We start from the raw sequence: 56,320 nt of genomic DNA on the forward strand, positions 1-56,320 counted from the left end.
CGAAGCGCGCCAGCGGCCACGCCGCCAGCAGGCACCCGGCCAGCACCAGCAACTGCCAGAAAAAGCCGGGACCGCCCGCATCGCGGATCAGGTCGTCGAGCATCTTGCCGAACATCGAATGCGAGGCTTTCAGGTCCTTCAGGCCACCGAGGTCGGACAGGGTTTCACCGTTCATGGTGCAGATTCAGGGTGGGCCGCCCGCGCGGGGCGGGCGGCGCGGCTGCGAACCGCGATCAGCTGGTGCGCTCCAGCACGGCGGCAAAGAAGCCATCGGTCTGGTGCAGGTGCGGGTAGAGGGCGAACATGCCGTTGTCCGGCAGTCCCGGCACTTCGATCTTCTGGTCGGCCAGCACTTCGGCGGCCGGCACCAGGCGGAAGTTGGGATGCGCGGCGAGGAAATCTCGCACGATCTGCTCGTTCTCGGCCTCCAGCACGCTGCAGGTCGCGTAGACCACTCGGCCGCCGCCCTTCACCAGACGCGCCGCGGAGTCCAGGATCGCGCTCTGCTTGGCGGTCAGTTCCAGTACCGACTCCGGCGATTGCCGCCACTTCAGGTCGGGATTGCGGCGCAGCGTGCCCAGGCCGCTGCACGGCGCATCCACCAGCACGCGGTCGGCCTTGCCGGCCAGGCGCTTGATCTTGGCGTCGCGCTCGGAGTCGATCAGCACCGGATGGACATTCGACAGGCCGCTGCGCGCCAGCCGCGGCTTCAGGTTGGCCAGGCGCTTTTCCGATACGTCGAAGGCGTAGAGCCGGCCGGTCGAGCGCATCGCCGCGCCCAGCGCCAGGGTCTTGCCGCCCGCGCCGGCGCAGAAGTCGACCACCATCTCGCCGCGCCGCGGCGCCACCAGGCTGCACAGCAGCTGGCTGCCTTCGTCCTGCACCTCGACCAGGCCGTTGACGAAGATCGGCAGCTGGTTCAGGGCCGGCTTGCCGGTCATGCGGATGCCAGCCGGCGCCATCGGCGTGGGCTCGGCGCCAAGGCCCGCGGCCTGCAGCTCGGCCAGCGCCGCCTCGCGGCTGGTCTTGCCCAGGTTGACGCGCAGGTCCAGCGGCGCCGGGCGCAGCCAGGCGTCGCCGAGCGCCGCCGCAAAAGCCTCGCCATGCTGGCGCACCAGTTCGTCGTAGAGCCACTCGGGCAGGTTGGCGCGCACGCGCGGCGCCAGGCTGGAGCGCTCGATGGTGGTCAGGCGGTCCAGCCACGCGGCTTCATCGGGATACAGGAACGGCGACAGCGCGTCGCGGCCCAGCGTCGCCGCCAGCCCCAGCAGCGCCAGGCGACGCGAGGCCGCGCCGGTGCCGCTCTCGGCAAACTGGGCAAACTCGACGCGCCGGCGCAGCACCGCATAGATCGCTTCGGCAATGATGCCGCGCTCGCGGTGGCCGAGCTTGGCATTTTCGCGGAAGTAGTAGCTGACCACCGCATCGGCGGGACGCGCGAACAGCATGACCTTGCCCAGCAGGCGATCGATATGCTGGATGTGGGTGGCATGCAGCCCGCCATGCACGCGCGCAGGCGCGCCATTGGCACCGGTGGCATTGGGCGACTTGCGGATCGGGCTGCTCTTGCCCTTGCCGCGCGAGGGGGCGCGGCCCTCGCCGCGCGGGGAACGGTTTCCTGCCTGGGTACGGCTCATGCCTGGACTCCTGCCGCCGGGGTCGCGGCGGAGATGGCCATCAGCAATTGCGGTTCGGCCGGGTTGATAACGTTGACCACGCCGTTGTGCAGCTGCAGCCGGTCCTCGACGAACCACTGCACGGCGCGGGGATAGATCCTGTGCTCGCAGGCGAGCAGGCGCTTGGCCAGGGTCGCGGGCGTGTCCGCCGGCAGCACGTCGAGCGCGGCCTGGATCACGATCGGGCCATGGTCCAGCTCCGGGGTCACGAAATGCACGGTGGCGCCATGCAGCTTGACGCCTGCATCCAGCGCCTGCTGGTGGGTGTTCAGGCCCGGGAAGCACGGCAGCAGCGACGGATGGATATTCAGCAGCCGGCCCGCGTAGCGGTCGACGAAAGCGGGCGTGAGTATGCGCATGAAACCCGCCAGCACCACCAGGTCGGGGGCATGGGCGTCGATGGCCTCGGCCAGCGCCGCGTCGAAGGCGGCGCGGTCAGGGTACTGGCGATGGTCGACCACGCCGGTTTCAATGCCTTGCTGGCGCGCAAACTCCAAACCCGCGGCGTCCGGCCGGTTCGACAGCACCGCCGCCACGCGGGCGGGCCAGCCGCCGTCCGCGCAGGCACGGACGATGGCTTCCATATTGGAGCCCCGCCCGGAAATCAAGATGACAATTTTTTTCATCGCGCAATTCTACCAAGGCGAGGCGCTAAACTCCGGTAAAGCCAAACCAGTACGTGCTTAATTCACGAGATCCGGACAGGTGACCCATCGGTGGCCTGTGGTAGCGACGCCCCATAACCCGATTGATGGATTGTGACGCTTCGCCCCCTCTGATAGAGTGGGTCCTACGTCCACGCGCCATTCCTGTGCAAGACACAGGTTCTCCGGAGAGGTGACAACAAGGACGAAACGGGTTATTTGAACGGGAATTCGCATGTCGAACGCTGCACCGACGTTGTTGGTGGTCGATGATCATCCTATGGCCTTGTCAGGGACCACCGCCTTCCTGGCCGAAGTCATGCCGGATGTGGCAGTGCATGCCGCCGGCAGCGCCCGCGAGGCCCTGGCCAGCCTGCAGCAGGGCTTGCGCCCCGATATCGTGCTGCTCGATATCTGGCTGAACGACGGTACCGGCTTCGATGCCATGCAGACCTTCAAGACCGTCATCCCGGGCGCGCGCTTTATCTTCATGTCGGCCGAGGCCACGCCTGAAATCGTCGGCCGCGCCCGCGCGCTGTCGGCATGCGGCTTCGTCGGCAAGCACCTGGATGCCAACGCCTTCACCGCCGCGGTGCGCAAGGTCCTGGCCGGCGACACCGCTTTCCCCACCGACGAAGCCCTCAACGGCCGCGCGCAATCGTTCGGCCCGGCCCACGGCATTCCGGTCACGCCCGCCGAACTGGGCCTGACGCCGCGCCAGGGCTCGGTGCTGGCACTGGTGCTGGAAGGCCTGCCCAACAAGGTGATCGCGCGGCGGCTCGGTCTGACCGAGAACACCGTCAAGGAACACGTATCGGCCATCCTGCAGCGCCTGGGCGTGCGCACCCGCATGCAGGTGATGTCGCGCATGGAACGGTTCCGGCTGCGCCAGTAAGGCCTGCCATCTACCTCACCGCCCTCGATGTCCGGGGCGCGCGCCGCTTGCCCTAGGCTGGCCGCAGCCAGCGCCGCAACAGCATCCGCAGCGAGGCCGGGTCCACCGGCTTGGGCAGCACGAAATATCCCGCCTCTTCCGCCGCCGCCAGTGCGGCCGACTTCAGGTCACCGGTCAGCAGTGCGCTGCGCGCCTGCGGCTGCGTGTTCTGCCAGCGCTCGAGCAGGTCCAGGCCGTTCTCGCTGCCGGGCAGGCGCAGGTCACAGAAAATGATGTCGGGGCGCAGGCCCTGCGCGAACAGCTTGTCGGCCTCGGCGCCGTGCGCGGCGCAGGCCACGCGGATGCCCCAGGCCTCCATCAGCGCGATCCAGGCCTTGCGGATCTGGCTGTCGTCGTCGACCACCAGCACCGTGCCCTGCAGGCGATCGGGCTTGGCCTCCTCGGCCTGCGCCATGGCGCGCATCTCGCGCACGCTGGCCACGGTCTCGGCCGGCACCGGCGCCAGCGCGAACCAGAACACCGAGCCCTTGCCCGGCACCGAGCGCACGCCATAGGTGCCGCGCATCAGCCGCACGCATTCCTTGAAGATCGCCAGCCCCAGGCCCAGGCCCTGCGACGGGTCGCGCTGCGGGTTGTGGACCTGGTAGTAGGGCGAGAAGATGTCCGGCAGATGCTCGGGCGTGACCCCGGCGCCGGTGTCCCACACCTCCAGCCGCACGTTCTTGCGGCGCTGGCGCGCGGTCACCAGCACGCCGCCGCGCTGGGTATAGCGCAGCGCGTTCTGCACCAGGTTGAACAAGGCCCGGCGCAGCAGCACCGGCTCAGCCATGGCGTACAGTTCGTCCGGCACGCGCGGGGTCAGGGTCAGCCCGCTTTCGCGCGCGTCGGCGGCAAACTGGCTCATCACGTCGCGGATCAGCGCGCCCAGCTCGCACGGCTCCAGCGTCGGCAGGACCTTGCGCCCTTCCAGCTTGGACAGGTCCAGCAGCGAGCGGAACAACAGGTCGATGGTCTGGGTGCCCGCCGCCACCTGCTCCACCAGCGGATGCAGCGCGCTCGACTGGTTGCGCGCGCGCAGCGCCTCGACCAGCATCACCAGCGCATGCACCGGCTGGCGCAGGTCATGGCTGGCCGCGGCGAGGAAGCGCGACTTTTCCTCGCTGGCATGCAGCGCGCGCTCCTTCTCGTCCTGGAACTGCTTGGCCAGGCGCCGGCTGTCGCCCTCCAGCTGGATCGCCCGCACCAGCGTCACCTGCAGGTTGAAGGCGTGGCGCGACAGCATCAGCGCGTAGATCACCAGCAGGCCCTGCACATAGACGCCGTGGCCGGGGAAGGCGAATTCCGCCATCAGCAGGTTCGGTACCAGGATCGGCACGCCGGCGTAGACCAGGTTCGACGGCACCGGCGCCTGCGATACCGCGCCGCCGGCAAGCACGCCGAGGGTCAGCAGGTACAGCACGCTGGAGAACACCGGCGAAGCTGTATACAGATGCAGCAGCGCCGAACTGCCCCAGGTCATGCCGGTCAGGAAGGCGACCGCGCGCATATTGTTCCACCACTTGTGCGTGTGCGCGGAACGGCTCATCAGGGCGTGGTCGCGCTGGTAGCCTACGTAGAACCACAGACCGCCGGTCGTGAGCAGCAGCATCACCGCGCACCAGCCCAGCAGCACGGCGGCGCCGACGTCGTTCCAGAAGCTGATGGCGGTCAGCGCGGGCAGCAGCACCGAGGCGACGATGGCGGTCGGCGCATTCTTGTGCACGATCGCCATCAGCTTGGCGCGCGTCTCGACATCGAGCTGGGTGCTCGGCTGAGGCAGGCCCCTGGGCAGGAGCCGGGAAAAGAACCGATAGGTCAGCGCTTTCAACTGGAAACCAGGAATGGGCGAAGGTCGGGCATGCCGCGCTGGGGTGCCCGCAGCGATGCGTAGTGAGCCGAAGTGGCGCCTATCATGCCGCCTTTTGCGGCATCGCGCCATGGCGGGAGGGCCGGTTGCGGCACAAAAGCTGCAGCGCGGGGGGCGGCCGGAGGCGGCGGCAGCGGCAAGCCGACCCATTCGCCTTATAATGCTCGCTTTACCCGAATCGTTTCCCGCCGTCCCCGTGAAAGTCTTCCGCGGCCTGCCTAACGCCGAGAGCCGGGCGCCCTGCGCGCTCACCATCGGCAATTTCGACGGTGTGCATCGCGGCCACCAGTCGCTGCTCGCGCGCGCGCGCGCGGCGGCGGATGCGCGCGGCCTGCCGCTGTGCGTGATGACCTTCGAGCCGCATCCGCGCGAGTTCTTCACGCCGGACAAGGCCCCCACCCGCATCGCGCTGCTGCGCGACAAGCTGGAAAGCCTGCGCCGCAACGGGGTGGACCGCGTGGTGGTGGAACACTTCAACGCCCACTTCGCCGGCCAGTCGCCGCAGGAATTCGTCGAGAACGTGCTCTGGCATGGCCTGCATACCCGCTGGCTGCTGGTCGGCGACGATTTCCGCTTCGGCGCGAAACGCGCCGGCGACTTTGCCTACCTGCAGGAGGCCGGGCGCCGCTTCGGCTTCGATGTCGAGCAGATGGGCTCGGTGTCCGAGGGCGGCATCCGCATCTCCAGCTCGGCGGTGCGCCAGGCGCTGGCCGATGGCGACCTGGAGCACGCGCGGCGCCTGCTCGGCCACGGCTACGCCATCAGCGGCCACGTGATCCACGGCCGCAAGCTGGGCCGCGACCTGGGCTTCCCGACGCTGAACCTGCGCATCTCGCACAAGCGGCCCGCGGTCAGCGGCATCTTCGTGGTACAGGTGCACGGCATCGCCGATCATCCGCTGCCCGGCGTGGCCAGCATCGGCGTGCGCCCCACCATCGAGGACGCCGGACGGGTGCTGCTGGAAGTCCACCTGTTCGATTTCAATGAAAGCCTGTACGGCAAGCTGGTGCGGGTCGAATTCATGAAGAAGCTGCGCGACGAGGCGCGCTTCGACTCCCTGGACGAACTGACCGCCGCGATCGCCAAGGACAGCGCCGATGCGCGCGCCTTCTTCGGCCTGACGGCGCCAGGCGCCGCGGCGGCGGCTGCGGTGGCGACGGACGGCAGCGGTGGCCGCGATTTCGCCACCTCGGCCACCGACCGAATTAGGTAGCGGCCGGGGCCCCGCATCCCGCTGCGCGGGCCCGGTTCGCACGCCGCCTGCCCCAGCCTTCACGCGCGCCCGCCGGCCCAGCGCCGGCCGCGCGCCAACCGAATTGCCCTGAGAATCGAAATGTCTGACGACAAACGCGCCAAGCCCGAGAAGAACAAGTATCCCGTCAACCTGCTCGACACGCCCTTCCCGATGCGTGGCGACCTGCCCAAGCGCGAGCCGCAGTGGGTCAAGCAGTGGCAGGAGAAGCAGATCTACAAGAAGATCCGCGCGGCGCGCAAGGGCGCGAAGAAGTTCGTGCTGCATGACGGCCCGCCGTATGCCAACGGCGATATCCACATCGGCCACGCCGTCAACAAGGTGCTCAAGGACATGATCATCAAGGCGCGCGGCCTGAGCGGGCTCGACGCCGTCTACGTGCCGGGCTGGGACTGCCATGGCATGCCGATCGAGATCCAGATCGAGAAGAAGTTCGGCAAGGGCCTGCCGGTGCAGGAAGTCCAGGCCAAGGCGCGCGCGTATGCCACCGAGCAGATCAAGCGCCAGATGGTGGACTTCGAGCGCCTGGGCGTGCTGGGCGACTGGGACCACCCCTACCTGACCATGAACTACAGCAACGAGGCCGACGAACTGCGCGCGCTCGGCAAGATCATGGAAAAGGGCTACGTGTTCCGCGGCCTGAAGCCGGTGAACTGGTGCTTCGACTGCGGCTCGGCGCTGGCCGAGGCGGAAGTCGAGTACAAGGACAAGGTCGACCTGTCGATCGACGTCGGCTTCCCGTTCGCCGAGACCGACAAGCTGGCGCACGCCTTCAAGGTGCCGTTCGAGCAGATTAGCGCGAAGCCGGGCTGGATCGTGATCTGGACCACCACGCCGTGGACCATCCCGAGCAACCAGGCGCTGAACGTCCACCCCGAGGTGGAATACGCGCTGGTCGACACGCCGCGCGGCTACCTGATCCTGGCCACCGAGCGCGTCGAGGAGCAGCTGAAGGTCTACGCCCTGGAAGGCAAGGTCGTCGCCACTGCCACCGGTGCCGCGCTGTCGGAAGTCCGGTTCCACCACCCGCTGGCCAAGATGGACGCGGGCTATGACCGCCTGTCGCCGGTCTACCTGGGCGACTACGTCACTACCGACACCGGTTCGGGCATCGTGCACTCGGCGCCGGCCTATGGCGTGGAAGACTTCCAGTCGTGCAAGGCGCACGGCATGCCCGACAGCGACATCATCAGCCCGGTGATGGGCAACGGCGTCTATGCCGGCACGCTGCCGCTGTTCGGCGGGCTGTCGATCTGGGATGCCAACCCCAAGATCGTCGACGCGCTGCAGGAATCGGGCAACCTGTTCAATTCGCACAAGTACACCCACAGCTACATGCACTGCTGGCGTCACAAGACGCCGATCATCTACCGCGCCACCTCGCAGTGGTTCGCGGGCATGGACGTGGATCCGGCCGAGGAGAACGGCAAGCCCGTGCCGACATTGCGCGAGACCGCGCTGGCCGGTATCGAGGCGACCGAGTTCTATCCGTCGTGGGGCAAGCAGCGGCTGCACAACATGATCGCCCACCGGCCGGACTGGACCCTGTCGCGCCAGCGCCAGTGGGGCGTGCCGATGGCGTTCTTCGTGCACAAGGAAACCGGCGCGCTGCATCCGCGCACGCCCGAACTGCTGGAAGAGATCGCCAGGCGTGTCGAGCAGCACGGCATCGAGGCCTGGCAGACGCTGGACCCGGCCGAACTGCTGGGCGACGAAGCCAGCCAGTACGAGAAAAACCGCGACACGCTCGATGTGTGGTTCGACTCCGGCACCACGCACTGGACCGTGATCCGCGGCTCGCACCGCGACGACCTGTACGACCCGGGCGCCGACGAGGCCGAGGGCCGCCTGGCCGACCTGTATCTGGAAGGCTCGGACCAGCACCGCGGCTGGTTCCATTCGTCGCTGCTGACTGCCTCGATGCTGTATGGCAAGCCGCCCTACAAGGCGCTGCTGACGCACGGCTTCACCGTCGACGGCGAGGGCCGCAAGATGTCGAAGTCGGTCGGCAACACCGTGTCGCCGCAGGACATCGCGAACAAGATGGGCGCCGAGATCATCCGCCTGTGGGTGGCCTCGACCGATTACTCCGGCGAGCTGTCGATCTCGGACGAGATCCTCAAGCGCGTGGTGGAAGGCTATCGCCGCATCCGCAATACGCTGCGCTTCCTGCTGTCCAACCTGTCCGACTACGACCACGGCAAGCACGCGCTGCCGGCGGCCGAGTGGCTGGAGATCGACCGCTACGCCGTGGCGCTGACCGCGCAGCTGCAGAAGGAAGTGCTGTCGCACTACGAGGCCTACGAATTCCACCCGGTGGTGGCCAAGCTGCAGACCTTCTGCTCCGAGGACCTGGGCGGCTTCTACCTCGACGTGCTGAAGGACCGCCTGTACACCACCGCGCCGGATTCGAAGGCCCGCCGCGCCGCGCAGAACGCGCTGTATCACATCACCCAGGCGATGCTGCACTGGATGGCGCCGTTCCTGTCCTTCACCGCCGAGGAAGCGTGGCAGGTGTTTGCCCATGGCACCGCACACACCGACACCATCTTCACCAGCACCTATTACGCCGTTCCGGAAGTCGACGACGCCGACGACCTGCTGCAGAAATGGCATACGCTGCGCGAGGTGCGCGCCGAGGTCACGCGTCAGCTGGAAGCGGTGCGCGTGGAAGGCGAGATCGGTTCGTCGCTGCAGGCCGAGCTGACCATCCAGGCCGGCGGTCCGGTGCTGGCGGCGCTGCAAAGCCTGGGTGACGACCTGCGCTTCGTGCTGCTGACCTCGTCGGCCAAGGCCGCGCCAGCGCCCGAGGCCGGCGACCTGCTGGTGACGGTGACCCCGTCGGCGCATGCCAAGTGCGAGCGCTGCTGGCACTACCGCGCCGACGTCGGCCACAACCCCGACCACCCCACCCTCTGCGGCCGCTGCGACAGCAACCTGTTCGGCGCCGGCGAACACAGGAGCCATGCCTGATGGCATCGACCACGTCCCGTTCGGCGCGCCCGGCGCGCCGCAATAAGGCCACCGGCAGCACCACCCCGCTGCTGTGGATGGCCTTTGCGCTGCTGGTGGTGCTGCTCGACCAGTTCTTCAAGATCGTGATCGTGCGCAGCTTCAGCTACGGCGAGTCGCGCCCGGTGACCGGCTTCTTCAACCTGGTATTGGTCTACAACAAGGGCGCGGCATTCAGCTTCCTGGCTGACGCCGGCGGCTGGCAACGCTGGTTCTTCACCGGCCTGGGCGTGGTGGTCGGGGCGTTCATCGTGTGGCTGCTGTATCGCCATACCGGGCAGCGGCTGTTCTGCTTTGCGGTATCGCTGATCCTCGGAGGCGCGGTCGGCAACGTGATCGACCGCGTGGTCTACGGGCACGTGGTCGACTTCCTGGATTTCTACGTGGGCCGGTATCACTGGCCGGCTTTCAATGTCGCGGACTGCGCGATCACGGTCGGCGCGGTGCTGCTGATCGTGGATGAGTTGCGACGGGTACGGCGGCACTGAGCCTAGCGATTACGCCAAGCAAGCCGATGGTGTTCCCCTCTCCCGCCGGGCGGGAGAGGGGCGCCCCCCAGCCGGCTTCCCCGGTATCATTTCCCTTTCTCCCCAGCCAGGTTCCCCACCATGGATTTGCGCGGCAAGCACATCGTTCTCGGCCTGACCGGCGGCATCGCCTGCTACAAGTCGGCCGAGCTGGTCCGGCTGCTGACCAAGGCCGGCGCCACCGTGCAGGTAGCCATGACCGAGGCGGCGACGCATTTCATCACGCCGGTGACGATGCAGGCGTTGTCCGGGCGCCCGGTCTTCCTGTCGCAATGGGATGCGCGCGTCGACAACAACATGGCGCATATCGACCTCTCGCGCGAGGCCGACGCCATTATCATCGCGCCCGCCTCGACCGACTTCATGGCGCGGCTGGCCAATGGCCTGTGCGATGACCTGCTGAGCACGCTGTGCATCGCGCGCGACTGTCCGCTGCTGGTGGCTCCGGCGATGAACCGCCAGATGTGGGCTGCCCCCGCCACGCAGCGCAACGCCGCCCAGCTGCGCGCCGACGGCGTGGTGATCCTGGGCCCGGGCAGCGGCGACCAGGCTTGCGGCGAAGTCGGCGACGGCCGCATGCTGGAACCGGAAGAGCTGCTCGACGAGATCATCGCCTTCTTCCAGCCCAAGCCGCTGCAAGGCAAGCGCATGCTGATCACCGCCGGGCCGACCTTCGAGGCGATCGACCCGGTGCGCGGCATCACCAACCTGTCTTCCGGCAAGATGGGTTTCTCGATCGCGCGCGCGGCGCGCGAGGCCGGCGCCGAAGTGCTGCTGGTGGCCGGTCCGACCGCCCTGTCCACCCCGCGCGGCGTGATGCGCACCGACGTGCGCAGCGCGCAGCAGATGCATGACGCGGTGATGGCCCACTTGCCCGGCGTCGATGTCTTTGTCGCCGTCGCCGCGGTAGCGGACTGGCGCCCGGCCGAGGTCGCGCAGCAGAAGCTGAAGAAGGCCAACGATACCGATACGCCGACGCTGCAGTTCGTGCAGAACCCCGACATCCTGGCCGCGGTCGCGGCCCGCGCCGACGCGCCCTACTGTGTCGGCTTTGCCGCCGAAAGCGAAAACCTGGAGCAGTACGGCGAGCAGAAGCGCCAGCGCAAGGGCGTGCCGCTGCTGGTGGGCAATATCGGCCACCACACTTTCGGCCTGGACGACAACGAGATCGTGCTGTTCGACGCCGCCGGCATGACGCGGCTGCCGCGCGCGGACAAACTGTCGCTGGCCCGGCAGCTGGTCGCGGCGATCGGCCAGCGCCTGCCCGGTCGCGCGCGGCCCTGACTTTGCAACGCATTCCTGAGATTGCTTATGACCCAGCCTGTGAACCCGACCGTCGAAATCAAGGTGCTCGATGCGCGCCTGAACGAATGGGGCCTGCCCGCCTACCAGAGCGAGATGGCCGCCGCCATCGACCTGCATGCCTGCGTCGACGCCCCCGTCGCGATCGCGCCGGGAACACCGGCGCAACTGGTGCCGGCCGGCATCGCCGTGCACATGGGCAACCCTTACATGGCCGCGACCATCGTGCCGCGCTCAGGCCTGGGCCACAAGAAGGGGCTGGTGCTGGGCAATTCGATCGGCGTGATCGATGCCGACTACCAGGGCCAGATCATGGTCAGCGTGTGGAACCGCAACGCGCCGGGCACCGAGCCGATCGTGATCCAGCCGGGCGAGCGCATTGCGCAGATGATGTTCGTGCCGGTGCTGCGTCCGGTGTTCTCGACGGTGGCAGAGTTCAGCCAGGACAGCGAACGCGGTGCGGGCGGCTTCGGCTCGACCGGCGTGCACCATGCCAAGGCCAGCGCCTGACCGTCTGCCTGCCTCGGCATGAAGCACTGGCGCCCCGCGGGGCGCCAGTTTGCATTTCAGCCCTGCTGCTCGAACAGCAAGGCCACGCCGCTGGCGGCATGCGCGGGCACCAGCGTCTCGCGGGGGCCCAGGTCGTACGTCGGCACACCGTGCTCGCGCCAGCCGGCGCGTGCCGCCGCCAGGTCGTCGCTGCGCAGCCGGATCGCCGCATAGCCCGGACCTTCGCGCCGGATATGCGCGGTGCCGGTCGCCGACGCCAGCGCTTGCGGGGTGCTGAGCACCAGCGTGGCATCGTCGACCGCCAGGCTGCTGACATGTTCGCTGAGCTGCGTCAGTTCGCCGCCGGTCAGTTCCGCATAGGCGCGCGCGGCGGCGTCGACCAGGGACGGCGCCACTACCAGGAACATCATCGCAATGCTGTGCGCGCCATTGGCATGGCGCATCCATTCGGGCCGCCACAGCAGTTCCGGGGTGCGATGTTCGCAGACGAAGTAGCGCGCGCCCGGGGCGTCGTCGAGCGCGGTCACGCGAAACGTGGCGGGATGCTCGCTGCCATCGTCCAGCCGCACCGGACGCGAAAATTCGATCGGGTCCGAGGTATGCCAGCCGGATGCGCGCAGGCGCGCCGCGGTGGCAAAGGCATCGGCGCTCTTGCACGACATCGCCGCACAGCCGCCGCCGCGCTGCTGGGCATCCCAGTAATACTGCCGGCTGGGGCTGGGCGCGATCACGTGCAGCAGCTCGAGGTAGTCCCGCTGCAGCATGACGCAGTGGTTCTGCGAGCCCAGCGTGTGGTAGCCACGCGGCGTCAGCGTGAAGCCGAGCCGCTGCCAGGCCTGCGCCCCGGCATCGAGGTCGGGGCACACCACCACGGCGTGGTCGAACATTTCTGCTTGCGTTGCCATCGGCATCCCCCCGGTACCATGGCGCGCGGCGGCGCCGGACTGGCTCATTCGAACTGGATATTGGCCTTGCGTGCCACCGCCTGCCATTTGTCGTGCTCGCGGCGCACCAGCTGGCCCAGCTCGGCCGGGCTGCCGCCGACGATTTCAAAGCCTTGCGCGCCGAGCGCATCGACCACGCGCGGCTGGCGCAGCGACTCGGCCAGCGCGCCATGGATACGCGTCACCGTCGCCGCCGGCAGCTCGGCCGGACCGAACACGCCGATCCACGAATACGCCTCGAAGCCCTTGATGCCCTGCTCGGCGACCGTGGGCACCTGTGGCAACTGGCGCAGCCGGCTGGTGCCGGTCACGCCCAGCACCTTGATCGTGCGCGCGGCCACGTGCGCCTGCACCGCGGCGTAGCTGCTGAAGAAGATGTCGACCTCATTGGAAAGCACCGCCTGCACCGCCGGGCCGCCGCCCTTGTAGGGCACGTGCAGCATATGCACGCCGGCCTCGGTCGCCAGCGCCTCGGCCGCGAGCTGATTCAGGCTGCCGATGCCCGACGACGCGTAGCGCACGCCGTCATGCCTGGCCCTGGCCAGCGCCACCAGTTCGCGCACGTTCGACGCCGGCAGCGCCGGGTTGGCGGCGATTACCAGCGGAAAGCGCACCAGCTGCGAGATCGGCGAGAAATCGCGGAAGGTGTCGTAGGGCAGCTGCTTGTAGGCAAACGGGTTGATGGCATGCGTGTCGAACGCCATCAGCAGCGTATTGCCGTCGGGACGGGCGCGCGCCACGGTGCTCGACGCGATCAGCCCGCCTGCGCCCGGCTTGTTGTCCACCACCACGGTCTGCCCCAGCGCGGCCTTCAACCCGGGCTGCAGCTGGCGGGCGACGATGTCGACGCTGCCGCCCGGCGGGAACGGCAGCACCAGTGCGATCGGACGGGGGCTGGGGGCGCCATCGGCGGCGCTTGCGACCGTGGCATGAAGCATCGGGCCCGGCAAGGCAGCCAGCGGCAGGATCTTGAGCAGCAGACGGCGGCGCCGCGTGCGTTCGGCAGAGGACATCGGGGCGTTCGGTTTCGCGGCGCTGGAGGCGTGGGGCGGCAGGGGAAAAAGAAACGGGGCGGCCAGTCTGGCCGCCCCGCCATTTTGCCCGATGATCGACCCCGTTGCTGGCAACGCGGCCGAATATCGCTCAGGCTTCTGCGCGCTGTTCCTCGGGCGCCTCGGGCGGTTCGGGCTCGATCTCGGAGAAATCGAGCTTGATCTGGTCCTGCTCGTCCAGATCCACGACCACCTTGCCGCCGGAGACCAGGCGGCCGAACAGCAGTTCGTCGGCCAGCGCCTTGCGGATCATGTCCTGGATCAGGCGCTGCATCGGGCGCGCCCCCATCAGCGGGTCGAAGCCCTTGTGCGCCAGGAACTTGCGCAGCTTCTCGCTGAAGCTGGCTTCCACCTTCTTCTCGTGCAGCTGCTCTTCCAGCTGCATCAGGAACTTGTCGACCACCCGGAGGATGATTTCCTCATCGAGCGAGCGGAAGCTGATGGTGGCATCCAGCCGGTTGCGGAACTCCGGCGTGAACATGCGCTTGATGTCAGCCATCTCGTCGCCCTGCTCGCGCGAGCTGGTGAACCCGATGGTGGCGCGGTTCATGGTCTCCGCTCCCGCATTGGTGGTCATGATGATGATCACGTTGCGGAAGTCGGCGCGCCGGCCGTTGTTATCGGTCAGCGAACCATGGTCCATCACCTGCAGCAGGATATTGAAGATATCCGGATGCGCCTTCTCGATTTCGTCCAGCAGCAGCACGCAATGCGGCTTCTTGGTGACGGCCTCGGTCAGCAGCCCGCCCTGGTCAAAGCCGACGTATCCCGGCGGCGCGCCGATCAGGCGGCTCACCGCATGGCGTTCCATGTATTCCGACATGTCGAAGCGCAGCAGCTCGATGCCCATGATGAAGGCCAGCTGCTTGGCGACCTCGGTCTTGCCTACCCCGGTGGGGCCCGAGAACAGGAACGAGCCGATCGGCTTGTCGGTCTTGCCCAGGCCCGCGCGCGACATCTTGATCGCCGAGGCCAGCGCCTCGATCGCCGGATCCTGGCCGAACACCACCGACTTCAGGTCGCGCTCCAGCGTCTGCAGCTTGCTGCGATCGTCCTGGTTCACGCTCTGCGGCGGGATGCGCGCGATACGCGAGACGATGTCCTCGATCTCGCCCTTGCCGATGGTCTTCTTCTGCTTGGACTTCGGCAGGATGCGCTGCGCCGCGCCCGCTTCGTCGATCACGTCGATGGCCTTGTCCGGCAGGTGGCGGTCGGTGATGAAGCGGGCCGACAGCTCGGCCGCGGCGGTCAGCGCCGACGACGCGTATTTGACCCCGTGGTGCTCCTCGAAGCGCGACTTCAGCCCGCGCAGGATCTGCACGGTCTGGTCCACCGACGGCTCGACCACGTCGATCTTCTGGAAGCGCCGCGACAGCGCCGCGTCCTTCTCGAAGATGCCGCGGTATTCGGTGAAGGTGGTCGCGCCGATGCACTTGAGCTGGCCCGACGACAGCGCCGGCTTGAGCAGGTTGCTGGCGTCCAGCGTCCCGCCCGAGGCCGCGCCCGCACCGATCAGCGTGTGGATCTCGTCGATGAACAGGATCGCGTTGGGATTGTCCTTGAGCGACTTGAGCACGCCCTTCAGGCGCTGCTCGAAATCGCCCCGGTACTTGGTGCCGGCCAGCAGCGCGCCCATGTCGAGCGAGTAGACGGTGGCCTTTTCCAGGATGTCCGGCACCTCGTTCTTGGTGATGCGCCACGCCAGGCCTTCCGCGATCGCGGTCTTGCCGACGCCGGCCTCGCCCACCAGCAGCGGGTTGTTCTTGCGCCGGCGGCACAGCACCTGCACCACGCGCTCGACCTCGCTTTCGCGGCCGATCAGCGGATCGATCTTGCCGGCCTTGGCCAGCGCGTTCAGGTTCTGGGTGTATTGCTCGAGCGGGCTTTCCTTGCCGTCGCCGCCCTCGCCCTCGCCGGCCGCATCGCCGTGCTTGGCCGGCTCGGACTGGTCCTTGCGGATGCCGTGGCTGATGAAATTGACCACGTCCAGGCGCGTCACGCCCTGCTGCTGCAGGTAATAGACCGCATGCGAATCCTTCTCGCCGAAAATCGCGACCAGCACGTTCGCGCCGGTGACTTCCTTCTTGCCGTTGGAAGTCGACTGGACGTGCATGATGGCACGCTGGATCACGCGCTGGAAACCCAGCGTGGGCTGGGTATCGACCTCGTCGGTACCCGGCACCACCGGGGTATTGTCCGCGATGAAGTTCTTAAGGCTGGTGCGCAGGTCCTCGATATTGGCCGCGCAGGCGCGCAAGACTTCAGCTGCCGTGGGATTGTCGAGCAATGCCAGCAGCAGGTGCTCCACGGTAATGAACTCGTGGCGTGCCTGCCTGGCTTCGACAAAAGCCATATGCAGGCTCACTTCCAATTCTTGCGCAATCATGCTTCCTCCATCACGCACTGCAGGGGGTGCCCCGCCTGCCGCGCGTGCGTTGACACCAGCTCGACCTTAGTCGCCGCGATATCCCTGGTGTAGATACCACAGACGCCCTTTCCTTCCCGGTGCACGGTCAGCATGATCTGCGTCGCCGTTTCCCGGTCCCTGCTGAAATACTGCTGCAGGATCATCACGACAAACTCCATCGGAGTGTAGTCGTCGTTCAGCAGCACCACCTTGAACATGGCAGGCGGTTTCAGCGCCTGCTCTTTGCGCTCCAGGATGGTGCCCGCTTCGCGTTGTGGGACATTCGCAAGCCGTGTAGCCATGGCTTTATTCTAACCCTTACTCGCAACTCTGCAATTTGGGGAAAAGGCGGTGGATTCAAGAGTCCGGCCACCGGTTTTCCGAGGTCAATGGGAGCGGATGGTTCCGCGGAAGGCCTTGCAAGGCACGTCGCCGCGCCGGCCGAAAATCCGGGCGGCGGCCGCCGATTCATGGCAACGGTAACACCGGACGCCGTCCGGTTCCTGCCACACCCTGCTGGCAGTGGGGAATCCGCCAGCTTGACAGTCTCCGGCTTTGCCAGAAAAATCGGCCGCGCACCCACCGAAGGCCAGCGAGCCAAAGCAACAGCCAAGGCGGGTGATCCGTGAGCAGGGAGGCCCACGGCCCGCGGCGGCGAGTCAGCAATCAGACTGGCCGCCTCGCGATAGCACTCGCCGCGCGTCATCGCCGGCCGCACCTCAGCACGCGGCCAGCCATGGCGCCGCAGTCCGTGCCGTCTGGCTGGCAAGCTTCCCCGCTTGAAAATCTGCTATTTCGTTGGGGGAGTATATGGCAAGCGGTATCGTCAAATGGTTCAATGACGCCAAGGGATTCGGGTTCATCAAGCCGGACGAGGGCGAAGAAGAACTGTTTGCGCACTTTTCGGCTATCCAGATGGCGGGCTTCAAGACGCTGAAGGAAGGCCAGCGCGTCTCGTTCGAGGTGGTCCAGGGCCCTAAGGGCAAGCAGGCCACCAATATCCAGGACGCCAGCTAAGGCGCGCCGCGACCGCATCCCCGGCCGCAGAGCCACCGGAGCGGTCAACCAGGGTGTAGGGGGATTCCCCCGGGACGGGACCGATGCCAGCGCCCCGCCGGCCGCCAGGGGCGGCACGGCGGGCACCGGCTCGCATCAGCGGCACGCACACCCCATCGAAAGCCCGGCCTGGCGCCGGGCTTTCTGGTTTCCGGGCCGGCCTTCCGGCGATCCTTGCGCCCCCGCTCTCGCCGGTTCAGGCCCAGCCGTCGATGTTCAGGCCGCTGGCCTGTTCGGCCTCTTCCCTGGTGACCTTGCGCACAGTCTGGCCGAAGGTCCAGACATGGCCCTCCGCATCGCGTGCGGTGTAGGTGCGATCGCCATAGAACTCGTCCTGCGGCTCGCGCAGGATCAGGGCGCCGGCGGCCCGGGCCCGCTCGCAATGCTGGTCGAGCCCATCCGGCAGGTGCACGTGCACGGTCTGGGTGTTCTTGCCGCCGATCGACGCCGGGCTGGCGGTAAAGTCGGCCCACTCGCTGCCCACCATCAGGTAGCTGTCGCCAAAACGCATTTCGGAATGCACCAGCTGCCCTTGCCGGTCGCGGATCACCATGACCCGCTCGAACCCGAACGCCCGCTCCAGCCAGTCCAGCGCCGCCAGTGGATCCTTGTAGAACAGGGCCGCGCCGAAGGCGGTGCGGCGGAAGGGATCGTCCATGCCAGTCTCCCCGGGCCGGATGCCCGTCAGTCCAGAAGTTCTAGCCAACGCCGCGGCGGGCGGCAAGAAAAAAACCCCGGTACCGGGTATCCGGTACCGGGGTCTTGTCGACAGCTCGCCCGCCCTGGCGGGAGTCTGTGCTTACATATTGTCGATCATCACCTGGCCGAAGCCCGAGCACGAAACCTGGGTCGCGCCTTCCAGCAGGCGGGCGAAATCGTAGGTGACTTTTTTGGAGAGGATCGACTTCTCCATCGACGCGATGATCAGGTCGGCGGCCTCGGTCCAGCCCATGTGGCGCAGCATCATTTCCGCCGACAGGATTTCCGAGCCCGGATTGACGTAATCCTTGCCGGCGTACTTCGGCGCGGTGCCGTGGGTGGCTTCGAACATCGCCACCGAGTCCGACATGTTGGCGCCGGGCGCGATGCCGATGCCGCCGACCTGCGCCGCCAGCGCGTCCGAGATATAGTCGCCGTTCAGGTTCAGCGTGGCGATCACCGAGTATTCGGCCGGGCGCAGCAGGATCTGCTGCAGGAAGGCGTCGGCGATGGCGTCCTTGACCACGATGTCCTTGCCGGTCTTCGGGTTCTTGAACTTGCACCACGGACCGCCGTCGACCAGCTCGGCGCCGAATTCCTTCTGCGCCAGCTCGTAGCCCCAGTCGCGGAAGCCACCTTCGGTGAACTTCATGATGTTGCCCTTGTGCACCAGCGTCACCGACGGCTTGTCGTTGTCGATCGCGTACTGGATCGCCTTGCGCACCAGGCGCTCGGTGCCCTCGCGCGACACCGGCTTGACGCCGATGCCCGAGGTCGCCGGGAAGCGGATCTTCTTCACGCCCATCTCGTTCTGCAGGAACGCGATCAGCTTCTTGGCCTGGTCACTCTCGGCCGCCCATTCGATGCCGGCGTAAATGTCTTCGGAGTTCTCGCGGAAGATCACCATATCGGTCTTTTCCGGCTCGCGCACCGGCGAGGGCACGCCCTTGAAGTAGCGTACCGGGCGCAGGCAGACATAGAGATCCAGTTGCTGGCGCAGCGCCACGTTGAGCGAGCGGATGCCGCCGCCGACCGGCGTGGTCAGCGGACCCTTGATCGACACCACGTATTCCTTCAGCACGTCGAGGGTTTCATCCGGCAGCCAGACGTCCGGGCCGTAGACCTTGGTCGACTTCTCGCCGGCGTAGATCTCCATCCAGGCAATTTTGCGCTTGCCGCCGTAGGCCTTGGCGACGGCGGCGTCGACCACCTTGATCATCACCGGGGTGATATCGAGGCCCGTACCGTCGCCTTCGATATAAGGAATGATCGGGTTGTCCGGGACTTGGAGGGAAAAGTCCTGGTTGACCGTGATCTTTTCGCCTGCCGGAACCTTGATGTGTTGGTACATGACGTCTCCAGTTACGGAACGGTTGTGACTGCCGCCGGTTCGTGGCCGGGCGGCAAGATTCGGGGAGATGGCGCTGTGCATTGTAGCGGGCCGGGATGCCTTGCCCATACTGCCGTGCATCATGCCTGATCGGCTTCAGTCTTATATAAGACACAAGACTAATTTTATATTATGCAGCAATTTTTCATCATCCGCCAATCGGGCCGGACCCCGATCCGCCCCATCTGACCGAGCCCCAGGCGCGCCGCTGCGGCATACTTGCGCCCCATGATCCTGATTGCCCTGAACAAGCCGTTTGGCACCATGAGCCAATTCTCGGAACATCCGACGCGGCCGACTTTGGCCTCGTGTGTGTCCATCCCAGGCGTGTATCCGGCCGGGCGGCTCGACGCCGACAGCGAGGGCTTGCTGCTGCTGACCGACGATGGCGCGTTGCAGGCGCGCATCGCCGATCCGCGCCATAAGCTGGAGAAGACTTACCTGGCGCAGGTGGAAGGCATTCCTGACGCCAAGGCCCTGGCCCGCCTGCGCGCCGGGGTTGACCTGGGCGATTTCGTGACCCGGCCGGCGAAGGTCCGTGTCATCGAAGTCCCGGAATGGCTATGGCCACGCTATCCGCCGGTGCGCTTTCGCGCCGCCATCCCGACGGCGTGGCTGGAACTGAAAATCCGCGAAGGCAAGAACCGGCAGGTGCGGCGCATGACCGCCGCGGCAGGGTTCCCGACGTTGCGGCTGGTCCGGGTCGGGATCGGCGCGCTTGACCTCCGCGCGCTCGGCCTCGCGCCGGGGGAAAGTTGCGAGGTGCCGCTCGCCGAGTCGGGCATTGCACTGGCGCCAGCCTCGAAACGCGCGGGGCCTGCGGCGCGCACCCATGTCTCCAAGACCAGACAGGCGAACGAAGCCAAGCGGCGCTTAGGTTACAAAAGCTAACAAATCGCGCGTCAACGCTGGCACCCGCGGCCTCGTTCTTGTCGGGGACACGTCCAACCACGCGTCACCCCTTTCCCGACTGCTTTTATCCTTCGAGGTAATACGCCATGAAAAAACTGATCGCTGCACTGGTTGTCGGCCTGTTCGCCACCGGCGCCTTTGCCCAGGCCGCGGCCCCCGCGCCTGCCGAGCCGGCAGCGCCCGCGGCCACCAAGGAAGCCCCGAAGAAGACCACCAAGAAGAAGGCCACCCACAAGAAGCACAGCAAGAAGAAGGAAACCGCTCCTGCCGCTGCCCCGGCCGCATAACACGGCTGGCGCCACTGCCGGGCACTGAGCCCGCAGCGGAAGAAAGGCAGGTCGCCACCAGGGCGCCTGCCTTTTTTGTTTAGTGCGGGTCGCACCGCGCTCAGCCGCGCATGCAACGTGCGTTATGCTTGCGGCTGCCCGACGCCGTGCCATCCCGGACTGACCATCATGCCCCTGTTGTCGAAGACCCTGACCTCAAGCTGCTGCTTCGCGATCGCCGCGCTGGCGGCAGGACTTGCCAACGCACAAGGGGCGCTGCCGGTGGCCCCGCTGACCGCGGGCATGTATGCGATCCAGGCCGAAATCGCGGCCACGCCCGCCGCGCGCGAGCAAGGGCTGATGTACCGGAAATCGATGGCACCCAATGCCGGCATGCTGTTCGTGTTCGAGCAGAAGGCTGGCCACTGCTTCTGGATGCGCAATACCGAGCTGCCGCTGTCGATTGCGTTTATCGCTGACGACGGCACCATCGTCAATATCGAAGACATGGCGCCGCGCACCGAAAACAACCATTGCCCGAAGGCGGCGATCCGCTACGCGCTGGAAATGAACCAGGGGTGGTTCACGCAGAAGGGCATCAGGGCGGGCGCGAAGATCGGGGGGCTGCCGCAGCCGCGCTAAGCGGCGGCCGCGCGCGGCGCCGGCACGCGAGCCGGCGCGGGTGCCACTCAGTCGCGGAAGTTGTTGAAGTCCAGCGGTGACTCGGACACATCCTTGCGCAGCATGGCGATCACGTTCTGCAGGTCGTCGCGCTTGGTGCCCGACACGCGCACCGTGTCACCCTGGATGCTCGCCTGCACCTTGATCTTGCTGTCCTTGATCATGCGCACGATCTTCTTGGACAGGTCGCCGGTCACGCCTTTCTTGATGGTGATCACCTGCTTGACCTTGTCGCCGCTGATCTTCTCGGTCTTGCCGTAATCCAGGAAGCGCACGTCAACGTTGCGCTTGGCCATCTTGCTGATCAGCACGTCCTTGACCTGGTCCAGCTTGAAATCATCGTCGGCAAAGGCGGTCAGCTCGTTTTCCTTGTGCTCGACCCGGGCGTCGGAGCCCTTGAAATCGAAGCGCGTCGAGATTTCCTTGTTGGCCTGCTCGACCGCGTTCTTCACCTCGACCATATTCGCTTCGCACACTACGTCAAACGACGGCATTGCATTCTCCTTGTGATCCGTATGCCCGGAAGCCGGCCGCGCACGGCGCCTTCCGTATAATCCAGCCAACCTCGCAGTTCCGGGTCGCGCACACCAGCGGCGGCCGCGTCACCTTTCCCTTGCATGGCAGATTTCCACGAATTCTATCCCCTGCGTCGCCACAATACATTCGGATTCGATGCCCGCGCACGCTTTGCGGTGCATGTGCGCAGCGAGGCCGACCTGGGCGCGGCCCTGGCCGACCCGCGCGCCGAAGGCCTGCCGCTGGTGGTGCTGGGTGGCGGCAGCAATGTCGTGCTGACCGGCGATCTCGACGCGCTGGTGCTGCTGATGGAGATTCCCGGCTACCAGGCCGAAGCCACCAGCGAAGGCGGCGATGCCTGGCTGGTCACCGTGGGCGCGGGCGAGAACTGGAACGCGCTGGTCAACCGCACCATCGCCGATGGCATGCCGGGCCTGGAAAACCTGGCGCTGATCCCGGGCACCGCGGGCGCGGCGCCGATCCAGAACATCGGCGCCTATGGCGTGGAGTTGCGCGAGCGCTTTGCCGGCGTGCGCGCCTATGACCGGGACGCCGGCACCTTCGTCTGGCTGGACCTGCAGGCCTGCGAGTTCGGCTACCGCGACAGCCTGTTCAAGCGCGCCGGCGCCGGGCGCTACATCATTACCGCGGTCACGCTGCGCCTGCCCACGGCATGGCGGCCGGTGCTGTCGTACGGTGAACTGGCGCGCGAACTGGACGGCCAGCCGGCACCGGACGCGGCCGCCATCCGCGACGCCGTGGTCGCGATCCGCTCGCGCAAGCTGCCCGACCCCTCGCAGTTGGGCAATGCCGGCAGCTTCTTCAAGAACCCGCTGGTCAGCGCCGCGCTGCGCGACGCCTTGCTGCAGGCGCATCCGGACCTGGTCAGCTATGCGCAGCCAGACGGCACCTACAAGCTGGCGGCCGGCTGGCTGATCGACCGCTGCGGCTTCAAGGGCGTGAGCGACGGCCCGGTGGGCGTCTATGGCAAGCAGGCCCTGGTGCTGGTGCACCATGGCGGCGGCACCGGGGCGATGCTGCTGGCGCTGGCCAACCGCATTGCCGATACCGTGCAGGCCCGCTACGGTGTGCGCATCGAGCCCGAACCGGTGGTGCTGTAAAGCTGACGAGCCAGCCACGCTGGCCCGCCGCGGCCGTCACGCGAAGTGGCAGACGTAGTCCAGCGTCTCCTGCACCTCGATGTCGAAGCTGCTGTTACCCGGCACGTTGAACTGCTGGCCGGCGCCATAGGTCTGCCAGTCTTCCGAGCCGGCCAGGCGCACGCGGCAGCTGCCGGCGTTGATTTCCATGATTTCAGGCGCGCCGGTGTTGAACGTCAGCGACGCCGGAAAAATCACGCCCAGCGTCTTGCGGGTGCCGTCCGGGAACAGCACGGTATGGCTCACGCACTTGCCGTCGAAATACAGGTTGGCTTTCTTGACGACCGATACGTTGTCGAACTGGCTCACTTCCATCTCCTTCACTGTCTTGAATCAGACGTAAAAAGAGGGGCCGTCGCGGCCCCTCCCCTGTTCACTCCGCGCGCGCTCAGTAGCGGCCGCAGAGCAGGTATTCCATCAGCGCCTTCTGCACGTGCAGGCGGTTTTCCGCCTCGTCCCAGACCACGCTCTTGGGGCCGTCGATCACGGCGGCCTCGACTTCCTCGCCGCGATGCGCCGGCAGGCAGTGCATGAAGAGCGCGTCGGACGCGGCGCGGTCCATCATGGCGGTGGTGACCATCCAGTCCTTGAAGGCGCGCTTGCGGGCGTCATTCTCGGCCTCGAAACCCATGCTGGTCCACACGTCGGTGGTGACCAGGCTAGCGCCCTGGCAGGCCGCGAGGGGGTCGTCGAAGACCTTGACCAGGCCGGAGGCGGACGCTGGCACCATGGCCGGATCCAGCTGGTAGCCCGGCGGCGCCGAGAAATGGAAGGTGAAACCCAGGCGCTCGGCGGCCTGGATCCAGGTGTACGCCATGTTGTTGGCGTCGCCGATCCACGCCACCGTCTTGCCGCGGATGCTGCCGCGCTGCTCGATATAGGTGAAGACGTCGGCCAGCACCTGGCACGGGTGGTATTCGTTGGTCAGGCCGTTGATCACCGGCACGCGCGAATGCGCGGCGAAGCGATCGATGATGTCCTGGCCGAAGGTGCGGATCATGATGATGTCGACCATGCGCGAGATCACCTGCGCCGCATCCTCGATCGGCTCGCCGCGGCCCAGCTGCGAGTCGCGCGTGTTCAGGAACACCGCGTGGCCGCCCAGCTGGTGGATGCCGGCTTCGAACGACAGGCGCGTACGCGTGGAATTCTTCTCGAAGATCATGGCCAGCGTGCGGTCGTGCAGCGGGTGCCAGGTCTCGTAGTTCTTGAACTTGGCCTTCAGGATCCGCGCGCGGTCCAGCAGGTACTCGTACTCGTCGGGAGTAAAGTCGCTGAACTGCAGGTAATGCTTGATCGGGGTTGAGCTCATAAAACAAAGAAGGCGGCTCGGTGGGGACACGCCGTCACGAACTGTTCTTGCAAACCGTTCAGGATCGAAGCGCGTCGCGGAGCCGCCTTTCGCGTCGCATACGCAATTTAACTGCAAGGATCATAAGGGATTATTTCTGCTTTGGCGAGCCCGGATCAACCCGGCCGCGGCCGCCCGCACCGTTGCGCTGACAGCTTTCTGACAGGATTTCACCCTTATGCGCAACTCTTATATAAGATATAATACTGGCTGATTCACGCGGGGCCCGGCATACCCATGCCAGTGCCCGCCGCCGGCATCAAAAGTGCCCCTGCAGGACACCGACGCCCCGCCTTCCGGCTGGAACCAGCGCGAACCAATCGCGTCCCGGCCGCGTCAAACGGGCGCCCCCCGTCCAGCGGGCTTACCGTCGAGTCATCCGCCTCACCCGCAGTGTCCAGCCTCATGAACCCCAACGTTCGCGAATACTTTATCCAAGGCATTACCAAGGAAGGCAAGACCTTCCGCCCGAGCGACTGGGCTGAACGACTGTGCGGCGTGATGGCGCAGTTCCGCCCCGAAGGCGACAGCGGCGACCCGCGCCTGACCTACTCGCCTTACGTGCGCCCGATTTTTGCCGGCAACGTCAAATGCGTGGTGGTGGATGTGCGCCTGCGCGACATCGAGCCCAAGGCGCTGGACTTCGTTCTGAACTTCGCCCGCGACAACAACCTGCAGCTGGTGGAAGCCTGCTCGCTGGAATAAGCCCGGCGGCGCGGCGCCGGAAAACAAAAAAGCTCGTCGGATGACGAGCTTTTTTGTTGGCAGCATGCCCGGGGGCACCCGCCTGCGGTGGGCCGCTGCGGCGGCCCGGGCAGCTATCAGGCAGCCATGGCCTTGATGGCGGCCGACAGGCGCGACTTGTGGCGCGCAGCCTTGTTCTTGTGCACGATCTTCTTGTCGGCGATGCTGTCGATCACGGCTTGCGAGTTCTTGAAGATCTCGGCGGCAGCGGCCTTGTCGCCAGCGTCGATGGCCTTGCGGACGGCCTTGACGGCAGTGCGCAGACGCGAGCGCAGGCTGGAATTGTGGGCGTTCTGGGCAACGGCCTGGCGGGCGCGCTTGCGGGCTTGTGCGGAATTTGCCATGTAAAAAATATCCTGAATTCAGATGCGTGCCGCGGGGGACACAACAATTAAGTCATATCGAGCGACCCGGGATGCACTGACACACGAATCCGGAACGCAACTGTCCTTGTGAATCGGCAATTATACACAGATGCCGGAGCACGTGACAAGACCGCTGGGACTTTGCCGGCGCAGGGCCGGGCACCGGGGCGTGATCCGTATAATAAGCGCCACATTGTGCCGGGCCACGTGGCGCGCCGGCAACTTTACTGCCCGGACCGCGTCTCAAGGAGCTCGCGGTGCCCCGGCACCGGCCCACCGTCCCGCACCCGTCCGCATCTTGAACCTGCTCAAAGCGCTCGCCACCATCAGCAGCCTGACGATGCTCTCGCGCATCACCGGCCTGGTGCGCGAGATCCTGATCGCCCGCGCCTTCGGCGCGTCGGACATGACCGACGCGTTCAACGTGGCCTTCCGCATTCCCAACCTGCTGCGCCGCATCTTCGGCGAAGGCGCGTTCTCGCAGGCCTTCGTGCCGATCCTGGGCGAATATCACACCAAGCGCGGCGACGCCCCGACCAAGGCCCTGATCGATGCCGTCGCCACCGTGATGACCTGGGTGCTGATGGCGGTGTCGCTGCTCGGCGTGATCGGCGCGCCGCTGGTGATGACGGTGGTCGCCACGGGCTTTCGCGGGCAGGCGGAGACCTATACCGCGGCGGTATTCATGACGCGGGTGATGTTCCCGTATATCGGGCTGATCTCGCTGGTGGCGCTGGCCTCGGGCATCCTCAATACCTGGCGCAAGTTCGCGGTGCCGGCCTTTACGCCGGTGCTGCTCAACCTGTGCCTGATCGTTGCCGCGCTATTCGTCGGCCCCCACATGGAGCAGCCGATCTACGCGCAGGCCTGGGGCGTGCTGGTCGGCGGCGTGCTGCAGCTGGCGATCCAGGTGCCGGCGCTGCGGCGCCTGGGGATGATGCCGCGCATCCGCTTCAACCTGCGCGCGGCGTGGTCGGATCCGGGCGTGCGCCGCATCCTGCGCCAGATGGGGCCGGCGCTGCTGGCGGTGTCGGTGGCACAGGTCAGCCAGATCATCAATACCAATATTGCTTCACGGCTGGCGGCGGGCAGCGTTTCGTACCTGACCTATGCCGACCGACTGATGGAATTCCCGACCGCGCTGCTGGGCGTGGCGCTGGGGACGATCCTGCTGCCGAGCCTGTCCAGGGCCAACGCCTCGAACGACCATGCCGAGTACTCCAGCCTGCTCGACTGGGGCCTGCGCCTGACCTTCCTGCTGGCCGTGCCGTGCGCAGTCGGCCTGTTCGTGTTCGGCGCACCGCTGACCGCGGTGCTGTTCAACTATGGCAAGTTCGACGCCCATGCGGTCGAGATGACGCGCCAGGCGCTGGTCTCGTACGGCGTGGGCCTGATGGGGCTGATTTCGATCAAGATCCTCGCGCCGGGCTTCTACGCACGCCAGGATATCCGCACGCCGGTCAAGATCGCGCTGCTGGTGCTGGTGATCACGCAGGCCTGCAACGTGGTGTTCGTGCCCTGGATCGGCCATGCCGGGCTGGCGCTGTCGATCAGCGCCGGGGCCACGCTCAACGCGCTGCTGCTGTTCCTCGGCCTGCGCCGGCGCGGCCTGTACCGCCCGGCCCCGGGCTGGTGGCTGTTCCTAGCGCAGCTGAGCGCTTCGGTGCTGCTGCTGTCGGGCATGCTGCTCTGGTTCGCGCGCAACTTCGACTGGATCGGCCTGGGCGCGACGCCGCTGCTGCGCATCGCGCTGCTGGCTTCGTGCCTGGTACTTGCAGCGGTGGTCTACTTCGGTACACTGTGGCTCATGGGACTGCGCTACTCTGCCTTCAGGCGCCGGGCCGGCTGATGGGTCAGCGGCAACTGCCATTGCCGGCTGAGCGCCAGGCATTGGTGACCCACGCTGCGCGCGGTGCCGGCGGCTGCACCGGGAAACCGACATGACATCCACCAAAGTCCTGGATTATTTCGCCAGCCTCGTGGCCGACGAAAACGGCATCCCGCTGACCGAAACCGCGCTGTCCATCGCGCAGGACGCCTATCCCGACCTGGACCTGCAGGGCGAGCTGGCGGCGCTGGACGTGCTGGCGCTGCGGCTGAAGCGCCGGATTGCCGAAGGCACCCCCGCGATCCAGCGGCTGCGGCTGCTGAACCATTTCTTCTATCGCGATCTCGGCTTCGGCGCCAACGCGAACGACTACTACGACCCCGACAACTCCTACCTGAACGTGGTGCTGCGCCAGCGCCGCGGCATCCCGATCTCGCTGGCGGTGCTGCATATGGAGCTGGGCCAGCAGATCGGCCTGCCGCTCAAGGGGGTGTCGTTCCCCAACCATTTCCTTTTGCGCATGACGATCCCGGCCGGGGAGGTGATACTGGACCCGCTCACCGGCGAGACCCTGTCGAAGGAACAGTTGCAGGAGATGCTGGACCCGTACCTGGAGCGCGAAGGCATCAGCGATGCCAGCCAGGTGCCGCTGGGCCTGTTCCTGCGCGCGGCCAGCCATCGCGAGATCATCGCGCGCATGCTGCGCAACCTGAAGGCGATCTACCTGCAGGAGTCGCGCTGGCAGCGTCTGCTATCGGTGCAGAACCGGCTGGTGATCCTGCTGCCCGGTTCGATCGAGGAAGTGCGCGACCGGGGCCTGGCCTACGCCAACCTGGAGTGTTTCCGCCCCGCGCTGGCCGACCTGGAAGCCTATGTCCAGGCCCGCCCCGACGCCGCCGATATCGGCCAGATCCGCGAGCGCATGCCCGCGCTGCGGATGATGAGCCGCAGCCTAAACTAAGGCAGCTCAGCAGACGCGTCGACTGACGCGGCTCAGCGCTCGACGCGCGTGGGCCGGCGGCGGTTGCCGCGCACCAGCTTCCACAGTCCGCCCAGCACCAGCGGGACCACCGCCGCGCCGATGCCGGCCAGCACGATCAGGTTCAGGTACTGGCGGATGAACGGCAGGTTGCCGAAGAAGTAGCCGGCAAAGACCAGCCCGACTACCCATGCCAGCGCGCCGATCACGTTGAACATCTGGAAGCGCGCGAAGGTCATCTGCGACACCCCGGCCACGAACGGCGCGAAGGTGCGCACGATCGGCACGAAGCGCGCCATCACCAGGGTCTTGCCGCCGTGCCGCTCATAGAAGTCATGGGTGCGGCGCAAGGCATCCTGGTCGAGGAAGCGCCACTGGTGGTCGAAGACCTTGGGTCCGATCCAGCTGCCGACGAGGTAGTTGACGGTATTGCCGGTGATGGCCGCGACCAGCAGCAGGCCGATCAGCGCCCATTCATTCATGGCCCCGGTCGCGCAGAAGGCGCCGGCGATAAACAGCAGCGAGTCGCCCGGCAGGAACGGCAGCACCACCAGCCCGGTTTCGGCAAAAACGATCAGGAACAGGATGGCATAGACCCAATGGCCGTACTGGTCGATGACCGTGCCGAGGTATTTGTCGACATGCACCAGCATGTCGATGAGCTGCAAAGCGAGATCCAAGTCGTTCCCCGTGTGGTGTATTGACGGTTTCTTTCCATGCGGCGCCGGTGTCCGATCCACGCCGCCATCGCCTGAATCATACAAGAGCGGCCGCGCCTTTCCCCCACCTCGGCAACCCGTCTGCGTGGGGGAACGTCCACGTATAATCGCCGGATGCCAGCCTCCCCTTCCAGCACCGCCTTGCGCACTACCCAGCAGCCGCGCCCGATCCGGCCGCTGCCGGACCAGCTCATCAGCCAGATCGCCGCCGGCGAGGTGGTCGAACGCCCGGCGTCCGTGGTCAAGGAACTGCTGGAAAACGCGCTCGATGCCGGCGCCACGCAACTCGGCATCCGCCTGGAGGAAGGCGGGGTGCGACGCATCGTCATCACCGACAACGGCTGCGGCATTCCCGCCGCCGAGTTGCCGGTGGCGCTGATGCGGCACGCCACCAGCAAGATCGCCTCGCTCGACGAACTCGAATCCGTGCTGACGCTCGGCTTCCGCGGCGAGGCACTGGCCTCGATCGCGTCGGTGTCGCAGATGTCGCTGACCAGCCGCACCGCGGCCGATGTCCACGCTACCCAGGTCAGCGCCGATTCGGGCGCGGTGCAGCCGGCATCCGGCGGCGTCGGCACCAGCGTCGACGTGCAGCACCTCTACTTCAACACGCCGGCGCGCAGAAAGTTCCTCAAGACCGAACAAACCGAGCTGGGCCACTGCCTGGAGATGGTCAGGCGCGTGGCGCTGGCACGGCCGGACGTGACCATCTCGGTCCACCACAACGGCAAGCCGCTGGAGCACTGGAACGCCGGCGACGTCGCCACGCGTACCGCGCAGGTGCTGGGCAACGATTTCGCCCGCGCCCGGCTGGCGCTGGACGAGCACGCCGACACCCTGAGCCTGTACGGCTTTGCCGGGCTCCCCACCGCCTCGCGCGGCCGGCCGGACCAGCAGTACTTCTTCGTCAACGGCCGCTTCGTGCGCGACAAGCTGCTCAACCATGCGGTGCGCAGCGCCTACCAGGACGTTCTGCACGGCGACCGCTTCCCGTCGTACGTGCTGTGCCTGGACTTGCCGCCGGAGATGGTCGACGTCAACGTACACCCGTCCAAGATCGAGGTGCGCTTCCGCGAATCGCGCGCCGTGCACCAGTTTGTCTACCACGCGGTGCAGCGCTGCCTGGCACGCCAGGCCGGCGCCAATGGCGACAGCCTGCATACCAATGCCGACGGCGAGATCACGCTGCCGCCGGGCCCTGCGACGCCAGCGGCTGCAGCGCGGCCTGGCGCAGGCGGCGCGGGCCAATGGATCAACTATTCCGCGGCACGGCAGACGGAGCTGGGCATCGCCCAGCCGCGCCAGGCCTACCTGGGCATGGTGCGCGAGGCCAGCGCGCCGGCGGCACGCCCCTACGGCGCATCCGGCACGGGCGCAGGCGGCTGGGCCGGCGCGTCGGCGCAAGCGCCGGCATGGCTGGCCGAGGTCCAGGCCGCGCGCGCCGGCGATCCGCCCGGCCTGTTGGAGCGGCTGCCGCCGGCGCCGGGGTCCGACCAGACCGGCGCCGCCGACGAACACCCGCTCGGCTATGCCATCGCCCAGCTGCACGGCATCTACGTGCTGGCGCAGAACGCGCGCGGGCTGGTGCTGGTCGACATGCACGCGGCGCACGAGCGCATCCTCTACGAACAGATCAAGGCCGCACTGGACGCGCGCGAGCTGGCCGTGCAGCCGCTGCTGATCCCGGTGACGCTGCCAGCCAGCCCGGTCGAGCTCGGCGTGGCCGAAGAACACCAGGACACGCTGACGCTGCTGGGTTTCGATATCGCCCCGGTGTCGCCGACCACGCTGGCGGTACGGGCGGTGCCGGCGCTGCTGCAGCAGGCCGATGCCGAGGCGCTGGCGCGCGACGTGCTGCGCGACCTGCACGCCTACGGCGGCTCGCGCGTGCTGGCCGAGCGCCGCAACGAACTGCTCGCCACGCTGGCCTGCCACAGCGCGGTGCGCGCCAACCGCAAGCTCACCGTCGAGGAAATGAACGCGCTGCTGCGCCAGATGGAGCAGACCGAGCGCGCCGACCAGTGCAACCACGGCCGGCCCACCTGGGTGCAGCTGACCGTGACCGAGCTCGACCGGCTGTTCCTGCGCGGTCAATAAGCCGCGCCCGTTCCTTCGCTTCAAGGCTTGTCGATGTCCGCAGTCCCCCACGATTCCACCGCGCATCCACCCGTAGTATGCCTGCTCGGCCCCACCGCGTCCGGCAAGACCGCCGCCGCGCTCGCGCTCGCGGCCGACGCGCCGGTGGAAATCATCAGCCTGGATTCGGCGCTGGTGTACCGCGAGATGGATATCGGCACCGCCAAGCCCACGCGCGACGAACTGGCCGCGGCGCCGCACCACCTGATCGACATCATTGACCCGGCCGACAGCTACTCGGCCGCGCAGTTTGTCGCCGATGCCGAACGGCTGATCGCGCAAATTCGGGCGCGCGGCCATGTGCCGCTGATCGTCGGCGGCACCATGCTGTATTACAAGGCGCTGACACAGGGGCTCAATGACCTGCCGCAGGCCGACGCCGCGCTGCGCGCCGAGCTCGACCAGCTCGCCGCCGAACGCGGCTGGCCGGCACTGCATGCGATGCTGGCCGAGGTCGACCCGGTCACCGCGGCACGGCTCGCGCCCAATGACGCGCAGCGCATCCAGCGCGCGCTGGAGATCCACCGGCTGTCCGGCCAGCCGATGTCGGCGCTGCTGGCGCGCCAGGCCGAGGGCCGCACCTTTGCCGGCGCGGCCGACCAGCGCTACCGCGTGATCGCGCTCGAGCCGTCGGAGCGGCTGGCGCTGCATGACCGCATCGCCCGGCGCTATGACGCCATGCTGGCGCACGGCTTTATCGAAGAGGTCGAGCGGCTGCGCGCGCGTGGCGACCTGCACCCGGGACTGCCGTCGATCCGCTGCGTCGGTTACCGGCAGGTGTGGGAATACCTGGACGGCGAGGCCGACTTTGCCACCATGCGCGAGCGCGGCATCGCCGCCACGCGCCAGCTGTGCAAGCGCCAGCTGACCTGGCTGCGCAGCACACCCGAGCGGCTGGTGGTCGATTGCCTGGCGCCCGGCTATGTCGACCAGGTGCGCACGCTGGCTGACTTCGGGCGCTGATCCGGCGGCAGGCCGGCTGGCATGGCGAGTGCCGGACAGGCGATAATTGCCGCTCCTCGTACTCGCCAGGCCGACCGGCATGTCCAAGCCCACCTTCACGCTGCGCCCCGCCACCACTGCCGACAGCGAAACGCTGTTCAACCTGATCCTGGCGCTGGCCGAATACGAAAAGCTGACGCATCTGGTCGAAGCCACGCCGCACAAGATCGAGGCGGCGCTGTTCGGCGCCACGCCGCATGCCGAGGCCGTGCTGGTGGAGGTCGATGCCGATGTCGATGGCAACCGCAAGGCGGTCGGCTTTGCCCTCTTCTTCCACAACTTCTCGACCTTCCTCGCCAGGCCGGGCCTCTACCTGGAAGACCTGTATGTCGACCCGGCCTGGCGCGGCCACGGCCTAGGCAAGGCCCTGCTCAAGCACCTGGCCGCGCTCGCGCTCGAGCGTGGCTGCGGCCGCTTCGAATGGTCGGTGCTGGACTGGAACCAGCCGTCGATCGACTTCTACCGGGCCATGGGCGCCGACGTGCTGCCGGACTGGCGCATCTGCCGCGTGACCGGCGCCGCACTGGATCGGCTCGGCGCGAAATAAGGCAAGAACGGCCCAACATCGGTGTTATACACTCGATCCCAAACCGCCATACAATGGCAGCACCAACTGTCTTTTTTCCGAACCGCGCCAACCGCCATGCCACGCACCAAAGCCGAACCGCCCGCCGGGCCTGCCGACGGACTCCCTGAGACCGACGCCGACGGCGCGCGCAGCGCGTCGGTCGAGGCAATCGCCGACCGCATCCTGACCGCGATCTGGGAGCACCGCCTGCCGCCGGGCACCAAGCTGGTCGAGGAAAAGCTGGGCGGCGTGTTCGGCGTCAGCCGCACCAAGGTGCGGCTGGCCTTCGCCAAGCTGGCGCACGAAGGCGTGCTGACCGTGCATCCCAACCGCGGCACTTTCGTCTCCAGCCCGAGCGTGGCCGAAGCGCGCCAGGTGCTGCATTCCCGCCACCTGCTGGAGCCGGCGCTGGTGCGCGACCTGGCCCGGGCGATCAGCGCCAGCGGCGTGCGCGCGCTGCGCGAGACCACGCGCCAGGAAGCGCAGGCGCGCGACAGCAACGACCGCCGCGCCATCATCCGGCTGTCGGGCGAGTTCCACTGCAAGCTGGCGGAAATGACGGGCAACCAGTACCTGGGCAAGTACATGCGCGAGCTGTGCTCGCTGACCTGCCTGATCATCGCGCTGTATGACGCGCCGGGGGTGCCGTCATGCCCGCATCATGAGCACGACGATATCGTCGATGCGCTGGAAGCCGGCGACGGCGAACGCGCCGCGCGGCTGATGGCCGAGCACCTCGGCCACGTCGAAAGCACGCTGCGGCTGGAGTTGCCGGCCGAAGAAAAGGTCGACCTGGAAGCGGTATTCGCCGCGGTCTGAGCCGCGGCGTCAGCGTGAAGGCAAGCCGGGCGCGGCTTAGCGGTGCTCGATGCGCGCCGCCAGCGCGGCGGGCAAACCCAGCGTGGGCTTGGCATCGGGGCGGCGGAACGTCCCCGCGGTGGCCTTGCGCGGCTGCAGCGCGACCAGCGCCTCGGCCTGCTTGACCGCGGCGGCCATCTGGTCGACCACCGGCACCGCAATGCGGTCGCGCACGCGCGCGGCCAGGCCGGCCAGCGGCGCGCCGGCGAGGATCACCACATCGGCTTCGTCCTCCACCACCGCGCGGTTGGCCAGTTCCACCAGCACCGCCTCCTTCTCTTCCTGCACGTCCGACACCGAGGCAAAGCTGCCGTCGAGCATGCGGATGCCGGCCAGCCGGCCGCGCAGCCCGTGCATGTCGACGCATTCCTCGTACCAGGGCCCCAGCGCGCGCGCAAAGGTGACGATGGCAAAGCGCCGCCCCAGCATGCACGCCGACAGCATCGCGGCCTCGGCCATGCCCACCACCGGCAGGTCGAACAGCTCGCGCGCGCCCATCAGGCCGGGATCGCCGAAGGCGGCGATGACCGCGGCGTCGAACTGGCCGTGATGCTCGGCCAGCATTTCCAGCGCAATGGCGCCGCCTATCTGCGCCTCGGCGCGGGTGGCGATATACGGCACGCCGCGGCTGGCGGTCAGCGGCACCAGCTCGGTGCCGGGCGCGGCGGCTTCGGTGGCCGCGGCCATCAGGCGCGCGGTGATGCCTTCGCTGGTGTTGGGATTCAGAACAAGGATTCGCATGTCAGGGATCAGGCAGGGTTGACTAAGGACGCCAGCAGGCCTTCGGCCAGCCGCGCGGCGGCCAGCACGCTGCGGTCGGCACCGCGCGCGCCGGCAATCTGCAGGCCCACCGGCAGGCCGTCGCGGCCGCTGCCGCAAGGCACCGAGATCGCCGGCGCCAGCGCATGGTTGAAGAAGGGCGTGAACACGGCATGGGCGCGCGGCTCCACCGCGACGCCGCCGATGCGCTCCGGCCCGAGGCGGTCGTTGCGCCAGGCCACGCACGGCGTGGTCGGGCACAGCAGCAGGTCATAGCGGGTTAAGAAAGCGGCCACGGCCAGCGCAATCTGGCGGCTGGCCTCGCGCGCGCGCGCCACCTCGGCGCCGGTCCAGGCCAGGCCGCGCTCGATCTGGCGCGCGACGTCGGCATCGAACAGCTCCGGGTCGCGGCGCCAGGCGTCACCGTAGAGATGGGCCAGCCCGACATGCTGCAGCGGCATCAGCGCGGCCTCGTCGGCGCCCTGTGGCCACGCCGGGTCGGCGCGTTCGATGCTCAGCCCGGCGGCCTGCAAACGGGCCACGGCCTGCTCGAAGGCCTCGGCGACATCGTCGTCGACCGGCGTGTCCAGCCCCAGGCGCGGGCTGGCCGCAATCTTCAGCGTATGCAGCGGACGCGCCGCGGCCAGCGCGAAGCCGAGCGTATCGGGGTCACGCGGATCGGCGCCGGCCAGCGCCTCGAACATCAGCTCGGCATCGGCGACGGTGCGCGTGATCGGCGCCATCACCTGGATACCGTTGAAGGCGTGGGCGAAGCCGATCGCATCGGGAATCGCGCCATAGGAAGGCTTGAAGCCGACCACGCCGGCATGCGCGGGCGGGCGCCGGCTGGAGCCGCCGCCGTCGGTGCCCAGCGCGAGCGGCGCCATGCCGGCCGCCACCGCCACCGCGCAGCCGCCCGACGAGCCGCCCGCGGTCAGCGTGGCATCGAGCGGATGGCGCGTCAGGCCGTAGACCTTGTTGGTGGTCAGCCCCTTGCAGGCGAACTCCGAGGTGTTGCCCATGCCGAGCACGATTGCGCCGGCCCGGCGCAGGCGCTCGACCGCGATCGCGTCAGCGGGCGCGATAAAGTCGCGGTACAGCTGCGAGCCTTGCGTCACGCGCCGGCCCTGGCACCAGATCACGTCCTTGACGATCACCGGCACCCCCGCCAGCAGCGGGCGCTCGCCCTGCGCCAGGCGCGCGCGCAGTTGCGCCAGGTCGGCCTCGACCAGTTCCTGGCGTTGTTCGAAGACGGCGTTGAGCTGGTCGTTGCGGGCCGCGATGCGGGCCTGGAACGCCGCGGCCACCTCGGCGGGGTCGAGGCGCCCGGCGGCGACGCGGGCCGCGATGGTGGCGGCGTCCAGGCGGTTGGTCAGTTCCATGTCTACAGTGTCGGTCAAGTCGTCAGTCAGGCCAAGCGATGGTCACAGGCTGCCGCCCGAGGTGCGGTAGCGCGGCCGTGCCATTTCCGGCAGGCCGCACGGCAGGAACTCGCCGTGGCCGGCCTGCGCCATGACCTCGCCCTCGTGCGCCACCACCTTGCCGCGCACCAGCGTGGTCACCGGCCAGCCGGTCACGCGCAGGCCCTCGTATGGGGTGTAGTCGACGGCATGGTGCAGCCCGTCATTGCGGATCGTCACCTCGCGCTGCGGATCCCAGATCGCCAGGTCGGCATCGGCGCCGATGGCGATGGTGCCCTTGCGCGGATGCAGGCCGTAGAGCTTGGCCGGGTTGGTCGAGGTCAGCGCGACGAACTGGTTGACCGAGATGCGGCCGCCCACCACGCCTGCCGAGAACAGCAGCGGCAGCCGCGTCTCCAGTCCGGGGATGCCGTTGGGGATGTACTGGAACGGGACTTCCTGGCCGCCGGGCTTCTTGCCCTGCGCGTCTTCGTAGCGGAACGGTGCATGGTCGGACGAGAAGATGGTGAAGAGGCCGTCGGCCAGGCCGTCCCAGATCACCTGCTGGTTGCTGCGGTCACGCGGCGGCGGGCTGCACACGCACTTGGCGCCGTGGTAGCCGGGCTGGTCGAGGTCTTCGGCGGTCAGGAACAGGTATTGCGGGCAGGTCTCGGCAAAGATCTTCATGCCGCGGTTGCGCGCCCAGCGGATCTGCTCGACCGCTTCCTTGCCCGAGACATGGACGATCAGGATCGGCACGTCGACCAGTTCCGAGAAGGTGATGGCGCGGTGCGTGGCCTCGCGCTCGATCGCCATCGGCCGCGCCAGCGCGTGGAACTTCGGCGCGGTGTTGCCGGCCGCCTCCAGCGTGTCGGTCAGCCAGGCGATGCAATCTGAATTCTCCGCATGCACCATCACCAGCGCGCCTTCCTGGCGCGCCACCGACAGCACCTCGAGGATCTCGCGGTCGTTCAGCTTGAGGTCGTCGTAGGTCATGTAGACCTTGAACGACGAATAGCCTTCGCGGATCAGGCCCGGCAGCTCGTCGTTCAGCACCGCCTCGGTCGGGTCGGCCACGATCAGGTGGAAGGCGTAGTCGACCACCGACTTGCCGCCGGCGCGGCGATGGTAGTCGGCCACCGCGGCGCGCAGCGAATGGCCCTTCTCCTGCGCCGCGAACGGGATCACCGTGGTGGTGCCGCCGCACGCCGCCGAGACCGAGCCGGTGTTGAAGTCGTCGGCCATGCGAAGGCCATCCGGCATCGGCTGGTCCAGGTGGCAGTGCGCATCGACGCCGCCCGGCAGCACCAGCTTGCCGCTGGCGTCGATGACCTGCGCGGCCTCGCCCAGGTCATGGCCCAGCTGCACGATGCGGCCGCCGGCGATGCCGATATCGCATTGCATGGTGTCGCTGGCGGTCACCACGGTGCCGTTGCGGATGATGAGGTCGAACTGTTTCACGGTACGGTTTTGATGTGAGGACAAGGAGAGCGGCCGCGCTTCAGCGGTCGGCGTCGGACAGGTGCATGCGCGCGGTTTCACGCGCCGCGAACGCCGCCACCGCGATCAGCGCGCACACCGCCGCCAGGTAGAGCGCCACCGGCATGGTGTTGCCGAAGCGGTCGAGCAGGCCCACCGCGATCAGCGGGGCCAGCGCGCCGCCGAACACGCCGGCAAACTGGAAGCCCAGCGAGGCGCCGGTCACGCGCACCCGGGTGGCGAACAGCTCGGGCAGGAACGAGGCCAGCGGCGAGAACATGAACGAGACCAGCACCATGCCGACGAACGAGGCCAGCATGATCAGCGCCGGGCTGCCGGTCTTGACCATGGCGAAGAACACGAACGCCCACACCGCGCCACCGATGCCGCCGATCATCAGCACGGGACGGCGGCCGATGCGGTCCGCCAGCAGGCCGGCGACGGGGATGAACAGGATCTGCGCCAGCGCGCCCAGCAGCACCGCATTGAGCGCGATGCTCTTGGGCAGCCCCAGCTTGGTCGGCACGAAATACAGCAGGAACAGCGTAAACACATAGAACGCGATATCGCCGCCCAGCCGCGCGCCAAAGGCGATCAGCAGCTGCTTCTTGTAGTTGCGCAGCACTTCCATGATCGGTGCGCGCGCTTCGGCATGCGATTCCTCCAGCTTCTCGAACATGCCGGATTCGCGCACGTTGGCGCGGATATAGAGCCCGACCCCGACCAGCAGCGCCGACAGCAGGAACGGCACGCGCCAGCCCCAGCTGAGGAAGGCTTCTTCCGAGACCTGCCAGGTCACCAGCGCGAAGATGCCGTTGGCCAGCAGCAGGCCGATCGGCGCCGCCAGCTGCACCAGGCTGCCGAGGATGCCGCGCCGCTTGCCCTCGGGATCGAGCTCGTTGACCATGATCGCCGCCCCGCCCCACTCGCCGCCCAGCGCCAGGCCCTGCACCACGCGCAGCAGCACCAGCAGCAGCGGCGCCAGCGCGCCCGCCGTGGCATAGGTCGGCAACAGGCCGATGCCGAAGGTGGCCAGGCCCATCATCAGCAGCGTAATGATCAGGATCGACTTGCGGCCCATCTTGTCGCCGTAGTGGCCGAAGATCGCCGCGCCCAGCGGCCGGGCCACGAAGGCCACGCCGTAGCTGGCGAAGGACAGCAGCGTCGCGGTCAGCGGATCGCTCTGCGGGAAGAACAGCTTGGGGAAGACCAGCGCGGCGGCCGAGCCATAGATGAAATGGTCGTAGAACTCGAGCGTGGTGCCGGCCAGGCTGGCGCCGGCAACGCGTGCGACGGACTGCTTCTGGGCCGACGCGCCGCTCTTGCCGGCTGTGTCGAGGCTGACTGCTTGCATGGTGGATCCTCCAATGGTCCCTGGCCTGTCCAGTGCGCGCCGTTCGCTGGCTGCGCGCTGGCTTGTCTCCGACGAGGCATGCATGTGCCTCGTCTTTGCACAGTACATTAGGCCATAAACCGCCATACAATCAAGTTAAATATTGTTTTTCAGTAATGGTGCATATGCATGCTGGGTTTTGGTGCAATGCACGAATGTGGCATGGTGCGCAGAATGGCTTGCGTCGCCGTCGCCAGCGCCGGGTAAACACCTAGCCGAAGGCAGGGACAAAAAAAACGGCGCATGCCCGAAGGCATGCGCCGTTTTTTTTGGAGAATCCCGAGGTTGCGTCAGATCACGATGGTCTGGGCCTCGCCCTCGGCCCGCGCGCGGATCTCACCGATCTGCCACACGGCTTCGCCGGCGGCCTGCAGGTGGCGAATGGCACGCTCCGCATCTTCCTTGGCGACGATCACCACCATGCCGATGCCGCAGTTGAAGACACGGTGCATTTCGTCGTCGGCCACGCGGCCCTGTGCCTGCAGCCACTGGAACAGCGGCGGCAGGGTCCAGGCATCGCGCTGCAGCACCGCGGTGACGTCCTGCCCCAGCACGCGCGGCACGTTCTCGGTCAGGCCGCCGCCGGTGATATGGGCCATGCCCTTGACCGGCAGGGCCTCGATCAGCGACAGCAGCGGCTTCACGTAGATCCGGGTCGGCGCCATGATCGCGTCCTGCAGTCGCTGGCCGTGGAAGTCGGCGTTCAGGTCCGGCCTGGCCACCTCGATGATCTTGCGCACCAGCGAATAACCGTTGGAATGCGCGCCCGACGAGGCCAGGCCCAGCACCACGTCGCCCGGGGCGATGGTGCTGCCGTCGATGATCTTCTTCTTTTCGACCGCGCCGACGGCGAAGCCGGCCAGGTCGTATTCGCCGTCCGGGTACATGCTGGGCATTTCCGCGGTTTCGCCGCCGATCAGCGCGCAGCCGGCCAGTTCGCAGCCGCGGGCGATGCCCTGGATCACGGTGGCGGCGGTGTCGACGTCGAGCTTGCCGCAGGCGAAATAGTCGAGGAAGAACAGCGGCTCGGCGCCCTGCACCAGGATGTCGTTGACGCTCATGGCGACCAGGTCCTGGCCGACGGTGTCATGGCGATTCAGCTGGAATGCCAGCTTGAGCTTGGTACCCACGCCATCGGTGCCCGACACCAGCACCGGCTCCTGGAATTTCTTCGACAGTTCGAACAGCGCACCGAACCCGCCGATGCCCGCCATCACGCCCTCGCGCATGGTGCGCTTGGCGAACGGCTTGATGCGGTCGACCAGCGCGTCGCCGGCATCGATGTCAACACCGGCGTCGCGGTAGGAAAGGCCTGCCTGGCCGGCGGTCGGGGATGCGCTCATGGGAACCTGCTTGTCCTGGAGGAAATAAAGTGACGAATTCGGCGCTCGGGCCACCGTCGCTTCCGGCGCGTGGCATCGGAAGGCGGGCGCGAGTCCAGTAGAATCGCAATTTTAACGGATAGAGGCCCCCCGCTTCCAGTTTCCGGCGAGATCGCGCCGCAAACCGCGCTGCCGCCTTGCCCCAAGCCTTGATGAATGCCCCGCTGTTGAACCAAGAGGCCAAGCGCATCCTGCTGTGGATCGTCGTGGCCGTGGCGCTGTTCGCCGCCATTATCGCGCTGGCGCCGGTGCTGACCCCGTTCCTGTTCGCATTTATCTTCGCCTATATCCTGAATCCCGGCGTCGACTGGCTGCAGCGCCGCCGCGTGCCGCGGGCGATCGGCGTGACGCTGATGATCCTGCTGCTGACGGTGGTCTGCGTGATGCTGGGGCTGCTGCTGATCGCGGTGCTGCAGCGCGAGATCCCGCAGGTGCGCGAGCAGTTGCCGATCCTGCTGAAGAAGCTCAATTCGGTGGTGTCGCCACGGCTGGCCGAGTTCGGCGTGCGCGTGCGCTTCGACTTTCCCGGCCTGCGCAACATGATGTCGGACCGCTTCGCCGCCAGCCCCGAAGACCTGTTGGTGGTGCTGCTGAACTACGTCAAGATGTCGGGTTCGGCGCTGATCGCGGTGGCGGGCATCGCCTTCATCGTGCCCATCGTCATGTTCTACCTGATGATGGACTGGCACATGGTAATGCGCCGCATCGAGAGCGTGGTGCCGCGCCGCTGGGTGCCCAAGGTGCGCGAGCTGACCAACGAGACCGACGCGCTGCTGTCCCAATACCTGCGCGGCCAGATCCTGGTGATGGTGATCCTGGCGGCGATCTACTCGATCGGGCTGACCATTGCCGGCTTCGATATCGGCGTGCCGGTCGGGGTCTTCACCGGGCTGGCGGTGTTTATCCCGTATATTGGCTTCGGCGTCGGGCTGGTGATGGCGATCCTGGCCGCGCTGCTGCAGTTCGGCAACTGGTACGGGCTGGCCGCGGTGGCGGTGGTCTACGGCTTCGGCCAGTTCATCGAGAGCTTCTACCTGACGCCGCGGCTGGTGGGCGAGCGCATCGGCCTGCACCCGCTGGTGGTGATCTTTGCGCTGCTTGCCTTCGGCCAGCTGTTCGGCTTCTTCGGCGTGCTGCTGGCGCTGCCGACCTGCGCCGTGCTGCTGGTGGGGGCGCGCCAGCTGCGGCGGGTTTACCTGGCCAGCGATCTCTATCGAAAATAACGGCTGCCGCCCGCTATCCGCTGCTGCCCGCTCCACGAATCTAGCCGAAGTTAGCCATACGTCATGTCCCCGCGTCCCAAGCAACTGTCGCTCGAGCTGGGCAGCCCGCCGCCTTCGACCTTCGAGAATTTCGTGGTGGCGTCCAACCGCGAGGCGGTGCAGCGGCTGCGCGAACTGCCACCCGCGCTGGCGCAGGAGCATGCCAGCGACCGCCTGATCTACCTGTGGGGCGAGGTCGGCTGCGGCCGCACCCACCTGCTGCATGCGGTATGCGAGGCCGGGCCGCAACACGGCATCCGCTGCCGCTACCTGAGCCCGCACCATCCGCTCTCCGATTTCCTGTTCGACCCCTGGTGCCAGCTCTACACCGTCGATGACGTCGAGCTGCTCGACGAAGCGCGCCAGATCGCGGTGTTCTCGCTCTACAACGAGGTGCGCGCGCACGGGCGCACCGCGCTGGTGGTGGCGGGCGGCCTGGCGCCGCGCGCAATGCCGGTGCGCGAAGACCTGCGCACGCGCCTGGGCTGGGGCCTGGTGTACCAGGTCGCGCCGTTGTCCGACGACGACAAGAAGGCCGCCGTGCTCCATGCGGCACGCGAGCGCGGCCTGCAGCTGTCGCCCGAAATCACGCACTGGCTGGTGACGCGGCATTACCGCGACATGCCCAGCCTGATGGCGGTGCTGGACGCGCTCGACACCTATTCGCTCGAGCGCAAGCGGCCGGTCACGCTGCCGCTGCTGCGCGAGATGTTTGCCGAATTCCGGGATTAGGCGAGCACCCCGGCCCGGCCCCGGCACCGCCCGCCCCCTCCCCCCATCCTGCCTTCAGGTAAAATCGCCGCCCATGAATCTGGCACTCTTTGACCTCGACCATACCCTGATCCCGACCGACAGCGACCATGAATGGGGCCGCTTCCTGGTCCGCCTGGGCGTCGTCGACGAGGTAATCTACCGGCAGAAGAACGACGAGTTCTACGGCCACTACAAGGCCGGCACGCTCGATATCCAGGCCTTCCTGCGCTTTGCGCTGGCACCGCTGGCGGCCAACCCGCGCGACCGGCTCGATGCCATGCGGGGGCGCTTCATGCACGAGGTGATCGACCCGGTGATCACGCCGCAGGCGCGCGCGCTGGTCTACAAGCACCTCGAAGCCGGCGACCTGTGCGCCGTGGTGACCGCCACCAACAGCTTTGTCACCGCGCCGATCGCCGCGGCCTTCGGCATCAAGCACCTGATCGCGACCGAGCCGGCCACCGTCGACGGCACGCCCGAGGGCCAGTTCACCGGCGAGGTCGAGGGCGTGCCCAGCTTCCGCGAAGGCAAGATCACCCGCGTCGAGGCCTGGCTCAAGGCCCAGGGCGCGGGCTGGGACAACTTCGAGAACACCACCTTCTACAGCGACTCGGCCAACGACCTGCCCCTGCTGGAAAAGGTCTCCGAGCCGGTCGCCACCAACCCGGACGATCGCCTGCGCCACCACGCCGCCGCGGCCGGCTGGCGCATCATGGATCTGTTCTGACGTGATCAAGAAGCTCATTACCCGGCTGCTGGGCAAACCCGGCCCCAAGCAGCGCCGCACCGGCCGCGCCCATACGCCGCGCATCGTCAACGTGGACGAACACCAGATCGATCCCACGCTGCTGTCGCGCAATGCCGTCAAGGTCACCTCGACGCTGCAGCAGGCCGGCTACCAGGCCTATATCGTCGGCGGCGCCGTGCGCGACCTGCTGCTCGGCATCAAGCCCAAGGACTTCGACGTCGCCACCAACGCCACGCCCGAGCAGGTGCAGTCGCTGTTCCGGCGCTCGCGCATCATCGGCCGGCGCTTCCAGATCGTGCACGTGACCTTCTACGGCGGGCGCGAGCAGGAAATCATCGAGGTCTCGACCTTCCGCGCGCTGGTCGACGCCATCGCCAGCGAGACCCTGCCCGAAGGCCGGCGCCTGAAGCGCGCCGAGCTCGACAGCAAGACCCATGCGATCGACGCCTCGGGCCGCGTGCTGCGCGACAACGTGTGGGGCTCGCAGGCCGAAGACGCGGAACGCCGCGACTTCACCATCAACGCGATGTACTACGACCCGGCCGCGCAGACCGTGCATGACTACCATCACGGCATGGAAGACATCCGCGCGCGCCTGCTGCGCATGATCGGCGACCCGGCCACGCGCTACCGCGAAGACCCGGTGCGGATGCTGCGCGTGGTGCGCTTCGCCGCCAAGACCGGCTTCGACATCGACGAGGCCACGCGCCTGCCGATCGCCGGCCTGGCCGAGCTGATCCACAACGTGCCGAGCGCGCGCCTGTTCGACGAGATGCTCAAGCTGCTGATGTCCGGCCACGCCTGGGCCTCGCTGCAGGAGCTGCGCAAGGCGGGCCTGCACAAGGGCCTGCTGCCGCTGCTGGACGTGGCGCTGGAGCAGCCCATGGGCCAGCGCTTCGTGCAGCTGGCACTGGACAACACCGACCGCCGCGTGCAGGCCGGCAAGCCGGTTTCGCCGGGCTTCCTGTTCGCGGCGCTGCTGTGGCACCACGTGCTGCAGCGCTGGAACCAGCTGCGCGAGGAAGGCGAACATGCCATTGCCGCACTCAACAGCGCCATGGACTCGGTGCTGGAAAAGCAGACCGGCCAGCTCGCGATCCAGCGCCGCTTCGTCACCGACATGCGCGATATCTGGGGCATGCAGCCGCGCTTCGAGAAGCGTGTCGGCCGCATGCCGTTCCGCCTGCTGGACTCGCCGCGCTTCCGCGCCGGCTACGATTTCCTGGTGCTGCGCTGCCAGTCCGGCGAGCTGCCGGAAGAGTTGGCCGGCTGGTGGAACGATTTCCAGAACGCCGAGCCGCATGCGCGCGAAGACCTGATCGACGCGGTGCGCAGCGCGCGCGGCCACGGCGGCGGCCACGGTGGCGGCCACGGTGGCGGCCAGGGCGAGGCCCAGGGCGCGGAAGGCGAGGGCCCGGCGCGCAAGAAGCGCCGCCGGCGCGGTCCGCGGAAATCGGATAAAGTTTCTTCCCGGAGCGACTCGGACGCGGGCCAGGCAGCACATGCCGGCCCCGGCCAGCCGGAGGAAACGTAAATGACTCTCGCCTTCATCGGCATCGGCGCGAATCTTGGCGATGCGCGCCAGGCCATCAAGGACGCCATCGTGTGCCTGGCGCAGCAGGTCGGCATCACGGTGCTGGCGCGCTCCTCGCTCTATCGCACCGCGCCGGTCGATGCCGGCGGCGACGACTACTACAACGCGGTGGTCAAGGTGCAGACCTCGTTCACCGCGTCGCAGCTGCTGCGCATCTGCCACCACATCGAGGACCAGTTCGGCCGCGAGCGCCCGTTCCGCAACGCGCCGCGCACGCTCGACCTGGACCTGCTGCTGTTCGGCGACGAACAGCACGACCACGAGCACCTGACCGTGCCGCACCCTCGCCTGACCGAGCGCGCCTTCACGCTGGTGCCGCTGCTTGAGCTGGACGCCGCGCTGGCGATCCCGGGACGTGGCCGCGCCGCCGACTACCTGGCGGGCGTGGGCGCGCAGCGCATCGAGAAGGTCTCCACCTGCAAGTGCCTGCGCATGCAGGCCGCCGCCGGCGAGCCTGGCAATGGCGGCACGCCCGGCTGAACCCGCCCGGCAGCGCCGGCGGCGCTGCCATCCCACACACTGACGCCCGGAGCGCCATGCTCGATCACCTGCGCCGCATTGTCGTCGAAGGTCCCGTCGGATCCGGCAAGACCTCGCTGGCGCAGCGCCTGGCGCGCACGCTGCAGGCGCAGGAGCTGCCCGACCACGCCCGCCGCAGCCCGTTCCTGGAGCCGTTCTACCGCGACCCCGCGCGCCATGCGCTGGCGCTGCAACTGTGGTGCCTGACCCAGCGCGCGGTGCAGCTGCAGCAATGGCAGGCCGGCGTCGCCTCGGGCCAGCGCATGGTCAGCAACTTCCTGATCGCCAGGGATCGCCTGCATGCCGCGCTGACCCTGTCCGCGGACGAACTGGCGCTGTACGACGCCATCGCCGCGCGGCTGGCGCTGCCGCCGCAGCGCGCCGACCTGGTGATCGTGCTGCAGGCGACGCCATCGCTGTTGCGCGAGCGCATCGTGCGCCGCGGCGAGCCGGGCGAGGCCGGCATCGACGAACACTACCTGCAGCGCCTGGCCGGCGCCTATGGCGAGCTGTTCCACCGCTACGACGACGCCCCGGTGCTGGTGGTCGACACCGCCCACTTCAATCCGGTGGACAATGACGACGATTTCCGTACACTACTGTCGCGCATCGAAAACATGCGCGGCCGCAAGGCCTTCCTCAATCTCGCCGCGCCCTGACAGGCCCCCTCGCCTGCCAGACACAACACAATAACGACGGCTGTCGTTGCCGTGCGGGCAGCCCTCCGGCACCGGCAAGGCCGTCCTACACGGGCACTGCCATGAGCTACCTCCTCGATCCCTCCCGCAAGACCATCACTATTCCCAAACTGCAGGCGATGCGTGACGCCGGCGAGAAAATCGCCATGCTGACCGCGTACGACTCCAGCTTCGCCGCGCTGCTCGATTACTGCGGCGTCGAGATGATCCTGGTGGGCGACTCGCTGGGCAATGTGATGCAGGGCCAGCAGACCACGCTGCCGGTCACGCTGGAACAGATGGCCTACCACACCGAATGCGCGGCGCGCGGCAACCAGACCGCGCTGCTGCTGACCGACCTGCCGTTCGGCACCTATCCGACCCCGGAAGCGGCCTTTGCCAGCGCCGTCACGCTGATGAAGGCGGGCGCGCAGATGGTCAAGCTCGAAGGCGGCGACTGGCTCGCGCCGATCGTGAAATTCCTGGTCGAGCGCAGCATCCCGGTGTGCGCGCATATCGGCCTGACGCCGCAGTCGGTGCACGCGCTGGGCGGCTTCAAGGTGCAGGGCAAGACCGACGCCGGCGCGGCCCAGCTCAAGCGCGATGCGCTGGCGCTGCAGGCCGCCGGTGCCCAGGTGGTGCTGATGGAGGCGGTGCCCGCGGCCCTGGCCGGCGAGATCACGCAGTCGCTGGCGGTGCCGACCATCGGCATCGGCGCCGGCGCCGACTGCTCGGGCCAGGTGCTGGTGCTGCAGGACATGCTCAACATCTACCCGGGCCGCAAGGCCAAGTTCGTGCGCAACTTCATGGACGGCCAGCCGTCGATCGAGGCCGCGGTGCGCGCCTACGTGGCCGCCGTCAAGGACGGCAGCTTCCCCGCCGTCGAGCACACCTTCTCCGCCTGACGCGGTGGAGATCGGCAGCGCCACCGCCGAAGCCTTCCGCCTGCTGGCGAGCGGCGACGGCGGCCTGTGGTTCATCGTCTGGACCTCGCTGGCGGTGGCGGTGCTGGGGCTGGCCATCGCCACCGTGCCGGCCATCGCAGCGGCCTGGCTGATCGCCACGCGCCAGTTCCCGGGCCGGCGCGCGGTGGTGGTGGTGGCGCAGGCCTTTCTGTCGTTCCCGACCGTGCTGGTCGGGCTGATCCTCTATCTGCTGCTGACGCGCCAGGGTCCGCTGGGCAGCCTGCACTTGCTTTTTACCCCTGCCGGCATGGTGCTGGGGCAGGCCGTGATCGGCTTCCCGGTGGTGCTGGCCTTTGCGCTGTCGACGCTGCAAGGCGCCGACGTGCGCCTGCGCGAGACCGCCTGGGTGCTGGGCGCCGGCCGCTGGCGCACCTTTTTGACGGTGCTGCGCGAACTGCGCTTCGGGCTGATGGCGGCGGTGGTCGCCGGCTTTGGCCGGGTCATTGCGGAAGTCGGCTCGGCGCTGATGATCGGCGGCAATATCGAAGGCTCGACCCGCACCATCACCACCGCCATCGCGCTGGAAACCAGCAAGGGCGAATTCGCGCAGGGCATTGCGCTGGGCCTGGTGCTGGTGGCGCTGGCGCTGCTGGTCAATATCGGCATGGCCTGGCTGCAGGGTGCCGGAGGGTTTCGCCAATGACAGCGACCGCTGCCGCCGCCCATGGCCCGCTGCTGACCGTGCGCGGGCTGGCGCGCAGCATCGGCCTGCGCAAGCTGTTTGCCATCGACACGCTGGTGATCCCGCGCGCCACCGCGATCGTGATGACCGGCATGAACGGCGCCGGCAAGACCACGCTGCTGCGCATGCTGGCCGGACTGGAGCCGGCGCCGGGCGCGGTCGCGCAATGGACCGATGCGCAAGGACATGCGCACAGCGCGGCGCTGACGCCGCTGCCGCCCGCGCTGCGCCGGCGCATTGCCTACCTGCACCAGCATCCCTACCTGTTCCGCACCTCGGTGCGCGAGAACATCGCCTACGGCCTGCGCGCGCGCGGCCTGCCGCACCATGAGATCGACCTGCGCGTGGGCCAGGCGCTGGGCTGGGCCGGGGTCTCGCACCTGCAGGACACCGCGCCCCAATACCTGTCCGGCGGCGAGATCCAGCGCGTCGCGCTGGCGCGCGCCAAGGTGCTGGAGCCAGAGTTGCTGCTGCTCGACGAACCGACTTCCAGCCTCGACGGCCACGCGCGCGAGCAGGTGATCGCGCTGGTCGGCGACCTCGCCGCCGAGGGCCGCACCGTGGTGATGATCTGCCACGACCGCGAACTGATCAACCTGCCCGGCGTGGTGCGCTGGAAACTGGGCGACGGCGTGCTCGACACCCACCACCCCTAGCCACCGGCTCAGGCCGTCAACGTCGCCGGCATCACGCCGCGCAAGGCGTTGACCAGCATCATGGCCTCGGCGCGCGCCAGCATCGCGCGAGTGATCACCGCTTCTTTGACCGGCTCGCCCGGCGCGCCCAGCGCCGCGCCGCCCGTCTCCAGCACCACCGCCCGCATCACCCCAGGCAGGATGTCGGCCGCCAGCGGCGGCGTCAGCCAGCGGCCGTCGATGCGCACCAACACGGAGCTGCGCCCGCCCTCGAGCAGTTCGCCGCGCGTGTTGAAGAACAGCCGGTCGAAGCCGCCGGCGCGCTCGGCGGCCTGCCAGCCGGCATCGAAGACCGCGCGCGCACTGGTCTTGTGGCGACGCAGCGGGTCGGCCGGCGGCAGCGGGTCCGGCGCGATGTCGACCCCGACCGGTCCCGCGGGCAACGGCGCCAGCGCGCCGCTGGCAAAGGCCAGCGTGCCGGACTTGTCCACGCTGAGGCGCAGGCGCCAGGTGCCCGCTCCCAGTCGCGCCGCCTGCGCGGCCACGGCGTCGCGCGCGGCCTCGGCGTCGAAGGCAAAGCCGAACGCCTGCGCCGACGCCCCGATGCGCGCCAGGTGCCGCGCCAGGTGCGCGCAGGCGCCGTCTTGCACGCGCAGCGTCTCGAACAGCGTGAAGCCGGGATCGTGCCGGGTCAGGAAGCGCGCCTTCCAGCCGCATTCGGCGAATTCCTCCGCCGCCACGCTGTCATGCACGATGCCGCCGCCCACCCCCATTTCGCCGGCGCGCAGCGCGCTGGCCGCGGGCGGCGCCAGCACCAGCGTGCGGATCGCCACCGACAGCGCGAACGCACCGGCCACGGCGGCGCCGGACGGCGCCTCGATCCAGCCGATCGCGCCGGTGTACAGCCCGCGCGGCGCGCGCTCCAGCCCGGCAATGATCTGCATGGTGCGGCGCTTGGGCGCGCCGGTGATCGAGCCGCACGGAAACAGCGCCGCCATCAGCGCGCCGAAGCTGGTGCCTGGCCGCGCCGTCGCCGTCACGGTCGAGGTCATCTGCAGCACCGCGCCGAACGGGTGCACCGCGAAGCGCTCCGGCACCGCCACGCTGCCCGGCTGCGCGATGCGGCCGAGGTCGTTGCGCAGCAGGTCGACGATCATCACGTTCTCGGCCCGGTTCTTGGCGTCGGCGGCCAGCGCGGCGGCGGCCTGCGCATCGCGCGCGGCATCGCCGGCGCGCGGCGCGGTGCCCTTCATCGGCCGCGTCAGCAGATGGCCATGGCCGTCGTGGCGCACGAACAGCTCCGGCGACAGCGACAGCACCATGGCGCCATCCGGCAGCCGCGCCAGCGCGCCATACGGCACCGGCTGCGAGGCTCGCAGCGCCGCGTACAGCGCCACGGGGTCGCCGAAGGCATCGCAGCGCAGGCGCTGGGTGTAGTTGACCTGATAGGTGTCGCCCGCTTCGATCCACTGGTGGATGCGCGCAATGGCGTCGTCGAAGGCGGTGCGGGAGGTATCGGAAGCGATATGCATCAGGCCCGCCGGCCGCGGCTCCGCCTGGGACTGCAGCCACGCCGCCACCGCCGCGGCATCGAGCCGTTGCAGGTCACGGAACCACAGCAGCCGCAGCGCGCCGTCGTGGAACGGCATGGCGTTGCCCGTGTGCACCGGGGCATCGACCAGCGCGCCGCCGAATTCGTATGGGGCGAACAGCGTGGCATGCCAGCCCTGGCGCCAGCCCTCGGCCAGCATCGCGTCGAGTTGGGCGATGTCGCTGCCGGGCGGCAGGAGATCTTCGTGGAGGAAGCCGGTGTAGAGGCGGGATGCGGGTTGCCCGGCGGGTGCGGTGGCATCGTCGAGCAGGACGAAGGCGTCAACGCCGCCCGATTGCGTGCTCCCCTCCCCCGCGTGCGGGAGAGGGGCTGGGGGTGAGGGGGGGCGCTGGATGCTTGCTACCACGGGAAATCGTCAGGGAAAACGGGATTGCCGACAAACCGGCAGGGCGCAGTCATGCATTATCGCGCGGTGCAAGCCGGGTGGCGATGGACACGCCGGCCCTCTCCCCCGGCCCCTCTCCCGCAGGCGGGAGAGGGGAGCAAACCCGCGATGATGCCCGGCGCCGCGCCAAAAACAAAACCGGCCACGTTTGCACGTGGCCGGTTCCATACCGCAAGCCGAATCAGCTGAAGAAGCTTTTCACCTTGTCCAGCCAGGAAGTTTCCTGCGGGCTGTGGCGCGAGCCGCCCTCGTGCACCGAGCGGTCGAACTGGCGCAGCATTTCCTTCTGTGCCTCGGTCAGCTTGACCGGCGTCTCCACGTTCACATGCACGTAGAGGTCGCCCGGGTAGCCCGAGCGCACGCCCTTGATGCCCTTGCCGCGCAGGCGGAAGGTCTTGCCGGACTGGGTCGCCTCGGGCACCGGGAAGGTGGCCTTGCCGCTCAGCGTCGGCACTTCCAGGTCGCCGCCCAGCGCCGCGGTTGCGAACGAGATGGGCATCTGGCAGTGCAGGTCGTCGCCATCGCGCTCGAACACCGCGTGCGGCTTGATGTGGACTTCCACGTACAGGTCGCCCGGGGGCCCGCCGTTGATGCCCGGCTCGCCGTTGCCGGACGAGCGGATGCGCATGCCTTCGTCGATGCCGGCCGGGATCTTCACTTCCAGCGTCTTCTGAGATTTCAGCTTGCCCTGGCCGTGGCACTTGGTGCAGGGTTTGGGAATGAACTTGCCGCTGCCGTGGCACTTGGGGCAGGTCTGCTGCATGGTGAAGAAGCCCTGCGACACGCGCACCTGGCCGGCGCCGTGGCAGGTCGGGCAGGTTTCCACGCTCGAGCCCGGCTCGGCGCCGTTGCCGTGGCAGTGGTCGCAGTCGTCCCAGTGCGGGACGCGGATCTGGGCCTCGTGGCCGTGGGCGGCCTGCTCGAGCGAGATCTCCATGCTGTAGCGCAGGTCAGCGCCGCGGTAGGCCTGCGGGCCGCCGCCGCCCCGACGACCGCCGCCCTGGCCGAAGATGTCGCCGAAGATATCGCCGAAGGCTTCGGCGAAGCCGCCGTAGCCCTGCGCGCCGCCGAAGCCGCCCGCCATGTTGGGGTCCACGCCGGCATGGCCGTACTGGTCATACGCAGCCTTTTTCTCCGGGTCGGAAAGCATCTCGTAGGCCTCCTTGGCCTCCTTGAATTTTTCCTCGGATTCCTTGCTGTCCGGATTGCGGTCCGGGTGGTATTTCATCGCGAGCTTGCGATAAGCCTTCTTGACTTCGTCTTCGCTCGCGTTCTTGCCTACCCCGAGCACTTCGTAATAGTCACGTTTTGCCATGGTGGCTCATTACCTCATTGGCCGGCGGGTGCAAGCGGCACGCGCCGGCGAATAGCAAAAAAGCCGAGCGCGGCATCCGACGGCGGTTTCCCGCGGGTCTGATGGCCGTCGCCCGGCGTCGGGGCGGGAGCGGCGCCGGCCAGTGCCTGCACCGCCGCCCGCGTATCCCGATTACTTCTTGTCGTTGACTTCCTTGAATTCGGCGTCCACAACGTTGTCGTCCTGCGGCTGGGCCTGCTGCTGGCCGCCGCCGGCAGCACCCGCGGCACCGGCCGCGGCGCCTTCGCCGGCCTTGGCCTGCATGTCGGCGTAGACCTTCTCGCCCAGCTTCTGGCTGACTTCGGACAGCGCGTTGACCTTGGCATCGATCTCGGTCTTGTCGCCGCCGCGCGCGGCGTCTTCCAGTTCCTTGATCGCGGCCTCGATCTTTTCCTTCTCGCCCGCGTCCAGCTTGTCGCCGTACTCGGTCAGCGCCTTCTTGGTCGAGTGGATCAGCGCGTCGGCCTGGTTGCGGGCATCAGCCAGCTCGCGGGCCTTCTTGTCTTCCTCGGCGTTGGCCTCGGCGTCCTTGACCATGCGCTGGATCTCGTCTTCCGACAGGCCCGAGTTGGCCTTGATGGTGATCCGGTTTTCCTTGCCGCTGGCCTTGTCCTTGGCGCCCACGTGCAGGATGCCGTTGGCGTCGATGTCGAACGAGACCTCGATCTGCGGCGTGCCGCGCGGTGCCGGCGGAATGCCCTCGAGGTTGAACTCGCCCAGCAGCTTGTTGCCGGTAGCCATCTCGCGCTCGCCCTGGTACACCTTGATGGTCACGGCCGGCTGGTTGTCGTCGGCGGTCGAGAACACCTGCGCATGCTTGGTCGGGATGGTGGTGTTCTTGGTGATCATCTTGGTCATCACGCCGCCCAGGGTCTCGATGCCCAGCGACAGCGGCGTCACGTCCAGCAGCAGCACGTCCTTGCGGTCGCCCGACAGCACCGAACCCTGGATCGCGGCACCGACGGCCACGGCTTCATCCGGGTTCACGTCCTTGCGCGCTTCCTTGCCGAAGAACTCCTTGACCTGCTCCTGCACCTTGGGCATGCGGGTCATGCCGCCGACCAGGATCACGTCGTCGATGTCGCTGACCTTGACGCCCGCATCCTTGATCGCGATGCGGCACGGCTCGATGGTGCGGGTGATCAGCTCCTCGACCAGCGATTCCAGCTTGGCACGGGTGATCTTCAGATTCAGGTGCTTCGGACCGGAGGCATCGGCCGTGATGTACGGCAGGTTGATCTCGGTCTGCTGCGAGCTCGACAGCTCGATCTTGGCCTTTTCGGCGGCTTCCTTCAGGCGCTGCAACGCGAGCACGTCCTTGGACAGGTCGACGCCCTGGTCCTTCTTGAACTCGGCGATGATGTAGTCGATGATGCGCTGGTCGAAGTCTTCGCCGCCCAGGAAGGTATCACCGTTGGTCGACAGCACTTCGAACTGCTTCTCGCCGTCGACGTCCGCGATCTCGATGATCGAGATGTCGAAGGTGCCGCCGCCGAGGTCATACACCGCGATCTTGCGGTCGCCCTTCTCGTTCTTGTCCATGCCGAAGGCCAGCGCGGCCGCGGTCGGCTCGTTGATGATGCGCTTGACGTCCAGCCCGGCGATGCGGCCGGCGTCCTTGGTCGCCTGGCGCTGCGAGTCGTTGAAGTACGCCGGCACGGTGATCACGGCTTCGGTCACCGGCTCGCCGAGGTAGTCCTCGGCGGTCTTCTTCATCTTGCGCAGCACTTCGGCCGAGACCTGCGGCGGCGCCAGCTTCTGGTCGCGCACCGACACCCATGCGTCGCCGTTGTCGGCCTTGACGATGGAATACGGCATCAGGCCGATGTCCTTCTGGACTTCCTTCTCTTCGAATTTGCGGCCGATCAGGCGCTTCACCGCGTACAGGGTGTTGCGCGGGTTGGTGACGGCCTGGCGCTTGGCCGGCGCGCCGACCAGGATCTCGCCGTCTTCCATGTAGGCGATGATCGACGGGGTGGTGCGGGCACCCTCCGAATTCTCGATGACCTTGGGCGTGTTGCCTTCCAGGATCGCGACGCAGCTGTTGGTGGTACCGAGGTCGATACCGATGATCTTACCCATTATTCTCTCCTCTTGAGCCATCGCTATCCGCGCGGCTGCAATTCAACCTGAGGCCGAAATGTGGCCGTCCGGGGGCTTTTCAAGGGCAGAACCGGCAAATCCGAGTAATTTTCTCGGTTTCTGCCCCCGGTCAACGGCAGCGGCTGCCCCGACTTGAGCCGGCAGCGCTGGCAGGCTGCATTATGTGGCCCGTGAATTACTTCTTGCCGGCATCGCGATCGCGCTGCCACAACACGTCCGAACCGCCGCTCGCGCGGTTCAGCACCCGCGCCAGCACGAACATCAGGTCCGAGAGCCGGTTCAGGTACTGGCGCGGCGCCTCGTTCAGCGCCTCGGCCGCGCCCAGCGCCACCAGCGCGCGCTCGGCGCGCCGGCACACGGTGCGGCACACATGGGCCTGCGCCGCGGCGCGGCTGCCGCCGGGCAGGATGAACTCGGCCAGGCGCGGCAGATTGGCGTTGTAGTCGGCCAGCCAGGTGTCGAGCTGCGCCACCTGCTCGGGCTTGAGCAGCGTGTAGCCCGGGATCGAAAGCTCGCCGCCCAGGTCGAACAGGTCGTGCTGGATATGCAGCAGCGCGGCGCGCACGTCGGCGGGCAGCGCTTCGGTCAGCAGCACGCCGACGTGGCAGTTCAGTTCATCGACATCGCCGATCGCGGCGATGCGCAGGCTGTCCTTGCCGGTGCGGCTGCCGTCGCCCAGGCCGGTGGTGCCGGCGTCGCCGGTACGGGTGGCGATCTTCGACAGTCGATTGCCCATGCCGGTCTCCTTGTCAGCGGTGTGTGGTTGGGAAATGGCGCATTATCGCGCCAGAGCCGGTGACTTAGCCATGCGCGGCCTGGCCACCGGCCGGCCATGCGCTTGTGCGGCTATCGGCCGCGCGCGCGCTGCGTGAAGGTGCACCAGCCGCCGCGCGGCGTAGAATGCCGTTATTCGTCCATTCGATAACCGGGTCGCGCCCCCAGCCCGCCGCCGGCAGCCCACCACCGGCAGGCCATCGCCGGCACCCTCGCCGGCTCTGCCGCAGCACCGACCCGCCGGAGACCCTCCATGAACCATCCCACGCCGTCCGCCTCCCTCGCCCGCCGTCCGCTGCCGCCGGCCCTGGCCGACGCCCTCGCGGCGCGCTTCGGCGAGCGCTTCACCACCTCCGCCGGCGTGCGCGAGCACCACGGCCGCGACGAATCGCCGTTCCCGCCGGCGCTGCCGGATGCCGTAGTCTTCGCCCACAGCACCGAGGAAGTGGCCGAGGTAGCGCGCCTCTGCAACCAGCATGGCGTGCCGCTGATTGCGTATGGCGCGGGCTCGTCGCTGGAAGGCCATTTGCTTGCGGTGGCCGGCGGCATCAGCCTGGACCTGTCGCAGATGAACCGGGTGCTGGCGGTGCAGCCCGAGGACCTGACCGTGACCGTGCAGCCCGGCGTCACGCGCAAGCAGCTGAACCAGGAGATCAAGGACACCGGCCTGTTCTTCCCGATCGACCCGGGCGCGGACGCGTCGCTGGGCGGCATGTGCGCCACGCGCGCGTCGGGGACCAACGCGGTGCGCTACGGCACCATGCGCGAGAATGTGCTGGCGCTGACGGTGGTGACCGCCGACGGCCGCGTGATCCGCACCGGCACGCAGGCGCGCAAGTCGTCGGCGGGCTATGACCTGACCCGGCTCTTCATCGGCAGCGAAGGCACGCTCGGCATCATCACCGAGGTCACGGTGCGGCTGTACCCGCAGCCCGAGGCGATCTCCGCCGCGGTGTGCGCCTTCCCCAGCATGGGCAGCGCGGTACAGGCCGTGATCCAGACCATCCAGCTGGGCGTGCCGGTGGCGCGCGTGGAATTCGTCGATGCGCTGGCGATCCGCGCCATCAACCGCCACGACAGCCTGACCCTGCCCGAGACCCCGCACCTGTTCTTCGAGTTCCACGGCACCGAGGCCGGCGTGCGCGAGCAGGCCGAGACCGTGCAGCAGATCACCGCCGAGCACGGCGGCCAGGGCTTCGAATGGGCCACGCGCCCGGAAGACCGCAGCCGGCTGTGGAACGCGCGCCATACCGCGTACTTTGCGATGCTGCAGCTCAAGCCGGGCTGCAAGTCGGTCACCACCGACGTGTGCGTGCCGATCTCGCGCCTGGCCGACTGCGTCACCGAGACCGAGAAGGACCTGAACGCCTCGGCGCTGCCCTGCCCCATCGTCGGCCATGTCGGCGACGGCAACTTCCACGTGGCGATCCTGGTCGACCCCGACAAGCCCGAGGAAATGACCGAGGCCGAGGCCATCAACCAGCGCATCGTGGAACGCGCGCTGGCGATGGGCGGCACCTGCACCGGCGAGCACGGCGTGGGCCTGCACAAGCAGCGCTTCCTGGTGGCGGAACACGGCGAAGACGCGCTGGACCTGATGCGCGCGATCAAGGATGCGCTCGACCCCAACCACATCCTCAACCCCGGCAAGATCTTCAGCGCCGCGCGCGCCGGCACGCACTAAGGCGCCCGACAGGCAACCGCAGGGATGGCCTCCATGTTCAACCGCGTGCCGCCGCTGCATCTGCTGATCGCGTTCGAGGCAGCCGCGCGCCTGGGCAGCTTCGCGCGCGCGGCCGAGGAGCTGTCGGTGACGCCCAGCGCGGTCTCGCACCGCATCAAGAACCTCGAGGAGCTGTGGGGCGAAGACCTGTTCGTGCGCGCCAACGCCGCGCTGCGGCTGACCGCGGCCGGCACGCGCTACCTGCGCAACGTGCAGGACGCGCTCAAGTCGCTCAACGAGCTGGCCCGGCCGGAGTACAACAAGATGCGCACGCGGCTGCGCGTGGCGATCCCGCCGACCTTCGGGCGCCAGCACCTGGTGCCGCGGCTGCCGGAGTTCGGCGCGCTCTATCCGCATATCGACCTCGAGCTGCACCTGGCGATCCCGTTCCTCGACGTCAAGGCCGAGGACACCGATGTCGAGATCCGCTACGGCACCGGCCGCTACCCGGACCTGAAGACGACCAAGCTGCTGGTGGAGCCGGTGTTCCCGGCTTGCGGACGCGAATACTACGAGCGCGTCAACGGCCGCGCCATCACCAAACCCGAGCACCTGCACGGGCTGGTGCTGCTGCGCAGCCCGCTCGAGCCGTGGAAGCCGTGGTTCGAGACCGCCGGGCTGGACTGGCCCGAGCCCCAGACCGGCCCGCAGTTCAACGACATCGGGCTGATGCTGGAAGCGATCGCCTCCAACCAGGGCGTGGCGCTGGTGCGCCAGCGCATGGCGCGGCACTGGCTGTCGCTGGGGCAGATGGTGCGGCTGCT

The 56,320-nt window shown here is 67.9% G+C and carries 53 protein-coding genes (2 of these 53 only partly in view); 29 read left to right on the forward strand and 24 right to left on the reverse strand.

Features of this window, described 5'->3' with window-relative positions:
• The 3 genes in view from CBM2586_RS13085 to purN are tightly spaced (at most 58 nt apart) and all read right to left on the reverse strand, a layout consistent with a single transcriptional unit that may run on beyond the window.
• Positions 1–175 carry the 5' end (the start) of a mechanosensitive ion channel family protein gene (locus CBM2586_RS13085; protein WP_115687934.1) on the reverse strand. The gene continues 1,223 nt to the left of window position 1, outside the view, so the window shows 175 of its 1,398 coding nt (coding positions 1–175); its start codon is at positions 173–175; its stop codon lies off the left edge, out of view.
• A 58-nt stretch (positions 176–233) separates the two neighbouring features.
• A complete protein-coding gene (locus CBM2586_RS13090) occupies positions 234–1,637 on the reverse strand; it encodes an RsmB/NOP family class I SAM-dependent RNA methyltransferase (protein WP_115687936.1) in 1,404 nt (467 codons plus the stop codon).
• The gene (gene purN, locus CBM2586_RS13095; protein ID WP_115687938.1) at positions 1,634–2,302 is read right to left on the reverse strand and encodes a phosphoribosylglycinamide formyltransferase; all 669 of its coding nucleotides are present in this window, start codon (positions 2,300–2,302) and stop codon (positions 1,634–1,636) included. Before purN ends, CBM2586_RS13090 begins: the two co-directional genes overlap by 4 nt.
• 253 nt (positions 2,303–2,555) lie before the next feature.
• Between purN and CBM2586_RS13100 the strand changes: the two genes are divergently transcribed.
• Positions 2,556–3,215 carry a response regulator gene (locus tag CBM2586_RS13100; RefSeq protein WP_012353747.1) on the forward strand — a complete coding sequence of 220 codons (660 nt, stop codon included), beginning with the start codon at positions 2,556–2,558 and terminating at the stop codon, positions 3,213–3,215.
• Positions 3,216–3,267: 52 nt separating this feature from the next.
• Here CBM2586_RS13100 and CBM2586_RS13105 read toward each other — a convergent pair whose 3' ends face one another.
• Complete coding sequence (locus CBM2586_RS13105; RefSeq protein ID WP_431194952.1) at positions 3,268–5,073, reverse strand: hybrid sensor histidine kinase/response regulator; 1,806 nt, start codon at positions 5,071–5,073, stop codon at positions 3,268–3,270.
• 244 nt (positions 5,074–5,317) lie between these two features.
• Between CBM2586_RS13105 and CBM2586_RS13110 the strand changes: the two genes are divergently transcribed.
• From CBM2586_RS13110 to dut, 5 genes are all read left to right on the forward strand, one after another.
• Positions 5,318–6,334, forward strand: a complete 1,017-nt coding sequence (locus CBM2586_RS13110; RefSeq protein WP_115661279.1) for a bifunctional riboflavin kinase/FAD synthetase — start codon at positions 5,318–5,320, stop codon at positions 6,332–6,334.
• Positions 6,335–6,454: 120 nt separating this feature from the next.
• Positions 6,455–9,346, forward strand: coding sequence for an isoleucine--tRNA ligase (gene ileS / locus CBM2586_RS13115; RefSeq protein WP_115687942.1), 2,892 nt, complete (start codon positions 6,455–6,457; stop codon positions 9,344–9,346).
• Positions 9,346–9,873, forward strand: coding sequence for a signal peptidase II (gene lspA / locus CBM2586_RS13120; protein ID WP_115661277.1), 528 nt, complete (start codon positions 9,346–9,348; stop codon positions 9,871–9,873). Before ileS ends, lspA begins: the two co-directional genes overlap by 1 nt.
• A gap of 120 nt (positions 9,874–9,993) precedes the next feature.
• The gene (gene coaBC, locus CBM2586_RS13125; protein ID WP_115661276.1) at positions 9,994–11,196 is read left to right on the forward strand and encodes a bifunctional phosphopantothenoylcysteine decarboxylase/phosphopantothenate--cysteine ligase CoaBC; all 1,203 of its coding nucleotides are present in this window, start codon (positions 9,994–9,996) and stop codon (positions 11,194–11,196) included.
• Between the two features lie 27 nt (positions 11,197–11,223).
• Positions 11,224–11,724: a dUTP diphosphatase gene (gene dut / locus CBM2586_RS13130; protein ID WP_115661275.1), complete on the forward strand. Its 501-nt coding sequence runs from the start codon at positions 11,224–11,226 to the stop codon at positions 11,722–11,724.
• A 56-nt stretch (positions 11,725–11,780) separates the two neighbouring features.
• Here dut and CBM2586_RS13135 read toward each other — a convergent pair whose 3' ends face one another.
• The 4 genes from CBM2586_RS13135 to clpS form a co-directional block, all read right to left on the reverse strand.
• Positions 11,781–12,629, reverse strand: a complete 849-nt coding sequence (locus tag CBM2586_RS13135) for a VOC family protein (RefSeq protein WP_115688758.1) — start codon at positions 12,627–12,629, stop codon at positions 11,781–11,783.
• Between the two features lie 44 nt (positions 12,630–12,673).
• Positions 12,674–13,681: a tripartite tricarboxylate transporter substrate binding protein gene (locus CBM2586_RS13140; protein WP_115687944.1), complete on the reverse strand. Its 1,008-nt coding sequence runs from the start codon at positions 13,679–13,681 to the stop codon at positions 12,674–12,676.
• 130 nt (positions 13,682–13,811) lie between these two features.
• Positions 13,812–16,106 carry an ATP-dependent Clp protease ATP-binding subunit ClpA gene (gene clpA, locus CBM2586_RS13145; RefSeq protein WP_012353756.1) on the reverse strand — a complete coding sequence of 765 codons (2,295 nt, stop codon included), beginning with the start codon at positions 16,104–16,106 and terminating at the stop codon, positions 13,812–13,814.
• Entirely contained in the window at positions 16,103–16,429 is a 327-nt protein-coding gene (gene clpS / locus CBM2586_RS13150; protein ID WP_010814998.1) for an ATP-dependent Clp protease adapter ClpS, read from the reverse strand. The genes clpA and clpS overlap by 4 nt, the downstream gene beginning before the upstream one ends.
• 508 nt (positions 16,430–16,937) lie before the next feature.
• On the opposite strand from clpS, the gene CBM2586_RS13155 reads away from it, so the two are divergent.
• Positions 16,938–17,144, forward strand: a complete 207-nt coding sequence (locus CBM2586_RS13155; RefSeq protein WP_012353757.1) for a cold-shock protein — start codon at positions 16,938–16,940, stop codon at positions 17,142–17,144.
• 235 nt (positions 17,145–17,379) lie between these two features.
• On the opposite strand, the gene CBM2586_RS13160 is transcribed toward CBM2586_RS13155, so the two are convergent.
• Both CBM2586_RS13160 and icd read right to left on the reverse strand, forming a co-directional pair.
• Complete coding sequence (locus CBM2586_RS13160) at positions 17,380–17,841, reverse strand: VOC family protein (protein ID WP_115687946.1); 462 nt, start codon at positions 17,839–17,841, stop codon at positions 17,380–17,382.
• A gap of 141 nt (positions 17,842–17,982) precedes the next feature.
• On the reverse strand, positions 17,983–19,233 hold the full coding sequence (gene icd, locus CBM2586_RS13165; RefSeq protein WP_115687948.1) for an NADP-dependent isocitrate dehydrogenase: 1,251 nt from the start codon (positions 19,231–19,233) through the stop codon (positions 17,983–17,985).
• 267 nt (positions 19,234–19,500) lie between these two features.
• Here icd and CBM2586_RS13170 point away from each other — a divergent pair, with 267 nt between their 5' ends.
• The 3 genes from CBM2586_RS13170 (at position 19,501) to CBM2586_RS13180 (ending at position 21,092) form a co-directional block, all read left to right on the forward strand.
• Complete coding sequence (locus CBM2586_RS13170; protein WP_115687950.1) at positions 19,501–20,163, forward strand: pseudouridine synthase; 663 nt, start codon at positions 19,501–19,503, stop codon at positions 20,161–20,163.
• Positions 20,164–20,270: 107 nt separating this feature from the next.
• Positions 20,271–20,471: a hypothetical protein gene (locus CBM2586_RS13175; protein ID WP_115661270.1), complete on the forward strand. Its 201-nt coding sequence runs from the start codon at positions 20,271–20,273 to the stop codon at positions 20,469–20,471.
• Positions 20,472–20,639: 168 nt separating this feature from the next.
• On the forward strand, positions 20,640–21,092 hold the full coding sequence (locus CBM2586_RS13180) for a DUF192 domain-containing protein (RefSeq protein WP_115687952.1): 453 nt from the start codon (positions 20,640–20,642) through the stop codon (positions 21,090–21,092).
• 47 nt (positions 21,093–21,139) lie between these two features.
• Here CBM2586_RS13180 and CBM2586_RS13185 read toward each other — a convergent pair whose 3' ends face one another.
• Positions 21,140–21,625, reverse strand: coding sequence for a YajQ family cyclic di-GMP-binding protein (locus CBM2586_RS13185; protein WP_115687954.1), 486 nt, complete (start codon positions 21,623–21,625; stop codon positions 21,140–21,142).
• 123 nt (positions 21,626–21,748) lie between these two features.
• Here CBM2586_RS13185 and murB point away from each other — a divergent pair, with 123 nt between their 5' ends.
• Positions 21,749–22,768 (forward strand): UDP-N-acetylmuramate dehydrogenase, encoded by a 1,020-nt coding sequence (murB, locus tag CBM2586_RS13190; RefSeq protein WP_115661268.1) that lies wholly within the window; start codon positions 21,749–21,751, stop codon positions 22,766–22,768.
• A gap of 36 nt (positions 22,769–22,804) precedes the next feature.
• On the opposite strand, the gene CBM2586_RS13195 is transcribed toward murB, so the two are convergent.
• The gene (locus tag CBM2586_RS13195) at positions 22,805–23,116 is read right to left on the reverse strand and encodes a pyrimidine/purine nucleoside phosphorylase (protein WP_115663687.1); all 312 of its coding nucleotides are present in this window, start codon (positions 23,114–23,116) and stop codon (positions 22,805–22,807) included.
• Between the two features lie 79 nt (positions 23,117–23,195).
• Positions 23,196–24,119 (reverse strand): ornithine carbamoyltransferase, encoded by a 924-nt coding sequence (argF, locus tag CBM2586_RS13200; RefSeq protein ID WP_115661267.1) that lies wholly within the window; start codon positions 24,117–24,119, stop codon positions 23,196–23,198.
• Positions 24,120–24,563: 444 nt separating this feature from the next.
• Between argF and CBM2586_RS13205 the strand changes: the two genes are divergently transcribed.
• Entirely contained in the window at positions 24,564–24,863 is a 300-nt protein-coding gene (locus CBM2586_RS13205) for a DUF3579 domain-containing protein (RefSeq protein WP_012353767.1), read from the forward strand.
• 116 nt (positions 24,864–24,979) lie between these two features.
• Here the strand turns inward: CBM2586_RS13205 and rpsT are convergent, their stop codons facing one another.
• On the reverse strand, positions 24,980–25,246 hold the full coding sequence (rpsT, locus tag CBM2586_RS13210) for a 30S ribosomal protein S20 (RefSeq protein ID WP_006579059.1): 267 nt from the start codon (positions 25,244–25,246) through the stop codon (positions 24,980–24,982).
• A gap of 319 nt (positions 25,247–25,565) precedes the next feature.
• Here rpsT and murJ point away from each other — a divergent pair, with 319 nt between their 5' ends.
• Positions 25,566–27,116, forward strand: coding sequence for a murein biosynthesis integral membrane protein MurJ (gene murJ, locus CBM2586_RS13215; RefSeq protein WP_115661266.1), 1,551 nt, complete (start codon positions 25,566–25,568; stop codon positions 27,114–27,116).
• Between the two features lie 91 nt (positions 27,117–27,207).
• Complete coding sequence (locus CBM2586_RS13220; RefSeq protein ID WP_115661265.1) at positions 27,208–28,056, forward strand: SirB1 family protein; 849 nt, start codon at positions 27,208–27,210, stop codon at positions 28,054–28,056.
• Between the two features lie 32 nt (positions 28,057–28,088).
• On the opposite strand, the gene CBM2586_RS13225 is transcribed toward CBM2586_RS13220, so the two are convergent.
• Positions 28,089–28,742 (reverse strand): VTT domain-containing protein, encoded by a 654-nt coding sequence (locus CBM2586_RS13225; RefSeq protein ID WP_115663686.1) that lies wholly within the window; start codon positions 28,740–28,742, stop codon positions 28,089–28,091.
• 165 nt (positions 28,743–28,907) lie between these two features.
• Here CBM2586_RS13225 and mutL point away from each other — a divergent pair, with 165 nt between their 5' ends.
• The 4 genes from mutL to CBM2586_RS13245 all read left to right on the forward strand — a co-directional run bounded on the left by mutL (position 28,908) and on the right by CBM2586_RS13245 (position 33,318).
• On the forward strand, positions 28,908–30,890 hold the full coding sequence (gene mutL, locus CBM2586_RS13230) for a DNA mismatch repair endonuclease MutL (RefSeq protein ID WP_115687956.1): 1,983 nt from the start codon (positions 28,908–28,910) through the stop codon (positions 30,888–30,890).
• Between the two features lie 33 nt (positions 30,891–30,923).
• A complete protein-coding gene (gene miaA, locus CBM2586_RS13235; protein WP_115661263.1) occupies positions 30,924–31,892 on the forward strand; it encodes a tRNA (adenosine(37)-N6)-dimethylallyltransferase MiaA in 969 nt (322 codons plus the stop codon).
• Between the two features lie 79 nt (positions 31,893–31,971).
• The gene (locus CBM2586_RS13240) at positions 31,972–32,478 is read left to right on the forward strand and encodes a GNAT family N-acetyltransferase (protein WP_115661262.1); all 507 of its coding nucleotides are present in this window, start codon (positions 31,972–31,974) and stop codon (positions 32,476–32,478) included.
• A gap of 96 nt (positions 32,479–32,574) precedes the next feature.
• The gene (locus CBM2586_RS13245; RefSeq protein ID WP_115687958.1) at positions 32,575–33,318 is read left to right on the forward strand and encodes a GntR family transcriptional regulator; all 744 of its coding nucleotides are present in this window, start codon (positions 32,575–32,577) and stop codon (positions 33,316–33,318) included.
• A 36-nt stretch (positions 33,319–33,354) separates the two neighbouring features.
• Here CBM2586_RS13245 and CBM2586_RS13250 read toward each other — a convergent pair whose 3' ends face one another.
• The 5 genes from CBM2586_RS13250 to purM all read right to left on the reverse strand — a co-directional run bounded on the left by CBM2586_RS13250 (position 33,355) and on the right by purM (position 39,731).
• A complete protein-coding gene (locus CBM2586_RS13250; protein WP_115661260.1) occupies positions 33,355–34,098 on the reverse strand; it encodes an aspartate/glutamate racemase family protein in 744 nt (247 codons plus the stop codon).
• Between the two features lie 8 nt (positions 34,099–34,106).
• Positions 34,107–35,516: an amidase gene (locus CBM2586_RS13255; protein WP_240987923.1), complete on the reverse strand. Its 1,410-nt coding sequence runs from the start codon at positions 35,514–35,516 to the stop codon at positions 34,107–34,109.
• A 24-nt stretch (positions 35,517–35,540) separates the two neighbouring features.
• On the reverse strand, positions 35,541–36,977 hold the full coding sequence (hydA, locus tag CBM2586_RS13260; RefSeq protein ID WP_115687962.1) for a dihydropyrimidinase: 1,437 nt from the start codon (positions 36,975–36,977) through the stop codon (positions 35,541–35,543).
• Between the two features lie 40 nt (positions 36,978–37,017).
• A complete protein-coding gene (locus tag CBM2586_RS13265) occupies positions 37,018–38,349 on the reverse strand; it encodes an MFS transporter (protein WP_115661257.1) in 1,332 nt (443 codons plus the stop codon).
• Between the two features lie 329 nt (positions 38,350–38,678).
• Positions 38,679–39,731: a phosphoribosylformylglycinamidine cyclo-ligase gene (gene purM, locus CBM2586_RS13270; protein WP_115661256.1), complete on the reverse strand. Its 1,053-nt coding sequence runs from the start codon at positions 39,729–39,731 to the stop codon at positions 38,679–38,681.
• 191 nt (positions 39,732–39,922) lie between these two features.
• On the opposite strand from purM, the gene CBM2586_RS13275 reads away from it, so the two are divergent.
• The 9 genes from CBM2586_RS13275 (at position 39,923) to CBM2586_RS13315 (ending at position 47,626) form a co-directional block, all read left to right on the forward strand.
• Entirely contained in the window at positions 39,923–40,993 is a 1,071-nt protein-coding gene (locus CBM2586_RS13275) for an AI-2E family transporter (protein WP_115661255.1), read from the forward strand.
• A 63-nt stretch (positions 40,994–41,056) separates the two neighbouring features.
• A complete protein-coding gene (gene hda / locus CBM2586_RS13280) occupies positions 41,057–41,764 on the forward strand; it encodes a DnaA regulatory inactivator Hda (RefSeq protein ID WP_115687964.1) in 708 nt (235 codons plus the stop codon).
• Positions 41,765–41,837: 73 nt separating this feature from the next.
• The gene (locus CBM2586_RS13285) at positions 41,838–42,512 is read left to right on the forward strand and encodes an HAD family hydrolase (RefSeq protein ID WP_115687966.1); all 675 of its coding nucleotides are present in this window, start codon (positions 41,838–41,840) and stop codon (positions 42,510–42,512) included.
• Between the two features lies 1 nt (position 42,513).
• Positions 42,514–44,067 carry a polynucleotide adenylyltransferase PcnB gene (gene pcnB, locus CBM2586_RS13290; protein WP_115687968.1) on the forward strand — a complete coding sequence of 518 codons (1,554 nt, stop codon included), beginning with the start codon at positions 42,514–42,516 and terminating at the stop codon, positions 44,065–44,067.
• Positions 44,068–44,607, forward strand: coding sequence for a 2-amino-4-hydroxy-6-hydroxymethyldihydropteridine diphosphokinase (gene folK / locus CBM2586_RS13295; RefSeq protein WP_111519221.1), 540 nt, complete (start codon positions 44,068–44,070; stop codon positions 44,605–44,607). It abuts the gene before it with no gap.
• A 56-nt stretch (positions 44,608–44,663) separates the two neighbouring features.
• On the forward strand, positions 44,664–45,305 hold the full coding sequence (locus tag CBM2586_RS13300; protein WP_018007952.1) for a deoxynucleoside kinase: 642 nt from the start codon (positions 44,664–44,666) through the stop codon (positions 45,303–45,305).
• Between the two features lie 101 nt (positions 45,306–45,406).
• Positions 45,407–46,228: a 3-methyl-2-oxobutanoate hydroxymethyltransferase gene (gene panB, locus CBM2586_RS13305; protein ID WP_115661251.1), complete on the forward strand. Its 822-nt coding sequence runs from the start codon at positions 45,407–45,409 to the stop codon at positions 46,226–46,228.
• A 4-nt stretch (positions 46,229–46,232) separates the two neighbouring features.
• On the forward strand, positions 46,233–46,931 hold the full coding sequence (locus tag CBM2586_RS13310) for an ABC transporter permease (protein ID WP_115661250.1): 699 nt from the start codon (positions 46,233–46,235) through the stop codon (positions 46,929–46,931).
• Entirely contained in the window at positions 46,928–47,626 is a 699-nt protein-coding gene (locus CBM2586_RS13315) for an ATP-binding cassette domain-containing protein (protein ID WP_115661249.1), read from the forward strand. Before CBM2586_RS13310 ends, CBM2586_RS13315 begins: the two co-directional genes overlap by 4 nt.
• An 8-nt stretch (positions 47,627–47,634) precedes the next feature.
• Here the strand turns inward: CBM2586_RS13315 and pabB are convergent, their stop codons facing one another.
• The 4 genes from pabB to CBM2586_RS13335 form a co-directional block, all read right to left on the reverse strand.
• The gene (gene pabB / locus CBM2586_RS13320) at positions 47,635–49,563 is read right to left on the reverse strand and encodes an aminodeoxychorismate synthase component I (RefSeq protein ID WP_115687970.1); all 1,929 of its coding nucleotides are present in this window, start codon (positions 49,561–49,563) and stop codon (positions 47,635–47,637) included.
• A gap of 220 nt (positions 49,564–49,783) precedes the next feature.
• Positions 49,784–50,917, reverse strand: coding sequence for a molecular chaperone DnaJ (gene dnaJ / locus CBM2586_RS13325; RefSeq protein WP_018007947.1), 1,134 nt, complete (start codon positions 50,915–50,917; stop codon positions 49,784–49,786).
• A 171-nt stretch (positions 50,918–51,088) separates the two neighbouring features.
• Positions 51,089–53,038, reverse strand: coding sequence for a molecular chaperone DnaK (gene dnaK / locus CBM2586_RS13330; protein WP_115661247.1), 1,950 nt, complete (start codon positions 53,036–53,038; stop codon positions 51,089–51,091).
• Positions 53,039–53,234: 196 nt separating this feature from the next.
• Positions 53,235–53,795, reverse strand: a complete 561-nt coding sequence (locus CBM2586_RS13335) for a cob(I)yrinic acid a,c-diamide adenosyltransferase (protein WP_115687972.1) — start codon at positions 53,793–53,795, stop codon at positions 53,235–53,237.
• A gap of 291 nt (positions 53,796–54,086) precedes the next feature.
• On the opposite strand from CBM2586_RS13335, the gene CBM2586_RS13340 reads away from it, so the two are divergent.
• Together CBM2586_RS13340 and CBM2586_RS13345 are read left to right on the forward strand one after the other, a co-directional pair.
• Positions 54,087–55,517 (forward strand): FAD-binding oxidoreductase, encoded by a 1,431-nt coding sequence (locus CBM2586_RS13340; protein WP_115687974.1) that lies wholly within the window; start codon positions 54,087–54,089, stop codon positions 55,515–55,517.
• A gap of 24 nt (positions 55,518–55,541) precedes the next feature.
• On the forward strand, positions 55,542–56,320 hold the 5' portion of the coding sequence (locus tag CBM2586_RS13345; RefSeq protein ID WP_115661244.1) for a LysR substrate-binding domain-containing protein. It continues 112 nt past the right edge of the window; 779 of the gene's 891 nt are visible here — the first part of the coding sequence; its start codon is at positions 55,542–55,544; its stop codon lies off the right edge, out of view.

Source organism: Cupriavidus taiwanensis, assembly GCF_900250115.1.
Lineage (GTDB): Bacteria > Pseudomonadota > Gammaproteobacteria > Burkholderiales > Burkholderiaceae > Cupriavidus > Cupriavidus taiwanensis_B.

Excerpts from the sequence above, each read along its gene's own strand:
- CBM2586_RS13090 (WP_115687936.1), bottom strand. The coding sequence starts at position 1,637 with ATGAGCCGTACCCAGGCAGGAAACCGTTCCCCGCGCGGCGAGGGCCGC.
- purN (WP_115687938.1), bottom strand. The coding sequence starts at position 2,302 with ATGAAAAAAATTGTCATCTTGATTTCCGGGCGGGGCTCCAATATGGAA.
- CBM2586_RS13100 (WP_012353747.1), top strand. The coding sequence starts at position 2,556 with ATGTCGAACGCTGCACCGACGTTGTTGGTGGTCGATGATCATCCTATG.
- ileS (WP_115687942.1), top strand. The coding sequence starts at position 6,455 with ATGTCTGACGACAAACGCGCCAAGCCCGAGAAGAACAAGTATCCCGTC.
- lspA (WP_115661277.1), top strand. The coding sequence starts at position 9,346 with ATGGCATCGACCACGTCCCGTTCGGCGCGCCCGGCGCGCCGCAATAAG.
- coaBC (WP_115661276.1), top strand. The coding sequence starts at position 9,994 with ATGGATTTGCGCGGCAAGCACATCGTTCTCGGCCTGACCGGCGGCATC.
- dut (WP_115661275.1), top strand. The coding sequence starts at position 11,224 with ATGACCCAGCCTGTGAACCCGACCGTCGAAATCAAGGTGCTCGATGCG.
- CBM2586_RS13135 (WP_115688758.1), bottom strand. The coding sequence starts at position 12,629 with ATGGCAACGCAAGCAGAAATGTTCGACCACGCCGTGGTGGTGTGCCCC.
- CBM2586_RS13140 (WP_115687944.1), bottom strand. The coding sequence starts at position 13,681 with ATGTCCTCTGCCGAACGCACGCGGCGCCGCCGTCTGCTGCTCAAGATC.
- clpA (WP_012353756.1), bottom strand. The coding sequence starts at position 16,106 with ATGATTGCGCAAGAATTGGAAGTGAGCCTGCATATGGCTTTTGTCGAA.
- clpS (WP_010814998.1), bottom strand. The coding sequence starts at position 16,429 with ATGGCTACACGGCTTGCGAATGTCCCACAACGCGAAGCGGGCACCATC.
- CBM2586_RS13155 (WP_012353757.1), top strand. The coding sequence starts at position 16,938 with ATGGCAAGCGGTATCGTCAAATGGTTCAATGACGCCAAGGGATTCGGG.
- CBM2586_RS13160 (WP_115687946.1), bottom strand. The coding sequence starts at position 17,841 with ATGGACGATCCCTTCCGCCGCACCGCCTTCGGCGCGGCCCTGTTCTAC.
- icd (WP_115687948.1), bottom strand. The coding sequence starts at position 19,233 with ATGTACCAACACATCAAGGTTCCGGCAGGCGAAAAGATCACGGTCAAC.
- CBM2586_RS13170 (WP_115687950.1), top strand. The coding sequence starts at position 19,501 with ATGATCCTGATTGCCCTGAACAAGCCGTTTGGCACCATGAGCCAATTC.
- CBM2586_RS13175 (WP_115661270.1), top strand. The coding sequence starts at position 20,271 with ATGAAAAAACTGATCGCTGCACTGGTTGTCGGCCTGTTCGCCACCGGC.
- CBM2586_RS13180 (WP_115687952.1), top strand. The coding sequence starts at position 20,640 with ATGCCCCTGTTGTCGAAGACCCTGACCTCAAGCTGCTGCTTCGCGATC.
- CBM2586_RS13185 (WP_115687954.1), bottom strand. The coding sequence starts at position 21,625 with ATGCCGTCGTTTGACGTAGTGTGCGAAGCGAATATGGTCGAGGTGAAG.
- murB (WP_115661268.1), top strand. The coding sequence starts at position 21,749 with ATGGCAGATTTCCACGAATTCTATCCCCTGCGTCGCCACAATACATTC.
- argF (WP_115661267.1), bottom strand. The coding sequence starts at position 24,119 with ATGAGCTCAACCCCGATCAAGCATTACCTGCAGTTCAGCGACTTTACT.
- CBM2586_RS13205 (WP_012353767.1), top strand. The coding sequence starts at position 24,564 with ATGAACCCCAACGTTCGCGAATACTTTATCCAAGGCATTACCAAGGAA.
- rpsT (WP_006579059.1), bottom strand. The coding sequence starts at position 25,246 with ATGGCAAATTCCGCACAAGCCCGCAAGCGCGCCCGCCAGGCCGTTGCC.
- CBM2586_RS13220 (WP_115661265.1), top strand. The coding sequence starts at position 27,208 with ATGACATCCACCAAAGTCCTGGATTATTTCGCCAGCCTCGTGGCCGAC.
- mutL (WP_115687956.1), top strand. The coding sequence starts at position 28,908 with ATGCCAGCCTCCCCTTCCAGCACCGCCTTGCGCACTACCCAGCAGCCG.
- miaA (WP_115661263.1), top strand. The coding sequence starts at position 30,924 with ATGTCCGCAGTCCCCCACGATTCCACCGCGCATCCACCCGTAGTATGC.
- CBM2586_RS13240 (WP_115661262.1), top strand. The coding sequence starts at position 31,972 with ATGTCCAAGCCCACCTTCACGCTGCGCCCCGCCACCACTGCCGACAGC.
- CBM2586_RS13245 (WP_115687958.1), top strand. The coding sequence starts at position 32,575 with ATGCCACGCACCAAAGCCGAACCGCCCGCCGGGCCTGCCGACGGACTC.
- CBM2586_RS13250 (WP_115661260.1), bottom strand. The coding sequence starts at position 34,098 with ATGCGAATCCTTGTTCTGAATCCCAACACCAGCGAAGGCATCACCGCG.
- CBM2586_RS13265 (WP_115661257.1), bottom strand. The coding sequence starts at position 38,349 with ATGCAAGCAGTCAGCCTCGACACAGCCGGCAAGAGCGGCGCGTCGGCC.
- purM (WP_115661256.1), bottom strand. The coding sequence starts at position 39,731 with ATGAGCGCATCCCCGACCGCCGGCCAGGCAGGCCTTTCCTACCGCGAC.
- CBM2586_RS13275 (WP_115661255.1), top strand. The coding sequence starts at position 39,923 with ATGAATGCCCCGCTGTTGAACCAAGAGGCCAAGCGCATCCTGCTGTGG.
- hda (WP_115687964.1), top strand. The coding sequence starts at position 41,057 with ATGTCCCCGCGTCCCAAGCAACTGTCGCTCGAGCTGGGCAGCCCGCCG.
- CBM2586_RS13285 (WP_115687966.1), top strand. The coding sequence starts at position 41,838 with ATGAATCTGGCACTCTTTGACCTCGACCATACCCTGATCCCGACCGAC.
- folK (WP_111519221.1), top strand. The coding sequence starts at position 44,068 with ATGACTCTCGCCTTCATCGGCATCGGCGCGAATCTTGGCGATGCGCGC.
- CBM2586_RS13300 (WP_018007952.1), top strand. The coding sequence starts at position 44,664 with ATGCTCGATCACCTGCGCCGCATTGTCGTCGAAGGTCCCGTCGGATCC.
- panB (WP_115661251.1), top strand. The coding sequence starts at position 45,407 with ATGAGCTACCTCCTCGATCCCTCCCGCAAGACCATCACTATTCCCAAA.
- CBM2586_RS13315 (WP_115661249.1), top strand. The coding sequence starts at position 46,928 with ATGACAGCGACCGCTGCCGCCGCCCATGGCCCGCTGCTGACCGTGCGC.
- dnaJ (WP_018007947.1), bottom strand. The coding sequence starts at position 50,917 with ATGGCAAAACGTGACTATTACGAAGTGCTCGGGGTAGGCAAGAACGCG.
- dnaK (WP_115661247.1), bottom strand. The coding sequence starts at position 53,038 with ATGGGTAAGATCATCGGTATCGACCTCGGTACCACCAACAGCTGCGTC.
- CBM2586_RS13335 (WP_115687972.1), bottom strand. The coding sequence starts at position 53,795 with ATGGGCAATCGACTGTCGAAGATCGCCACCCGTACCGGCGACGCCGGC.
- CBM2586_RS13340 (WP_115687974.1), top strand. The coding sequence starts at position 54,087 with ATGAACCATCCCACGCCGTCCGCCTCCCTCGCCCGCCGTCCGCTGCCG.